We start from the raw sequence: 55,948 nt of genomic DNA on the forward strand, positions 1-55,948 counted from the left end.
CCAGGGGCAACGGCTCGGTCACATCGCCGATGCCGAGGCGGATCAGGGCGGCATCAGGATTGGCGGCACTGAAGGCCTTCACGCGACGACCGATCTCGGGAAACAGGTAGCCCGCCTTGAGCTTGAGGTAATTGCCGTTGACCTGCACCACGGAACCTGAGGAGCTTCTGTCGGGGCATCTTGCCTTGCCAGCAGCTCCATACGATGCATTCAGGAGTGAGGACATCCGCCGTGGTTGTGTCTGCCTTGGATCACCCGGTTGATTTCCATGCGCTGGTGGACAGCGGCATCAACAAGCCGGCCCGGTACATGGGTCACGAGCTGGGGGTGGAACCACGGGACTGGTCGTCCGCCTCCGTGCGGTGGGCTCTCACGTATCCCGAGATCTACGAGGTGGGCTCCAGCAACCTCGGTCACATCATTCTCTATTCGATCCTCAATGCTGTTCCCGGGCAGCTGTGTGATCGGGCCTATCTCCCTGCCGGGGATCTGGCGAGTCGGCTGCGGGAGCGACAGCAGGTGTTGTTCGCGGTCGAGAGCCGACGCCCGCTGCCGGCCTTCGACATCCTCGGTTTCAGCCTCAGTTATGAACTCGGCGCCACCAACATCCTCGAGATGCTGGATCTCTGCCGGTTGCCGATCCGAGCGGAGGATCGCGGCGATCTGCCGCTCAGCGATCCGGCCGCGCCACCGCTGATCTTTGCCGGCGGTCCCACGGCCACCAGCAACCCTGAGCCCTACGCCGCGTTCTTCGATTTCATCGCTCTCGGTGATGGTGAGGAGCTGCTGCCGGAGATCGGGCTGGTGGTGGCCCAGGCCAAGGCGGATGGGTCGCGACGTTCCCAGCTGCTGCGGGATCTGGCACAGGTGCCTGGGGTCTACGTCCCGGCGCTTTATGCCCCCGGAGCTGATGGCGTCACCCTCGAACCACTGCATCCGGAATTGCCACCGCGCGTTCTGCGCCGCGTGGCCACACCGATGCCCCATTACGCCATGGGTCTGGTGCCCCATGTGGAGACGGTGCATGACCGGCTCACGGTGGAGATCCGCCGCGGCTGCACCCGCGGCTGCCGGTTCTGCCAGCCCGGGATGCTCACCCGACCGGCCAGGGATGTGGAGCCCGAGGCGGTGATCGAGGCCGTGGAGACCGGAATGAAGCAGACGGGTTACAGCGATTTCTCGCTGCTGTCGCTGAGCTGCAGCGATTACCTGGCCCTGCCGGCCGTGGGCGTGGAGCTGCGCAACCGTCTGGCGGATCAGAACGTGACGCTGCAGCTCCCCAGCCAACGGGTGGATCGGTTTGATCAGGACATCGCCCACATCCTCGGAGGCACGCGGCAGGCCGGCCTCACCTTCGCTCCGGAAGCAGGCACCCAGCGGCTGCGCGACATCGTCAACAAGGGACTGACGGATGACGACCTGCTCAACGGCATCCGTACCGCCATGGAGAACGGTTACCGCAAGGTGAAGCTCTACTTCATGATTGGTCTGCCGGGGGAGACCGACGCCGATGTGCTCGGCATCGCCGAGACCTGCGTGATGTTGCAGCAGCGCTGCCGTGATCTGGGTCGGCTGAAACTCAACATCACCATCAGCAACTTCACGCCTAAGCCCCATACCCCGTTTCAGTGGCACAGCGTCTCAACGGCTGAGTTCGAACGTCGTCAGCAGCTGTTGCGAGATGCCTTCCGGCGCCTGCGAGGGCTGAAGGTGAACTACACCGACGTGCGGCTCTCGGCCATGGAGGACTTCGTGGGCCGCAGTGATCGCCGTCTGGGCCCTGTGATTGAAGCCGCCTGGCGGGCTGGGGCCGGGATGGATGCCTGGTTTGAATCGCTTGATCGCACCTACGCGGCCTGGACCGGGGCGATCGCCGAGGCAGGTCTGGAAGGCCGGTACCGCCAGATGGAAGTGGGCGGCTGGACCGCGGTGGCGGCACTGGACCGGGACGACCTCGACAGCTTCTGCCGACAGCCGCTTCCCTGGGATCACATCGACACCGGCATTGACAAGACTTGGCTGGCGGAGGATCTCAAGCGAGCCCTGGCTGCGGCGGTGGTCCCCGACTGCTCGTTCGAGGGCTGCAGCAGCTGCGGCGTCTGCGGTCCGGATCTGGGCCACAACGTGGTCGTTCCTCCACCGCAGGTGCCCACGCAGGTTCCCAGCAAGGCACCACCGAGTGCACGGGTCTGCCGGCTCCGCATCCGTTTCGCCAAGACCGGTTCCATGGCCCTGCTCAGTCATCTGGACCTGGTGCGGATGCTGGAGCGTGCCCTGCGCCGCAGCGGCCTTCCGATCAGCTTCACCGGCGGTTTTCATCCTTTGCCACGCCTTCAGATGGCTCTGGCGCTTCCTCTCGGGGCGGAAGCCCATGGCGAATGGATGGATATGGAGTTCAGCGAACCTCTGGACTCCGGGACCTTCCAACAGACCTTGCAGCCTCTTGTTCCCCAGGAGATCCGGTTGCTGCAGGTCAGCGACGTGCCGGTCAGTGGTCCCAGCCTGTCCCAGCAGATCCGGGCGGCGGTGTGGAGTTTTGATCTCCTGAGGTCCGCCCTCCCCCATGACCATGAGGCCCCGTTGGATTGGTCATCGGGCCTGACGGCTCTGATCGCTTCCGAGCAGTTGATCTGGCATGACACCGACAAGAAGGGCCGGCCGCGCCAGAGGGACTGCCGGCCAGCACTCAGGAGCCTGAAGCCGCTCGGCGAGCCAGGCGGTGAACGCATTCGCCTGCGCCTCGAAGCGGAGGTGGATCCGATGGGCCGCAGTCTCCGCCCGGCACAGATCCAGCATTGGCTGTCGGAGCAGCTGGGGGTGGCGCTGGAGCTGCGAGCGCTCTGCCGGGATGAGCTGCAGCTGGTGCAGTGCTAGTTTGCTGCAAGGACGACCAAATGCATTTTCTGCATTTCGTTGCTCCCGGTCTTTTTTGATCCATTCAGGACACAAGACCCCAATGCTCTAGCGGCGGTCTGAATGCTCTGACCGGAACCGCGAGCCTGGAAACAGAGGAGTTCCGACTCCGCACTATTTCTGCCGATCCGGCGTTTTTCCTTTCATCACCCGATGCAGATCGTCTGATGACGACTGATCGGTTCCGAGGTCCATCAAGGGCTCCTACTCCGTTTGTTTATGCCCCAGCAAATTGTCATCGCGGAGCAGCTGCGTATCGCAGCGGTGCTGTCCGATGAGCGCGTCGATGAGCTGATTGTTGCCCAGGGCCGTTATCAAATAGGCGATGTTTATCTCGGCACTGTTGAAAATGTTCTCCCGGGAATTGATGCGGCTTTCGTCAACATTGGAGAGAGTGAGAAAAACGGCTTCATCCATGTCACCGATCTGGGGCCACTGCGCCTGAAGAAGGGGGCTGCCGGCATCACCGAACTACTGGAACCGCGCCAGAAGGTGCTCGTTCAGGTGATGAAGGAGCCGACAGGAACGAAGGGGCCCAGGCTCACAGGCAACCTTGCCCTGCCGGGCCGGTATCTGGTGCTGCAACCCCACGGCCAGGGCGTCAACATCTCCAGGCGGATCAGCGCGGAGACGGAGCGCAACCGGCTGCGGGCACTCGGTGTGCTGATCAAGCCGCCTGGAGCGGGTCTTCTGATCAGGACCGAGGCGGAGGGCATCAGTGATGAGCTGCTCATCGACGATCTCGAGGCCTTGCTGCGCCAGTGGGAGGCGATTCAGCAGGCCGCTGAGACCGCCAGCCCTCCTGTGCTGCTCAACCGGGATGAGGATTTCATCCACCGGATCCTGCGGGACCACATGGGCCCGGATCTTGCCCGGGTCGTCGTGGATGATCCCGCTGCGGTCGAGAGGGTGACGGGATTTCTCGGTGCTGAGGGCAGCACCGTTCTGGTGGAGGCTCACAGTGAGCCAGACGAGCTGCTGGAGCACTACAAAGTCAACGCCGCCATCCGGGATGCCCTGAAGCCAAGGGTTGATTTGCCATCGGGGGGATACGTGATCATCGAGCCCACCGAGGCCCTGACGGTGATCGATGTCAATTCCGGCTCGTTCACCCGTTCTGCGAACGCCCGCGAAACGGTGCTGTGGACCAACTGCGAGGCGGCCATTGAGATCGCCCGTCAGCTGAAGCTGCGCAACATCGGCGGCGTGATCATCATCGATTTCATCGATATGGATTCGCGGCGCGATCAGCTGCAGATGCTCGAGCACTTCACGGGGGCGGTTCGTGATGATGCGGCTCGGCCGCAGATTGCTCAGCTCTCTGAACTGGGACTGGTGGAGCTCACCCGCAAGCGCCAAGGCCAGAACATCTATGAACTCTTCGGCCGTGCCTGCCCAAGCTGCGGCGGCCTCGGTCATGTGGCTGTGCTGCCGGGCAAGGATCTGCTGCAGCCGCTGGCCACCGCGAGCGGTCTGGTGCGGTCCGCCGCCTCCGCCCGCGCAGAGGTGCTTTCCCCAGCCGAGGGAGGCAACGGCCGTCGACGCCGGGGTGGCCGTGGACGCAGTGGGCCGGACACGACACCAGTGGTTGCAGCTGCGGGAGCGGAGACCGTGGTCAGCGATGAGAACGGTGTTGACGATTCCCAGGAGGACACGCAGAACACAGCGGCCACCCGTCGCCCCGAGCCCGAGCTGGTGGCAGTGCCGATGACGGCGGAGCAGCAGGAGGTTTACGGCTGGCTGGGGCTCAATCCGGCGCTGCTGCTGGAGACTCCGCCGGAGTCGGACAACGTTCTGGTGCGGGTGGTGAGCCCGGGAGAGGATCCTGAAGCGGTGCTCGAGGAAGCGCGTCAGCAGCTGGCCGCCAGCTCAGGTCGCCGGCGACGGCGCGGACGGGGAGGCCGCGGGTCCGGCCGCAATGGTCAGTCGGCTCCGGTGGCTGTGAGTGAACAGGAGTCGTCCGTCCCGGACAGGGTTTCGTCTGAAGCCGAGCCGGAAACGGCGCCGCTGATGGTGGAGATCACCCCCCTGGAGATCACCCCGCAGGTGCTGCCTGAGCAGGAGTTGCCCTCCGTTGAGCCGGAGATCGCTGCCATCGCGGTTGCAGAAGAGGAGAAACCGGAGGAGGAGCTGGAGGAACCCCGCCGCCGACGGCGGCGCTCGTCAGCGACGGCATCCAGCTGAGTGGTCGATGCCGGCGATGACCCGATTCCTTCGGGATCGGCGATCGCCGGCATCGATGAAGTCGGTCGTGGCTGTCTGTTCGGCCCAGTCTTTGCGGCCGCCGTGGTGCTCGATGGGGAGGCCGCTGACGCCCTGCAGGCCGCTGGCCTGACGGACAGCAAGAAACTCACGCCGCGGCGCCGTGCCGCCCTTGTTCCCAGGATCGAAGAGCGCAGCGTGGCCTGGGCTCTCGGTCAGGCCTCGGCGCGTGAGATCGATGGAATGGGCATCCGTGGGGCCACGGAGCTGGCCATGCTGAGGGCCCTGCAGCGGCTTCCCTCTCGCCCTGAGCTTGTGCTGGTGGATGGCACCCTGCCTCTGCGCTTATGGACCGGACCTCAGCGCACTCTGGTGCGAGGGGACAGCCGATCAGCGGTGATCGCGGCCGCCAGTGTGATCGCCAAGGAAGCCAGGGATGCCTTGATCCGACGGTTGGCGGTTCGTTTCAGGGGGTATGGCCTGGAGAAGCATGTCGGGTACGGCACGGCTCTGCACCGTGAGGCTCTGCTGGCGTCAGGGCCCACCGCTCTGCATCGCCGCAGTTTCCTGACGCGCCTGCTGAAGAGCTGAGTTGCCCGCATCGGTCTCCCGGCACCAGCGGCGGAAATCAGCCATCAGCTGCTGGCCCACCCGGGCCTTGATGCCCACCAGGATGCCTTTGAGAAGTGATTCCCCGGTCGTCTCCAGCGCACGGCGGGGCACCAGCCTGAGCAGCGGCGGCTGACTGACACTCACCGACAGCCTGGCGTCGCCGCAGAGGCCCCGGGGTGTCGCTTTGAGGATGGCTTCGAGGGTGAGCTGAAAGTCATCCACCAGACCCAGCCCTTCCAGTTCGCAGTCAACGGCGCGCATCTGCAGGCAGGAGGGATCGGCCTCGATCTGCAGGCAGACGATCGGTTTCACCTGCAGCTGGAATACCTGGAGGCTCGTGACCACGTAGCGATAACGACCGGGGCTGAGCCTGGTGAGTTGATGGGCATCCAGCAGTGCAGCAAGCAGGCGTTCCTCCTGCTGCAGGTAATTCGGCAGCCGTTCGGCATGACGCTTGACAGGGAGATCAAGCTGCTGACTGGCTTTGAAGGCCAGAGGCATGAACATCACCTGACGCGGCATGATCCTATCGAGTCCCAGCCTTTTGCCCCGATGCCGACACGCATCGCATTCCTTGGCCCGACGGGGACCTACGGCGAGCAGGCAGCCCAGTCGCTGATCGCCCTGGAACAGCTGCCGCAGCCTGAGCTTGTTCCCTGCGTCGGTCTGCGGGCGGTGGTGGAGCAGCTGGCCTCCGGAGGCTGCGATGCTGCGGTGGTGCCGGTGGAGAACTCGGTGGAGGGTGGGGTCACCGCCACCCTGGATGCGCTCTGGTCACACCGGGACCTATGCATCCGACGGGCGCTGGTTCTTCCGATCCGTCATTCGCTGCTCAGCAGCGGTTCTCTGGACAGCATCACCGAAGTGCTGTCGCATCCGCAGGCTCTGGCGCAGTGCTCCGGATGGCTGGCCCGCCAGCTGCCGCAGGCGTTGCAGCTACCGACATCCTCAACCGCAGAGGCTGCACGCATGGTCTGCGGCAGTCGTTTCCGGGCCGCGATCGCTTCCCGCAAGGCAGGAGAGGAGCACGGCCTGAAGGAGCTTGCTCATCCGGTCAACGACGTAGCGGGCAATCGCACCCGTTTCCTGCTGCTTCAACGGGGGGAGCGCCGCTGCTCCGGTGACGTGGCCAGTCTGGCCTTCTCGCTGCGGCGCAATGCCCCCGGAGCCCTGCTGGAGGCGCTGGCCAGCTTGGCCCGTCAGAACCTGAACATGAGCCGGATCGAGTCCCGACCGTCCAAGCGTGAACTCGGTGAATACGTGTTTTTCGTGGATGTGGAGCTTCCCGTCGACAGCCAAGTGCTACTGGAGGCCCTTGTTGCCGAGCTGACACCGCTCTGCGACCACCTGGCGAACCTGGGGGCCTATCCCAGCAGCGAGCAGATCAACGACGCAGACGGAACACTCCGAACTGCATGAGTCCGGTGGCGAAGGCCCATCGCATCAGCAGCAGAGTGGGGGTTTCACGCAATCCCTGAAGCACGGCTCCCGGGCCGAGACCGAGCACGGCTCCAGGTCGGCGCAATCCTTCGGCGATGGAGTCGATCCATGAGGGGAGGGTGGCGGCGGTCCAGTCCCCGGTGACGACGTCACCGCGTCGATGGCAGCTGGCTTCCAGGTTGCCGCTGAAACCCTTGATGCTGGCGAATTCAGGATGGGCCCACTGGTGAAGCAGCTGGCGCATCACCCAGCGTTCAGAGCGGTTCATGGCGCCGTCGGAGGGGTCCCGTCGATTCCAGTCAGCCACGGCGAGCGTGCCACCGGGACGCAGCACCCGGAGCAGTTCATCGGCGTAGCGCTGCTTGTCCGGCATGTGGGGACCGGCCTCCACACTCCAGACGGCATCGAAACCCTGGTCGGCACACTGAAGATCCAAAGCATCCATCACAGCGAAGCGACAGCTGAGCCCCTCGGCTGTGAGCTCCGTGGCCCGTCGCACCTGGGCAGGGCTGATGCTGATGCCAAGAACGTCAAAACCGTAATCACGGGCCAGGATCCTTGCGCTGCCGCCGATGCCGCAGCCCACATCGATCAGCTTGGAGCCAGGCGGGAGTTGGTCCAGCCCGCTCCAGCGCACCAGCTCATGGACGAACGCTTCTTTGGCGGCGCGGAAATCGCTGGATTGCGGAGGATCTCCGTAATGACCCAGATGGACATGCTCTCCCCAGAGCCGTTCCAGCAGTCGGTCATCGGTCCAGGCGTCGTAGGCCGCTGCGACACTGTCTGATGATTCGTAGCGGCGATCCCGGCGCAGCCAGAGCAGCAGTGCAGCACCACCAGCTGCGGCGGCAATCAGCAGAAATTGGCTCAGCATCAGGCGTCTGTGCTGTCGGTGTCGCTGTCCGACAGGGTGTCTTTCAGAACGGTCCGTGCCGCCAGCTGCCGGCGGGTGTGATCGAGCATTTCAAACTGACGCTTGAGGCGTTCGTGGGTGTCGGTGAGCTCCAGCAGGGCCTGCTGTTCACCGGCCGCATGGGGGTCCAGATGGGCACCGATCCAGAAGGAGAGCTCACGGGGGAGATCGGGCAGATCGTCGGGCAGGGTCACCTCCTGCCCCTGCAGCTTGCCGGAGAGGGTGATCACGTCGTTAAGGGCGTGGTTGACCGAGTCGCTCAGTTCGTTGAGGCCGCTGTGGTCCTCCACCTGCTCGTCTTCCATCCAGGTGACCATTGCGCTGCGGAACGGGGTTTCGCGGGTGATGTTCAGAACGCGGAACCGCTGCTGGCCGAGCGTGACGATGTAGCTGCGACCGTCGTCGGTGGTCTGGTGCTGGAGCACTTCGGCGCAGCAGCCGACCTCAGCCATCTCACGGGTTTCGGGATCGATGCGGACCACGCCGAAACGCTTGTCGGACTCGAGCACCGACTGCAGCAGCATGCGGTACCGGGATTCGAAGATGTGGAGCGGCAGCAGCTGCTGCGGGAACAGAACGACGTCCGGCAGGGGGAACAGGGGCAGCTCCCTGACGGCGTAATCAGACACGAACGTCGTCCAGAACAGTGTGTAAATCGTAGGAAGTGATGTCTGTCTCCGTCGGGATCAGAGCTTCACTTCGATGTCCACACCGCTGGGCAGATCAAGCTTCATCAGCGCATCGATCGTCTTGGCTGAAGGGCTGTAGATGTCGATGATGCGACGGTGGGTGCGGGTCTCGAAGTGCTCGCGGGAATCCTTGTCCACATGGGGTGAACGCAGCACGCAGTAGATCTTGCGTTTCGTGGGAAGAGGAATCGGGCCGATCGCTGTCGCAGCGGTGTTGTCGGCCGTCTCAATGATTTTGTCGCAGGAGAGATCCAGCATGCGGCGGTCAAACGCCTTCAGGCGAATGCGGATCTTCTGCTGAGCGATGGCAGTGGACATAGGAAGCGCAGACGGTGTCCCCTAGGGGAAGGAGAGGGTGAATTGTCGAGGTTCTGAAGGTGCTGGAGCCATAGCCGTCAGCACTCTTGGAGTTTAAGAGATGGGGGATCCGGAGATCCCCCATCTCAGTCATCGGTTGATGACGATCACTCGATGATCTTGGACACCACGCCAGCACCGATGGTGCGGCCGCCTTCACGGATGGCGAAGCGCATGCCGGTTTCCATGGCGACGGGGCAGATCAGCTCACCGGTCATCTGGATGTTGTCACCGGGCATCACCATTTCCACGTTGCTGCCGTCTTCCGCGGTGAACGCGGTGATCTGGCCGGTCACGTCCGTTGTCCGGATGTAGAACTGCGGGCGATAGCCAGCGAAGAAAGGCGTGTGGCGACCGCCCTCTTCCTTCTTCAGCACATACACCTGACCTTCGAACTTGGTGTGAGGGGTGATGGAGCCAGGCTTGACCAGCACCATGCCGCGCTCGATGTCTTCCTTCTGGATGCCGCGCAGCAGCAGGCCGACGTTGTCGCCAGCCATGCCCTCGTCGAGCAGCTTGCGGAACATCTCCACACCGGTGACGGTTGTTTTGCGGGGATCGCGGATGCCGACGATTTCGACTTCTTCGCCGACCTTGACCATGCCGCGCTCGATACGGCCGGTCGCCACGGTTCCACGACCGGTGATGGAGAACACATCCTCCACAGCCATCAGGAAGGGCTTGTCAACCTCGCGCTCGGGCTCGGGGATGTTGGAGTCAACAGCCTCCATCAGTTCTTCGATCTTGGCTTCCCACTCAGCCTCGCCCTCGATGGCCTTCAGGCCGGAGACCTGAACCACAGGGATGTCGTCGCCGGGGAAGTCGTAGCTGGAGAGAAGCTCGCGGATCTCCATTTCGACCAGTTCGATGATCTCTTCGTCATCGACCATGTCGCACTTGTTCAGTGCAACCACCAGAGCGGGAACGCCCACCTGCTTGGCCAGCAGGATGTGCTCCTTGGTCTGCGCCATGGGGCCGTCGGTGGCGGCGCACACAAGAATGGCGCCGTCCATCTGGGCAGCACCGGTGATCATGTTCTTCACGTAGTCCGCGTGACCGGGGCAGTCCACGTGGGCGTAGTGACGGCTATCTGTCTCGTATTCGACGTGAGCGGTGTTGATGGTGATACCGCGCTCACGCTCCTCAGGAGCACCGTCGATGTCGGCGTAATTCTGAACCTGAGCCTGGCCTTTCTTGGCGAGCACGTTGGTGATCGCAGCGGTCAGGGTTGTTTTGCCGTGGTCAACGTGGCCAATGGTGCCGATGTTGACGTGAGGCTTGTTCCTTTCAAACTTCTCGCGTGCCATTTTTTGTGAAGAATCGAGGGGGTGAATTAAGGGGGGTTAGAGATCAGGAATTGCCCTGATTCTTGGAGATGATGGCCTCGGCCACGTTGCGAGGAACATCCTCGTAGTGGCTGAATTCCATAGAGAAAATACCCCGACCCTGGGTCATGGATCGGAGTTCGGTGGCGTAGCCGAACATCTCGGCCAGGGGCACCTTGGCCGAGACTTTTGACGTGCCATCGTCAATCGCCTGACCTTCAACCTGACCCCGACGGGAGGACAGGTCGCCGATGACCGAGCCGAGGAAATCCTCGGGAACCTCGACCTCGACCTTCATCATCGGTTCAAGAAGCACAGGATTGCACTTCTTGACGGCATCTTTGAAGGCCATGGAGCCGGCGATCTTGAACGCCATCTCCGAGGAGTCGACGTCGTGATAAGAGCCGTCGACCATCTTGACCTTCACGTCGATCAGCGGGTAACCGGCGATAACGCCGGATTCGCAGGTCTCCTTCATGCCCATCTCAGCAGGCTTGATGTATTCCTTGGGAACAACACCACCAACAATCTTGTTGATGAATTCGAAACCGGATTCCGGCTCGCCGGGTTCCATTTCGATCACCACATGACCGTATTGGCCTTTACCACCGGTCTGGCGGGAGAACTTGCCTTCGCCACCGGCTGAACCGCGGATGGTCTCCCGATAGGACACCTGCGGAGCGCCGATGTTGGCTTCCACCTTGAACTCGCGCAGCATGCGATCCACCAGGATTTCCAGGTGGAGTTCACCCATGCCGGCGATCACGGTCTGACCGGTTTCCTGATCTGTGTTGACACGGAAGGTCGGGTCTTCCTCAGCCAGTGCAACCAGGGCTTTGGAGAGCTTCTCCATGTCGCCCTTGGTCTTGGGCTCAACGGCCACAGAGATCACCGGTTCGGGAACGAACAGGGTCTCGAGGACGATCGGGTCTTCAACGGAACAGAGGGTGTCGCCGGTCGTGGTCGCCTTCAGGCCGAGCACTGCGCCGAGGTCACCGGCGCGCAGTTCGTCAACTTCCTCGCGGTCGTCGGCCTTCAGCACCACGAGGCGAGAGATGCGTTCCTTGGAATCCTTCGTGGAGTTCAGCACGTAGCTGCCCTTGGACAGGATGCCGGAATACATCCGAACGAAGGTGAGCTTGCCGTAGGGATCGGCCATGACCTTGAAGGCCAGCGCACTGAAGGGCGCGCTGTCGTCGGAGGGGCGAACCGCCTCGCTGCCGTTGGGCAGCAGACCCTGGATGGGGGGAACGTCGATAGGAGCGGGTAGGTAGTCGACCACTGCGTCGAGAACCAGCTGGACACCCTTGTTCTTGAAGGCGGAGCCGCAGAGCACGGGCACCAGACCGTGCTTCAGCACGCCCTGACGGATGCCACTCTTCAATTCTTCATTGCTGAGTTCGCCGGTTTCCAGGAACTTCTCGATCAGGCTCTCATCGGTTTCCGCGACCGTTTCCATGAGGACGTTGCGCCACTCGGCGACCTGATCCTTCATGTCGTCGGGAACATCGGTGACTTCGATGTCCTGACCCAGGTCGTCCTTATAGATGTGGGCCTTGTTCTCCACCAGGTCGATGATGCCGCTCAGCTCCCCTTCAGCACCGATCGGCAGTTGGATCGGTGCAGCATTGGCTTTCAGACGGTCCTTGATCTGACTGTGAACCTTCAGGAAGTCCGCTCCGGTGCGGTCCATCTTGTTGACGAACACCATGCGGGGCACGGAGTAGCGATCCGCTTGTCTCCAGACCGTCTCGGACTGAGGCTGAACGCCGCCGACCGCACAGAACACAGCGATCACACCATCGAGAACGCGCATGGAGCGCTCCACCTCGATGGTGAAGTCGACGTGCCCAGGCGTGTCGATGATGTTGATTCGGTGGTCCTGCCAACTGGTGGAGATGGCTGCTGCCGTGATGGTGATGCCACGCTCACGCTCCTGGGCCATCCAGTCGGTTACGGCGGCGCCATCGTGTACTTCGCCGATTTTGTGCACCACTCCTGAATAAAACAGGATCCGTTCAGTCGTGGTGGTCTTACCAGCGTCAATGTGTGCTGCAATACCAATATTTCTGACGCGTTCCAGGGGAAAAGCGCGGGCCACAGGAAAATCTCCGGGGGTGAGGCGTGAAAAGGCGGGGTGACTCTACAGGCAAGCCCATGAACAAGTGTGTTGATGGGCTGGCTGGTCAGCCTCAGTAGCGGTAGTGGGCGAAAGCCTTGTTGGCTTCTGCCATCTTGTGGGTCTCTTCGCGCTTGCGAACGGCGCTGCCGGCTTCGTTGGCGGCATCCATCAGTTCGCCGGCGAGTTTCTGAGCCATGCTGCGGCCGTTGCGGGAGCGGGAGAAGCTCACCAGCCAGCGCAGGGCCATGGCGGTGCCGCGTTCCTGACGGACTTCCATCGGCACCTGGTAGGTGGCACCACCCACCCGGCGGGCCCGCACCTCGACCAGCGGAGTGGCGTTCTTGACCGCGGTCTCGAACAGTTCGAGGGGATCACCACCGGTGCGCTCGTTGATCAGGCCGAATGCGTCCGAGAGGATCCGCTGGGCCGTGGACTTCTTCCCGTGCTGCATCAACCGGGCCACCATCATCGAGGCCAGTCGGCTGTTGAACTGCGGGTCCGGAAGGATCGGGCGTTTTTCAGCGGCGTTGCGGCGGGACATGAAAGCTCAGGACGTTTGTGTGGTGTGACGAGGTGGTGATGGGGTGATCGGAGATCACTCCTTCGGAGCCTTGGCGCCGTACTTGGAGCGTGACTGACGACGGTCCTTCACGCCGGAGGTGTCCAGGGTTCCGCGAATGATGTGATATCTCACACCGGGCAGATCCTTGACACGACCGCCACGGATCAGCACAACGGAGTGCTCCTGAAGGTTGTGGCCGATGCCCCCGATGTAAGCGGTGACCTCGAATCCGGAGGTGAGCCGTACACGGGCCACCTTGCGCAGAGCCGAATTGGGTTTCTTCGGCGTGGAGGTGTACACCCGGGTGCACACGCCCCGGCGTTCGGGACAGGCTTTCAGGGCCGGGGACTTGGTCTTGGCCTTGAGGCGCTGGCGCTCCGTGCGGATCAGCTGTTGGATGGTTGGCATCGAGGGTCGGCGAGCGGTCGGACGCTCCGACCTGATTCGACAATCCAACACGATACCGGTTGACCGGCCCCTTCTATCCCTAACGACTGAATGCGCTGCCGCAGGCGCAGGGTTGGATGGCATCGCCACCGCGGATCAGAAAGCCTCCACCGCTGAGGTCGCCCCGGTAGTCGAGGATCAGCCCCTGCAGCAGGCTCAGCTGCTCACGCGGGGCATGCAGGGTGACGCCATCGGCACGGGCGATGGCCACACCGGCGAGATGGCCGGGACGGATGCGGATCACATGCTCGGCACACTCACCGGGCGTGAGATCCAGATGCATCTGGCCGGGAGTGCCGGCCACGGACGCCTGGCGGCCCAGTTCCGCTGCTGCCGTCGGGGTCAGGCGCAGGTTGGCGGCAGCCATCGGCGATGGAAATGCGGCCCCCACAATGACAGGCCTCAGCCGGGGACCAGGCCCAGGCCGTTGTGGATCCGGGGCGAGCTGCCGCGTCCGTTCATCAGGCTGCGACCGGCCACGTCCATGGTGGTTGAACTGCCGCCATCCAGGTTGAGGGCATCCCGCAGCCCCAGCTGCTGCATGGCCAGGGTTGTCTCCAGCAGGGTCGGATCGCTGCCGGTGGACCCGCGCAGGGTGAGCAGCCACGTGCCGCCCTCGCCGCTGCCGACCACGGTGCGGGGCGCCGACAGGCTGAGAAACCCCGGGCTGAATCCTTCTCCGCGGCCGTTGAGCACCACGCGGCCCTCCTGCAGCAGGAGGGGGCCGCCTCCGAGCACGTTGCTGGACTCCCCGAGCATGCTGTTTGCCCGCAGCCGCAGCGTGACCCTGTCCCCGGGTTGAGCCGGCAGCCGCGCACCACCGCGGGCGACCACCAGATCCGTCTGTGCCGCCAGTGGAACCCCCCGACGTAGTGCTGCGGATGCATAAAGGGTCTCGACGATTCCGTCGCGCACCAGCAGCGCCTGCTCCTCGCCGCTGAGGGCCCGGTACACCGGTCCCCAGGCGCGGGTGTAGCGGCTGAGGCCCTTCTGCACGTAGCCGCTGTTGAGATAGCCGAGACCCCAGCGGCGTCCTCCATTCACCACCAGGTCCTGGTCCAGCCGCAGCCGTCCGAACTGCAGCGCGCTGTTCTGGTTCCAGGCGATCACGCCACGATTGAGGATCGGTCCGGACAGCCAGACACCATTACGCCGCAGCGCACCGAGCGGGAGCTGGCGGATCCGGTTGAAATACCCGCCGTTGACCCCGATCACCGCACCGGCGGGGCGCGTCAGCTGAGGAAGGAAGCGCAGGCCCTGCTGGCTGCCCACCATCGTCAGGGGTTTGAGCTTCAGTCCAAGGTTGGGCAGGTCGCCTCCGGCCCGCAGCACTTCCAGCGGCTTCACCCCAACGGTCACCTGGCGGCGCTCCAGCACCAGCCCGCGGCGCACCAGGCCCGCTACAGCGGGATGGCTCAGGGGCAGGGGGGTCTGTTGCTGAGCCCTCACGGCCTCGGCTGCCGGCTCCCCGAGGCCGTCGAGCACCACGCGCCAGGGATCGGCCAGGGTGAGTGTGCTCAACCGGGTTGCCTGGCCCTGCAGGCGCAGTCCGTTCTCGGTCTGGCGCGGTTGCAGCCCCAGGGTCCGCAGCAGGCGTTGCTGGCCAGGGTTGCTGCGGAAATCCAAAAGCAGATCGCTGCCGAGCCGTTGCACGAACACCGGTCCATCGAGGTCGAACACCACCCGGCCGGCGTTGCTGCCCTTGCCACGTCTGAGGCGCTGCAGCAGTGGTGCCGGAAGCTCCAGCAGCAGCTGACGGCCGCGGGTGCTGCTCCGGACCCCCACCGCCCCCAGCCAGTCCGCCACCTCCAGCGCCACTTCATCACCGAGGGGCCGCTGCGGAATGCTCTCCAGAGGACGTTGCTCGCCGTACCACTCCAGGTTTCCGTTCTCGAGACGGCTGAAGCCCAGCTGACCCTCCAGCAGATCCAGAGGCAGCCAGAGTTCATCGGGCTGGTCATCGCGCTGCCCCTGCCACTGCCAGCCTCCCGACAGGCGCTGGCCGGCGATCAGGATGCGGTTGCCGCTGCGGCTGGCAGCAAAACGCACCTCCGGCGGAGGTTCAGGCAGCTGGGCGAGGGGCAGCATGGAAGCGCGTGGGAAGCGAAAGGCGCCTGCCTAGGATCACTGGAAGAGATGGTTTCTGCAGAGGACGTCGCTGCAGACCCAAGTGTTTGTCCGGTCTCCGCCCATGCCCGAATCCACCTGTCCCGCAGCGTTCTGGCCCTATCGGGACAGTCCAGCGCCCGAGTCGGTCGCGGGAGAGAAGGATGCCTGCGGCGTTGGATTCCTGGCGCAGCTGTCGGGTGAGACCAGCCACTGGGTTCTGCAGCAGGCTCTGCGGGGTCTCGGCTGCATGGAACACCGTGGCGGCTGTGGTGGTGACGGGGATTCCGGCGATGGCGCAGGGGTGCTCTGCGAAATCCCATGGACATATCTGAGGGCGTTCTGGCCTGATGCGGCATCGGCGAAAGGTCTTGGAATGCTGTTCATGCCTCAGGACCCCGGCAAGCGGGACCTGGCGCGTCAGTTCTGCGAGGACGAAGCTGCGGCTCTGGGGCTGAGCTCCGCCGGTTGGCGGGTGGTGCCGGTGGATCCCGCTGTGCTGGGACCGATGGCGCGGCAGACCGCACCCGTGATCGAGCAGTGGCTGCTGGCCGGTGATGCCGAGGGCGATGCCTTTGAAGCGCTGCTGCTGCGTCTGCGCCGCCGGATCGGTGCCCGCGCCCGAGAGGCCTGGGGCTTCGAGGGCTCGCTGGATGTCTACGTGGCCTCCTTGAGCAGCCGCACCGTTGTGTACAAGGGCATGGTGCGCTCCGAGGTGCTGGCGCAGTACTACGCCGATCTGCGGGACCCCCGCTTTGAAGTGAGCTTCGCGGTCTATCACCGCCGCTTCAGCACCAACACCCTGCCCCGCTGGCCCCTCGCTCAACCGATGCGGTTGTTGGGTCACAACGGTGAGATCAACACCCTGTTGGGCAACCTCAACTGGGCGAAGGCCTCAGAAGCCAGCCTTTCGGAGGTCTGGGGAGATTCAGCGGCTGACCTCAACCCGGTGGTCAACCCGAGCTTCAGCGACTCGGCCAATCTCGACGCCACGCTTGAGCTGATGGTGCGCAGTGGCCGCTCGATCACTGACAGCCTGATCACGCTGGTGCCGGAGGCCTTCCGCAATCAGCCCGATCTCGACAGCCGTCCGCAGGTGACGGCGATGTACGAGTTCAATGCCGGCATCCAGGAGCCCTGGGACGGTCCCGCCCTTCTGGTGTTCGCCGACGGCAAGCGGGTGGGCGCCACCCTGGATCGCAACGGTCTGCGACCGGCCCGTTGGTGCACCACCGCGGATGGGTTCGTGATCATGGGATCGGAAACCGGCGTTGTGGATCTCAGCGGCAAGACCGTGGTCCAGAAGGGGCGCCTCGGTCCGGGCCAGATGGTGGCAGTGGATCTGGAGGCCGGGCAGCTGCTGGACAACTGGACCGTGAAGGAGGACGCCGCCGGGCGTTTCCCTTACAGCGACTGGCTGCAGCAGCACCGTCGCAGCGTCGCTCCCCAGCCCTGGACGAAGGAGCGCCAGATCGGCGAGCTGGATCTGCTGCGGCTGCAGACCGCCATGGGTTTCACCGCGGAAGACTTCGATCTGGTGATCGAGGACATGGCCGGTCTGGGCAAGGAACCCACTTACTGCATGGGGGATGACATCCCACTGGCGGTGCTCTCCGAGAAGCCGCACCTGCTGTACGACTACTTCAAGCAGCGCTTCGCCCAGGTCACCAACCCACCGATCGATCCCCTGCGCGAAAAGCTGGTGATGAGCCTGGAGATGCATCTGGGTGAACGTCGCCCGGCGCTGAAGCCCCAGGCGGAGGCCGCCGCGGTGATTCACCTGGATACCCCGGTGCTGAATGAAGCCGAGCTGGTGGCGATCAGCCAGCAGGGTCTGCCGGTGACAACCCTCTCGACTCAGGTGGCTGTTGAGGCCTGTGCCGGTGGCCTTAGCTCAGCCCTTGATGCGCTCTGCCAGGCAGCGGAGGAGGCAGTGCGCGGCGGCGCTCAGGTGTTGGTGCTGTCCGACCGTGTCGACCGTGCCGGTGCTCTGGCTCCGCTGACGGCCACCGTTGTGGCGATGCCGGCGTTGCTGGCGGTGGGGGCGGTGCATCACCATCTGCTGCGTCAGAAGCTGCGGCTGCATTGCTCGCTGGTGGCGGATACCGCCCAGTGCTGGAGCACGCACCACATGGCCTGCCTGATCGGTTACGGCGCCAGCGCTGTCTGCCCATGGCTCACCTGGGAGACCACCCGTCACTGGCTGGCTCATCCCAAAACACTGAAGCGGATCGAGCAGGGCAAGCTGCCGGCTCTGGACGCCGACAAGGTGCAGGCGAATGTGCGGGTGTCGTTGGAGAACGGCCTGCGCAAGATCCTCTCCAAGATCGGCATCTCGCTGCTGGCCAGCTATCACGGCGCTCAGATCTTCGAGGCGATCGGCCTCGGCGCCGATGTGATCGCCACCGCCTTCACCGGTACCACCAGCCGTGTGGCCGGCATGACCCTGGCCGAACTGGCCAACGAGACGCTGTCGCTGCATGCCAAGGCCTTCCCGGAGCTGAACCGCAGCAAGCTGGAGTTCATGGGCTTTGTGCAGTACCGCACCGGCGGTGAGTACCACCTCAACAGTCCGGACATGGCCAAGGCCCTGCATGCGGCCGTGAAGACCGGTCCGGGTTACGACCATTTCTCCACCTACAAGACCCTGCTGGAGAACAGGCCGGTCACGGCCCTGAGGGATCTGCTGGAGTTCAAGCTGGCGCCCACGCCGCTTCCCCTGGATCAGGTGGAAAGTGCCGAAAGCCTCTGCAGCCGCTTCTGCACCGGCGGCATGAGTCTTGGGGCCCTGTCGCGTGAGGCCCACGAAGTGCTGGCGGTGGCGATGAACCGCATCGGCGGTAAGAGCAACAGCGGCGAGGGCGGCGAGGATCCGGCCCGCTTCCAGGTGCTCAATGATGTGGATGTCGAGGGGCGTTCGGCCGCATTCCCGAGCATCGGTGGCCTGCGTAATGGCGACACGGCCTGCTCAGCGATCAAGCAGGTGGCCTCAGGGCGCTTCGGTGTCACGGCTGAATACCTGCGCAGCGGCAGACAGCTGGAGATCAAGGTGGCCCAGGGGGCCAAGCCCGGTGAGGGCGGCCAGTTGCCCGGCCCGAAGGTCGATGAATACATCGCCTGGCTGCGCAACAGCAAACCTGGCGTGGCGTTGATCTCGCCGCCGCCGCATCACGACATTTATTCAATCGAGGATCTGGCCCAGCTGATCCATGACCTGCATCAGGTGCACCCCAAGGCCCCGGTGAGCGTGAAGCTGGTGGCCGAGATCGGCATCGGCACCATCGCAGCCGGTGTGGCCAAGGCCAATGCCGATGTGATTCAGATCTCCGGCCATGACGGCGGCACCGGTGCCTCACCGCTGAGTTCGATTAAACATGCCGGTAGCCCCTGGGAACTGGGGCTCACCGAGGTGCACCGCAGCCTGCTGGAGAACGGCCTGCGCGACCGGGTGCTGCTGCGCGCTGATGGCGGCCTCAAGACCGGTTGGGACGTGGTGATCGCCGCCATGCTCGGTGCCGAGGAATATGGCTTCGGCTCGGTGGCGATGATCGCCGAGGGCTGCATCATGGCGCGCGTCTGCCACACCAACAATTGCCCGGTGGGGGTGGCAACCCAGAAGGAAGCCTTGCGCAAGCGCTTCAAAGGTGTGCCCGAGCACGTGGTGAATTTCTTCTGGTACGTGGCGGAAGAGGTGCGTCAGCTGTTGAGCCTGCTCGGCGTCGCCAGACTCGAGGATCTGATCGGCCGCAGCGAGTTGCTTCAACCCCGTGCGGTGCAGCTGGCCAAAACCCAGGGTGTGGATCTCTCCAGCCTGCTGGCGCCGATCCAGGGCTCAGAAGACCGTGCCTGGCTGCGTCACAGTGCCGAAGCCCATGGCAACGGCCCGATTCTTGAGGATCAACTGCTGGCCGACGCCGAGCTGCTGGCGGCGCTGGAGAGCCACGGCTCCCTGAGCCGCACGATCGCGATCATCAACACCGATCGCAGCGTCGGCGCCCGCCTGGCCGGTGAGATCGCCCAGCGCCACGGCAACCGCGGCTTCAACGGGCAGCTGGATCTCACCTACCAGGGTGCTGCCGGCCAGAGTTTCGGCGCCTTTCTCGTGCAGGGCATGAACGTGCGGCTGGAGGGTGAGGCCAACGATTACGTCGGCAAGGGCATGAACAGTGGCCGCATCAGCCTGGTGCCTGCCGATGGCTGCGCTGATCCCGGTGATCAGGTGATCCTCGGCAACACCTGCCTCTATGGCGCCACCGGCGGTGAACTGTTCGCCCTCGGCCGTGCCGGCGAGCGCTTCGGGGTGCGCAACAGCGGTGCCCGCGCTGTGGTGGAGGGAGCCGGCGACCACTGCTGCGAGTACATGACCGGTGGTGTGGTGGTGGTGCTGGGCAGCACCGGCCGCAATGTTGGGGCTGGCATGACCGGCGGCGTCAGCTTCCTGCTGGATGAGGGTGATCGCGTCGTGCCACGAGTGAACCCTGAGATCGTGGAGGTCTGCAGCATCACCACGGCTGAGCAGGAGACCGTGCTCAAGGGCCTGCTGGAGGCTCATGAGGCGGCGACCGGCAGCAGCAAAGCCTCAGCGCTGCTGGCGGACTGGGCCGCGGCGAAGGGTCGTTTCAAGGTGCTGGTGCCACCGAGCGAGCGAGCGGCGATGGGGCTGACGCAGAAGCAGGCGGTGGCGGCCTGATCCGGCCGCGGCAACCTGTGGCCTGGTTCATTAAGCACGAAACCTTCACGCCGCAGACCGCCGAGCTGTCCCTGGACCAGCGGCGGTCGCACCTGGAGGCCCACCGGGCCTGGGTGGAGCAGCAGAGTGCAGCGGGCCGGCGAATCCGCAGCGGCTTTCTGGTGGATGAACAGCGCCGCCCCGGTGGCGGCGGGCTGCTGATTTTTGAGGCGGAGACCTACTCCGAGGCCCTGGCGTGGGTGCAGCAGGACCCGATGATCCAGGCCGATCTGGTGAGCTGGACGTTGCAGCAGTGGATCCCCGTCAGCGGGGATGGCTGGCCATGAGCCGCTGCACCTCACCGGCGTGATAGCTGCTGCGGGTGAGGGGGGTGCTCACCACCTGCAGAAAGCCCAGCTCCTCTTCGCCGACGCGGCGGTAGCGGTCGAACTGCTCGGGCGTCACGAAACGGTCCACCGCCAGGTGCTTGGGGCCGGGGGAGAGGTATTGGCCGATGGTGACGATGTCCACCCGATGGGCGCGCAAGTCGCGCAGAACATCGATCACCTCCTCGTCGGTTTCACCCAGACCCACCATCAGGCCGGATTTGCTGTAAGCGCTTGGCCAGCCCTGGCGCACCCGTTGCAGCAGCTCCAGCGAGCGGTCGTAAATGCCCTGGGGGCGGGCCAGGCGGTACTTGCGCGGCACCGTTTCGATGTTGTGGTTCAGCACATGGGGGGCGGCGGCCATCACGGTGGCCAGGGCGTCCCAGTTGCCGCAGAAATCGGGGATCAGCAGCTCGATCGTGGTGAGCGGTGAGCGCTGCTTCACCTGCTCGATGCAGGCCACGAACTGGGAGGCCCCGCCGTCGGCCAGGTCGTCGCGGTTTACCGAGGTGATCACCACGTGCTTCAGGCCGAGGCGGGCCACCGCTTCACCGAGCCGCTCTGGTTCGGAGGGGTCGAGGGCGCGAACGCTCTTGTCAAAATCGATGTCGCAGTAAGGGCAGGCGCGGGTGCATCCCGGCCCCATGATCAGAAAGGTGGCGGTGCCGCCAGCGAAGCATTCGCCGATGTTGGGGCAGCTGGCCTCCTGGCAGACGGTGTTCAGCTTCAGGTCGAGCAGCAGGTCGGCGACAGCGCCGATCCGTTCCCGCTGCGGGGCTTTGACGCGCAACCACTCCGGCTTGAGCACGGCTGAACAGGGTCAATCTCTAACCTTAATGGGGGCAAGGGATCTGCTGCCCGCCTGAGGGCCGTCTTCTACGATGGAACCAACGGGATGTAGCGCAGCTTGGTAGCGCACTTCGTTCGGGACGAAGGGGCCGCAGGTTCGAATCCTGTCATCCCGATTTTCAACGCCGATGGCGTTTTGAGTTGCTGAACAAGACTGGAGATGCTGGTGCAGGCTCTGCTGGCGCTTTTGATTCCGACGGTTCTGTTGCTGGGGCTGACCGCTTCAGTGGCCACAGGTCGATTGCGTTGGTCGAGCTCTGCTGAGTGGTTGCTGGCTCGCCAGAACAGGCTCTGGATGGGCGGAATCATTGCTCTGGCGGCGGCCGGTGCGGTGGCAGCGCTCAGCCAGAACTGACATGGCTCCGGATGTGCAGCGTTTCGTGATTGCCCAGCTGCTGGTGATCATCGTTCCTGTCGGGGTCCTGTTCTTCGTCTGGATTCGCATGCTGGGCAGATCCAAGTCCTGAACAATGATGTAATGCCAGACAACGAGTGTTGAACCGATGGCTTTGCTCGGAACCTGTAAAAGCAACACGCGTGAGCAGTGATTCCAGTGGAGATTTTCCGCGAAAAATAAAAACTCCCCTGGCCTTCACACCAAGGGAGCAGTCCCTGAACCTGGACACCTCTCCAGGCAATCCCATTAAACAGCAAGTGCTACAAAGCATGCTTCTGTTTGTGGCAGTTTGCGAAGGCGGTCTTTTTTGACGCTCATTGAAGGAATATTGAACACGGCGGTGTCATCCCCGACCAACACAACATGTGCTGTGGTTTGCGTTTTCAGCCCCTACCAACAGCGTTAGTTCCCCCAGTGCAGATCATCTGCACTGGGGGAATTCTTCTGCTTTGTCAGAAAATTGTGGGTGTCATCCGTCCCTTTTTCCTGCTCAGGCTGATGCCCATCGCCACCAATCAAGATTGAAAAAAACTGCTGGATTGAACTTGGTCATCTCACTCCATCCGCGTGAATGATCTGATGCTCTGGCTCGGGGTGATGGTCAGGCTCGTGGGCGTCCTCAGAACCGGAAACTGGTCTTCACCAGGGCTCCGAGTTGCTGAACCGTGCGTTGCGATGGTGATGCGTCCCCCAGCGGTCGGGTCAGCAGAAACAGAGCGGGAGTGACGTTGATGGAGTCGCTGATCGGCCAGGAGGTCCACCATTCCCACACCAGGCCGTCATCGATTGTGCTGGCGATCATCGGTTGTCCCACCCCCATGCCGATGCTGTTTCCATCGATCAGCCCATCGCTCCACTCAAGCCCGAGGCTCCAGGATTGACTGTCGCTGTCATGGCGGTTGTAACCCCACCCGCCACTGATCGATGGAAGCCAGCCACTCTGCTCCGGCTGCCAGGAGCCGCCGACGCCGAAGGCATGGGTGAAGCCCGGTGCGATCTGCTCGTCCCCGCTCATCAGGGCTGAGTAGATCACCGCCAGCCTCCAGCGTTCATGCTCGTATCCGACCTGCAGCGTCGCGGCACTGTCGGCATGGGCTGTTGCGATCCCGCCAGCGAGCGGGGAACTGCTGTTGCCGTTCGCTGCCACGTAGTTGAGCGACAGGCTCAGGTTGTCTCCTGGGCTCCAGCTGATGCCTGCCCCGGCGCCCAGTGTCTTGTTGTACGCCCCTGGAGCGCCATTGAGAGTCAGCACATCGAGGATGGCGTCAGCGGGGTACAGGCTTGGCCAGAGAGCGAGCATGTCTTCCTGCCCCACCCGTGGTCCGGCGGTGATGGTGAAGGCGTCACCGATGGGGAAGGAGTAAAAGGTTTTGTCGATCGCCAGAAGGTTCGGCGCGTCGCCCTCCTGAAACGCCATTTCCAGGGTGGCGAAGCTGCTGGGTCCCGCCCCTCCGAACACATTGCTGTCGCCATCAAAGTTTCCAGCACGCAGCACGGTGGTCAACAGGTCTTTCCCCGTGAAGCTGGTCTCCAGGCTGAGCTGCAGATCGTTGTTGAAGCTTGTCGCTCCGAAGCGTTGGTTGTTCTGCCCCACGAGGGCGTCGGCGGACCCCATGAACCGGTTTGCGCCCAGCACGATCGTCGCCAGACCGCTCAGCTTTGTGGTGGTGGAGAAGGACGGCCCGTTCAGTTCCCCGAGACGGGCCTCCACGGCGTCTGCGCGGCCCTTGAGGATGGCCAGTTCCGCTTCGAATTCCCGGATCAGGCTCCTGAGGGCATCCGTCGTCACGCTGACCTTGTTCAAGCAAGCCTGCAACAGAGCCGCTGCTTCGATACGGGTCATGGCTGTTTGGCGCCGGGCCATGCCATCGGGTTGGTCGGAGACGCATCTGTGCTGCTGGTTCAGTTGCGCCAGCACCCGATAGGTCCAGTCCTCCGGGGTCAGATCCATCCAGCGGCTGAGGCGGTTCAGTGACTCGCTGGCTTCGGCCGCCAGTGGTATCAGGAGGCTGACGGTCAGCGGAACGATCAGGCATCGGCGGAGATGGGCCAAACGCGGTGTCCTGACGAAATGAGCTTCAACCCCTACTCAACCGAATTCGCAATTGAATCTCCGATCGACGGGGTCGCTGTTCGTATTGCCCTCCTGCAGATGCCGTGCATCACCCATTTGGCGTGCATCGGCGTCAAGCTGTGGTGCTTTTTGCACCACAGCTGCATTCAGCACGCTGCTGTTTTGGGTCGACATGCCTGTCCTGGCCTCCGTTTGAGGCAGGTCGAGGGGGGCATCGCCCTGTTGCGAGCCTTGTTGAGAATGACTTGCAATCGCGACTTGATCTCTGTACTCTTGCAATCAATTCTCAGTCTCGTTAGCTGTGATGGTTTCTGCGTACAGGTTTCTGCCGGATGACCCGGCAGCTCCGATGGCAATGCCGCGGATGCAGACCGTGCTTCTTGATCCGGCAGCGCGAGGCCAGGCCAGTGTTCTTGAGGTGATGGAAGGGGTTTGCAGGGTCTATTGCCCCTGCGAGGAAACAGAAGGGATGACCTTGGCCTTCCTGCAGTCCGGTGATCGGCTTCGTACGGATCGCCTTTGCAGTGATGGAGCCTGCGTCGAAGCCCTCACGGCTCTGCGGTGTCGCCGGGATTCCGTTGGTGAGAACGAGATCGGAATTGATGCGGTGAACGAATGGACGTTGCAGCTCTTACGCATCCGCCATCTCGGTCAGGCCGAACAACGGCTTCATGCACTGCTGGCCTTGCTGGTCAATCGTCTTGGTCTGAGGTGCAGTGATTCCTTCCAGCTGCCATTCCGCCTCACCCACGACCGATTTGGTGAATTGATCGGAGCAACAAGGGTGACGACAACTCGCCTGATGTCGAAGTGGCGACAGTCTGAATTGGTCGATTTCAGTGGTGGGAATCTTTCGATGAGCTTTTCACCGGAACTCATTGAAAGCGCACCGCTCTCATTCTGATGGCTCCAATGAACCGGTCGGAAAGCATTCTTTCGAGCCTTTGTGAGGAGGCTGAATGGATTTGGAGGCGAATGAAAGCATGCGAACGCTCGCTGACCCGTTGCCATGACCACATCCTGCAAGGCCGGCTTTGCGCTGAATGCCGCTCTCTTCGTGCACGATGCCAAGAACTGAATGCGGCCGGTTGCGCCCTGGCCCGATATGGGCACGCCGATTCTTGGCAACTCAATTTACTCAACGAGCTCCTAGGGCGGATTAAGATCCACTCATCGAAATCTCAGATGTCTCCGCTTTATTGAAGAGATGCGGGCTGATGCTGATCCTGAGATAACTCATTGTCAATAATTAAAAGCGCTGCAGCCTGGCTGTCAGCAAAGCGAACACGCCCGAGGAGATGAGCAAATTCGTGTTCAGACTGCAGCTGTTGCTCAATGATTGGATCAAGAAAAACTGTGGTGCGGATATCAGTGGCTCTCTCCGCCATCGCGTAGAGCTGCTGAAGTGAAGCCGTGAGGTCACATTCCATCAGGAATGATGTGGACATGAGGTCCACAGGAGCCTCCCAAGTCTGATTCGGTGCCTCAAGAGCCTGAAGCACGACTGTTTGTCCACGGGCAATGAGGTAGTCACCAACGCGACCCGCATGTGAGTGCTCACTGGCTGATTCCTTTTGGAAAAAGCGAGAGAACCCACGTAATTCTCTTTCTGCGAACCAGATTGACGCTGCAAAGTAGGCGGTATGCGCCTGCCTCTCCATGTTCAGGTGTTGCTGCAGTCCATTCAGAAGATCCGAATCCATGGCCTCGGCCATGGCCCTCCCCATAGGTCCAACTGCAACAGATTGGGCTGTGGCCGAACCGGCTGTCGAGAACGTCATGACTCCCCATCACTGTAGATGGCTTTCATCATGCACACAAAACGAGCCATCTGTCGCCAACCAGCCACTAACTTGTGCGATTTTCACCTCGCAAAGTGTTAATGATTAGCATTCTCAATTGCTTTTAATTGTATGAGGCCATTCAAGTGAAAGGCAATGACTTTATTATTGCCAGCCGTTCTGAGCCATGATTTGTATTGCTTTCTTCTGAGTACTGCCCAACTTACTGATTGGTACATTGTCGGGATTGACAGACCCAAAGGCTTTGAGCTCCGCCGAAGTTCCGAAACCACGTAAGGGGTACTCATAAGTTGGGCCAGCCAATGCGTCACTTCCTTTTGGCGAAGCCAAATATTCAATCAGTTGAATAGCTTCGGTTTTATTTTCTGCGGACGCAGCCAGACCTGCAGCGCTGATATTGACGTGAGCTGGATTGGGCATAATGAGTTTGATTGACCTCGCAAGAGTCTGGTCCTTCCGACCGCTTTGACCCGCTTGCATTCTTGCTAGATAGTAATGATTAACGACGCCGATCCCGCATTTTCCTTGCCCTACGGCTCGAATCAGCGATGAGTCGCCACTATAAAAAGGTTGATTGATGTTCGAAACCATGCCCTTAATCCAATTTGAGGCACTGGCAGTTCCTTTCAGAATCATTTGATCGGCAACCAGCGACTGGTTATAGACATTTTTTCGTTTCCGTAGGCACAGCTTTCCCTTGAACTCAGGATTTGCAAGATCGGCATATGTTTTGATCGAACTTGGTTTGACAATCGCTGGATTGACGATGATTGCTCGAACACGCCGTGTTAATCCAAACCAGCGACCTTTCGGATCTCGATATTCCTTAGGCACATACTGATCGAGTTTATTGGATTGTATCGGCATTAAAAGGCCAGCTTCGGCTGCATTGTTAATTCTTGCCGAATCAACCAGTAAAATTATATCGGCCTTGGAATTCTTTCCTTCACGCTTTAATCTTTCGATCAAAGAAATGCCAGTTGCTTCAATTAATCGAATCTTGATGCCTGTTTCTTGGCTGAAGGCTTTGAAAGCTCTCCTGTCAGTGTTGTAGTGCCGTCCGGAGTAAATACGAACTTCTCTGGCTTCGGATGCGGATGCTGAGAACAGCTGACCAAGGATGAGCCCGAGCCCGCAAAGAATTGCTCCTTTCTTCATGGATCAGTTGAATTCTTTCCATATTAGCCTTGTAAACAGCAAATCAAGTGCCCTTTGGGTGCAGTTGGCGTGTCGAATGATCCCAGCTGCTCCGGCCTTATCATTCGTTAACCTCTTCACTAGGCATGGATTTTCTCATCACTTCGCTTTTGAATGTTGATGAAGCGTGCTCGTTGCGATTGTCGCTGGAGAGTGAAGAGCAGTTTTGGCTTGATGGCCGTCTGACGGCTGGTCGCCATGCCGCAGAGGTGAAACGCAATCGTCAGCTTTCGCCGGATTGTCCAGCAGCAACGAAAGCAGCTCAGTTCGTTAAGGACGCACTATGCGCAAACCAATTAATCAAGACTTATGGCTTAATTAAAAAGGTTCATGGCGTCATGTTTTCGCGTTGTGATCCAGGTGATGGTTACGGCTTGCATGTTGATAATCCTTTTACAAAGCAAGGCCGGCGAGATCTTTCCTTCACGCTCTTCTTGAGTGATCCCTCCCAATATCAGGGGGGAGCTCTTCGTATACAAGGCTTACAAGATTCAAGTGAGCATCGTCTCCTTCCAGGACAGGTGATTCTTTATCCCAGTTCCAGCCTGCATGCTGTTGATTCCGTAAATTGGGGAAGACGCATTGTTTGTGTGGGCTGGATTGAGAGTCATGTGAAATCCAGCGAAGATCGTGCGTTACTCTTTAATCTCGAATGTGGTGCGAGAGGATTGCTTGCTCGCCATGGTCGTTCAGACGAGCTCGATCTGATCTATCAGTCCTACAGCAATGCTGTTCGGAGATTGGCGGACTAAAAGTCAAGTAACTTTTGTTACAGGACCATGTAATCAAAGCTGTTCTTGACTCGGTGCCCCTTGCCCATAATGATATTGATAGGTTTTATCAATCAATGGCTAAAGTTTCGCCAGTTTCAATGTTTCTTGCAGCTACAACGCTGCTTGTCTCTACGGGTATTCCTGATGCAGTACAAGCTCAATCTGCAGGTGGCTTAAAAGAGTGGTCCACCGATCAGGGCGTAGATGAGAAAAGTCTTCCCGATGCTGATGCCGCTGCTCTGATGAAGCAAGCCGAAGAAGAGGATGTTTGTGTACCGATCGGTGAAGGTGAGAATTGCTGGTGATTTAAACCTAAATCAATAAAAACAAGCGGAGGCAACTTGTTGCCTCCGCTTGTTGGTCAGATAAAAAATAGGAGGGAGATAGGATGTTATCTCCCTCCTATTTTATTTTATGGAGTCAATTAGAACTTAAAGGTGGTTTGAACCAAGCCACCAAGCTTATTGGATCCATCAGCAGTGTCTTTGCCGTATGCATTGTCGACCCAGAACACAGCTGGTTTGATCGAAATGTTATCTGTGACTTTGAAGTCGTAATAACCTTCGATCGCGAAGCTAGGCTCACTGCCTGAACCTTCATCCTGGATTTCGGTGGCGTAGCTGGAATAGGAGCCGAATCCGATCCCCAGCTTGTTGCCATCCATGAAGGCGTCATTCCAATTTAAGCCAACCATCCAGCCTTTAACGGCCTCAGCGTTGCCATCGTATTGACCCTCAGCGAAGCCGAAGTCGATACCACCGCTGATGGTAGGGATGAAACCAGAATCCTCAGGCTGCCAATAGCCACGAAGGCCGACGGCATGCAGTGGGTGGCCAAGGTTTTTCGCATGAGGAGTGGAATACCCCATGGCGGCCTTTGCACCAGTGCTGATGGCGTCGCAGTCGCCGTCATCATCGATTCCAGCGCAGTGCTGACCGGCGTTCTTCAGGGCATACAGAGCTGAAACATGCCACTTGCGGTTGCCGTAGCCAATTTGGCTCAACCAGTAGGCGTCGGTATTTTCCCCGAACATGCCCTCCTTTGGATCACTCTTTGCACCGTCTCCACCATCGGCGACGTAGTTGGTGGCAATGTTCAGAGCTGGCTCACCCCGATCAACATTTTGACGCCACTGGAGACCAAAGCCCTGGCCTGTGCTGGCACCGAGAACGGCTCCGTAACCACCGAGTTTGAAAGCCTTCAGAACAGGCTTGTAACGGGTGGGAGTCTCAATCATGTAGTAGTTCTCAACCAAGGCACCCACTGTTGCCTTGAATTCAGAACCGATCGGGAAGGTGTACCAGAGTTTGTCAACTTTAAGGGTGTTGTCACCCTTTTTGGCGTCTGCGAGATAGGAATCAGTCTGTGTCCAGACGTTGTCCATGTTGCCCGTGCGTAGACGGGTGTAAAGACGGTCTTTTCCGGTGAAAGACGTATTCAGGTTGAGAGTGAGCCTGTAGGAGAAGTTGAAGGCATCGCTGGTGCATTTCCCAGCGTTTGTACCCGTCGTATCTTCATCGTTGCACTCGTCACGATCGTCGTAGGTGACTCCACCCATGAAGAAGTCAGCCTGACCCTTCAGCTTGGTGGTAGTGGAGAACTGGGTGGCTTCCAGTTCGCCGACGCGGGCCTCGAGGCCGTCCACGCGTCCACGCAGGATGGCGAGCTCGGTCTCGAACTCCCTGATCAGACGACGCAGTTCGTCGGTGACCTCGGTGATGCGATCGAGGCAGGCGTTCAGTAGAGCTGCGGCCTCGTAACGGGTCATGGCACGGTTGCCACGGAAGGTGCCGTTGGGGTAGCCAGCGACGCAGCCGTACTGCTCAACCAGGTTGCTCAGAGCCTGGTAAGCCCAGTCGGTCGGGTAGACGTCAGAAAATTGGGTGACGCTGGTGACCTGCTCTTCAGCGGCGTAATCAGAGACGCCGGCGATGTTCAGATCAGCAGCATGTGCCACAGGAGCCAAAAGGCCCAGAGCAGCAGGAGCCACCAGCAGTTGCTGGAAAAGCTTCATGGAATTCCTCACACAGAAAATGCCCAAAATGGGCTGCCTAATTTTGCCTAAAGGGCCTCTTTCGGAAAGCAAGAAAAGAAGTGCTTGCTTGTAACATATGATGCTTGCTGGCGTGATATTTGATAAGTGTTGGCCTTTGGGAGCTGCCTCGGCGATGATTTGTTGATTATTGCCTGATCTTAGGTTCAAGCATCATTAAAAGTTCACGGTTTGACATGGCCCGAAGTCTTCGGGCGGCTGCCTCATCGTGGTGATAAAGTTCAAAAACAAAGGGCTAGGAGCTGAAGCTTTGAAATCTGGTCTTCGCAACCTGTCGGTGTTTTTATCCCTAAAGAAAAAGGGTTGTAAAAAATCAAAATGTTCAAAGTGGAAAGGTGGATCATGCCGTTGCGGTCGCGAGTGATGTGCTTGTTGGGTTGGATTCTGTTTGTCAGTTCAGTCTTTGATGGTGAGTAATCCTTTCGACTCTTCGACCGAGATGGATCCGTTTTCCCTGAGTTTTCCCATGGAGCGGCTTACCGTTGAGCGCGTTGTGCCAATGATTTCTGCAAGCCTTGAATGAGACAGTAAAAAACTGAGTGTGCAGCCTTCTCTTGTTCTCCTCCCGAGTCTGTAGACCAGAAGCTTCAAGAGATTGAAGAGTCGTTCTTCCGCTTTGACGGGATGACGTACGACATGCAGTGCCATCAGCCATTCTGTCAGGAAGTCATCTTGTTGGCTGATTGACTCTTGTCCGTACTGAATGGTCAATATTGACTCTGACAAAGCTTCCAATTGAAGGTTGCAACTCTTCGGATGCAGGAATCCTCCTCCCTCCATTGGCGACATCAAGGCGAGAGTTGTCTCAGGGATTTGATCTCCATGGTGTGCACTCAGGCGGATGAATCCGTCGATGACTTGGATCGATACCCAACGATTCCCCTGGGGAGGTGTCAGGACGAGTTGCTGTGAGTTCCGTAGGTGCAGCGATTGAGCCTGAGCCACCGATGGCCCGACAGGGCTAGGAGTGCTCATTGAGTGCTAACAGCGTTACATTTGATACAAGCAAATGATTTATATATTGCCCGCCTGATCTGAGGGAATGTATATATGAGATCTGCCATCTAAGTCAAAGGTTTGGCGTTTGTGCCAATGGTCATAACACGCTGCGCTATTCCTGTGATTCTATTGATTGCGATATCGGCTTATGTAGGTGTGCGTTGGCAATCTTGCGGTCAAGAGGGTGTAATTAAGTCGTTTTCTCGATGTGCATCCACAGAGTTGACCTCGAGTCAATCTGTTTGAGCATCTCCATGTGTTCCTCTGTCAAGGCTCTCGCGTCATCATGGCGGCCAGACAGCGAATGAATGGAGATCAGGTCCATGCACCAATCTCTGACTGCGGTGAGATTGAGCATTCGTTCCAAATGGATTTTGTCTCCTGATTCGCGCATTGTTCGTGATGATATTTGCTATCCAGGCTGCTCTTCTTGAGTAGCAGCGCCTTGTCAGCCTTTACATCAGCTTGTGATGATTTCTACGTGTGGAAGGTCTGCATGGTTCAGCTCAGAATAGCTCCCGGATAGCCGCGCGGAGTCACCATGCGGCCATCGCAGATTCGGCTGCTGCTGTTGCCGATCAGCACCAACGTGAGCATGTCCACGCTCTCGATTTCAAAGTCCTCCAGGCTTGTGAGTTCCACCACTTCCTCAGCACGGCCGAGTTGGCGAGCTTGCACCACCGGGGTTGTGCCTGCGCGATGCTCGCGAAGAAGAGTTCTGGCCCGTTCCAGCTGCCAGTTGCGATCCCTGGAACGGGGGTTATACAGCGCCACGACGAAATCGCCGGCGGCAGCTGCTTGCAGCCTCTGCTCGATCACCGGCCAGGGTGTGAGTCGATCACTCAGGCTGATGGTGCAGAAGTCGTGCATCAGCGGAGCTCCCGCTCGGGCGGCGGCCAACTGCATTGCCGAGATGCCTGGATGCACCTCAAAGGAAGGTCTGGCGTCAGCGGGTTGCTGCAGCCAGAGCTCAAGGGCCAGGCCGGCCATGCCGTAAATACCGCTGTCGCCCGATGAGATGAGGGCCACCTTCGCTCCCTGCCGCGCCAGGCCCAGAGCCTGTTCGCATCGATCCCATTCACGGGTGAGTTCACCATCGCAGCGCACCTGATCGCTGCGACGCAGCGGTTCCAGCAGGTCGAGGTAGAGGCCATAGCCCACCCAGACGCAGCAGCGGGCCAGGGCCCGACGGGCATCCCCGCTCAGCAACGCGGGATCTCCAGGGCCGCTGCCGATCAGGTGCAGTTCTCCCTGTTGCGGGGCGAAAGGCACGGCTGCTTCCGCGATGGCCACGGTCACAGCTCCATGCTCGTTCGCTTGCGCCTTGCTGATCCGTTTCTTCAGCCTCAGTTGGGCGTCGTCCCCGGCGGCGAGCAGGGCAGCAGCTTCCGCCACGGAGGCTGTGCCCAGCTCAGATCGCACCACCTCAGAAGGCGTCGGCACGTCGATGGCATCCAGTCTTTCGGCGCTGTAAGTGCGAAAGGGCCAATCCCTGCTCTCACGCAACTGCAACAAGGCGGCTTCATCAGCCTTGCGATCAGCGCTGGCCAGACCGGCGACGGCCTCGACAGCCAGTCCGGCTTCCGCGAGGGCCTGATCGATGGCGCGTTCCACCAGGGTCAGGCTGGTGTTGCGCTCGCAACCCACCCCCAGCCAGAGGCTGGCCGGATGCCAGCGGCAAGGGGTTTGCAGCTCCGCTCCGATGCTGAGCTGTGCTGAATCGGGGCTGTCCTCCACCAGGCCCTGTCCCGCTGAGATCCGCTGCCAGTCGGTCGCGCCATGGTTCTGGTGGACACGCACTGCGTGACCACGTGCATGCCCCTGCATCAGGGTTCGCCAGGCGTCCGTACTTCCGCCCCGTCGCCATCCCCAGCCTTCCCCGAAGCTGTCGAGCGCCAGTCGTTGGTCGCTGGCGCAGGCCCCTGTCAGAACAGCCTGTCCACCGAGATCGGCGGCGAGTTCTCTGGCCAGCTGTTCAGCCCCGTTGCTGTGCCCACCGAGCAGCGGGATCACCCACTGGCCGTTCGGATCGAGCACCAGCACAGCCGGATCCTTCTTTTTTCCCATTAGGTAAGGAGAGATCAGTCGGGTGATCGCCCCCACGGCGCCCACCACCAAAAGAACACTGTCGGGATGCCAGTGCCTCTGGAGAACGGGTTCCAGACCGTTGATGGCCTGCAGCGTCTCATCGGCATGATGGCGCTGCATCAGGCGCTGCAGCAGCGGTTCCGCTGCGGTGGACAGGCCGATGGCCAGTCGCCGGGAGGTCGTGGACGGGATCGTGGCAGTCAGTTCAGCAGGAGCGATGGGACAGGCTCAGGCCTGGCGCAGGCTGCCATCGGGGTTGAGCAGCTCTCGGGCTGATCCTCCCAGGCTGGACTTCGGTGTGAGGGTTTCATCCCCGGGCGCCGGCTCACTGCTTTCAACCATGCCGTTCTCACTGATGCCCTCTTCGACGATGGGTTGCTCAGTGCTGGGTTGCTCAGTGCTGGGGTGCTCAGTGCTGGGTTCCTCGGATGGCTGCGGTTGTTCAGCTGAAACGGGATCAGGCTCCTCGCTCACAACAGGCTCCGGTTCTGCGACCGGCTCCGGCTCGGGCTCCAGCTCGGGCTCCGATTCCTCCTTCACGGGCAGGGGGGCTCCGCTGAGCAGGGCAAGGTCGCGCTCATTCAGATGCTCTTTCATCCAGGCCGGGCGTGGGGCCGTGGCGGGCGCAAGTCTCAGCAACCGATTGTTGAAAACAGGGTTGATCGGTTCGCCCCTGCCATCCAGCAGCTCCATCTGCAGCGTCGCCCCTTCCCGTCCGTTGCTGCCTTTCAGCCACAGAGCCTCCTGATGGTCAACGAGAAAGCTGTCTCCGTTGAGACTGATGCGAAGGCGCCAGCGTTGGTCGCCATCCCGAAGGTTCTGCAGCGGCGCGTTCCAGAGCAGCCAGTCCACCAGAATCGGTTGGTCGCTGGTCCCCGTCGCAGCTCCGATCGGCACCAGCCACGGTTCATCGGCATCCGGCTGTGTGGAGGTAAGCCGCTGCCAGAGATGCAGCCGGCTCTGGATCGTCGCTCCCGGTGAGGTCACCGCCTCACCCCATGGGTAGGCCGCCCATGCACTCAAGCGATGGCTGCCGGGGGCCAGGCTCTCGAGAGTCAGATGCACCTTGCCGTCTGGCGCTTCGCTGATCCGCACGGGCGGCTGCCCATCGATCTGGACGGCCACATGCGGCCCGAGTCCGAGATCGCCGGCATCGCGCAGCGGCCAGTCATCGACCTCCAGCACCAGGTCAACCTGGTCAGCCCGGGTCACCGTGCTGTCATCCGGGCTGCGAAGACGCAGCTTCGGTCGATGTTGATCCAGCTGCCGGCGCAGTTGCTCGACAGCTCCCGGCGGGGCCACTTCCTGCAGCCTCGAGCCGGTGGGCCCGCTCAGCCCTGATGGTTGGCCCTCGCCGCTACCAGGGTTGAACCAGCCCCCACGAGCCTGAACCTGAACCGGCACTGCCACCAGCAGCAGCATGGACAGCAGCACCCCCAGCAACGGCTTCAGGCCCGGCTTCGGCATGGCGGTAACGATGATTCCCCCATTCTGGACAGCCTCATGGCGTCTTCACCAGTTTTTGTCAACCAAGTCCTGCAATCGGTCTTTTTTGTGTAGTTAATGCGTCTGAATCTTCCAGATTTCAATGATTGCGAGCGATTGGCAGACCCCTGTTCCTGACTGGTCCATGGCGGGATTGAACCTTTGTAACTCACTGTCCGGAAACGTCGTCATCAGCCCCTATGCTTTCGCCAGCGGTCCCTTTTTGGGGCCCCAGCTTCAGTGCAGCAAAGGGGTTTCGGCTCCCAAGCGGCCTGACGCCCTGTCACGGTTCCCCTGCGGAGCTGTGCCCGGGGCCCCGACGGATTCCGGTCCGTCGGAGGGGTGGCCCTCCACCTCGATACCCGTCCCTCGAGGAACGACTCGATGACCATCCGCCCACCAGAGCGTGGGAGTGACGCGAAAAGCCAGGTCGAGAAGGTTGACAATCCAGCAACCTTTGAACTGTTCGGCAAGCCCGGACATTTCGACCGCGCTCTCGCGAAGGGTCCCAAAACCACTTCCTGGGTTTGGAACCTTCACGCCAACGCTCACGACTTCGACGCTCACACGAGTGACCTGCAAGAGGTCTCTCGGCGGATCTTCTCCGCCCACTTCGGCCATCTGGCCGTCATCTTTATCTGGCTAAGCGGTGCCTTCTTCCATGGCGCCCGTTTCTCCAACTATTCCGGCTGGCTTGCCGATCCCACCCACGTGAAGCCCAGTGCTCAGGTGGTGTGGCCGGTGTTCGGCCAGGAAATCCTCAACGGCGACGTCGGTGCCGGTTTCCACGGCATCCAGATCACCTCAGGCCTGTTCCAGATGTGGCGGTCCTGGGGCATCACCAGCGAAACCCAGCTCATGGCTCTGGCCATCGGTGCGCTGGTGATGGCCGGTCTCATGCTCAACGCCGGTGTCTTCCACTACCACAAGGCAGCGCCGAAGCTGGAGTGGTTCCAGAACGTTGAGTCGATGCTGAACCACCACCTGGCAGGTCTGCTGGGTCTCGGTTCACTGTCCTGGGCCGGTCATCTGATCCATGTGTCCCTGCCTGTCACCAAGTTGATGGATGCCATCGACGCCGGCCAACCGCTGGTGCTGAATGGCAAGACCATCGCCTCCGTGGCCGATATCCCACTGCCGCACGAGTTCTTCAATCAGGATCTTCTGGCGCAGCTCTATCCGGGAATCGGTTCCGGTGTGGGAGCTTTCTTCTCCGGTAACTGGGCTGCCTACAGCGATTTCCTTACTTTCAAAGGTGGATTGAATCCTGTCACAGGCAGTCTGTGGATGACCGACATCGCCCACCACCATGTGGCGATCGCCGTGATGTTCATCGTCGCCGGTCACATGTACCGCACGAACTGGGGCATCGGTCATTCCATCAAGGAGATCCACGAGGGCCAGAAGGGAGATCCCCTGCTGTTCCCCGCTCCCAACGGTCACGACGGACTCTTCGAGTTCATGACCACCTCCTGGCATGCCCAGCTGGCTGTGAACCTGGCCATCGGTGGATCCGTGAGCATCATCGTGGCCCAGCACATGTATGCGATGCCTCCGTATCCGTACATCGCGGTTGATTACCCGACCCAGATCGGTCTGTTCACCCACCACATGTGGATCGGTGGATTCCTGATCGTCGGTGGCGCTGCTCACGCGGCCATCGCCATGGTGCGTGACTACGACCCCGCCAAGCACGTCGACAACGTTCTGGACCGGGTGCTCAAGGCTCGCGACGCGATCATCAGTCACCTGAACTGGGTGTGCATCTGGCTCGGAGCTCACAGCTTCGGCCTTTACATCCACAACGACACCATGCGTGCCCTGGGCCGTCCCCAGGACATGTTCAGTGATTCGGCGATCTCGATCCAGCCGATCTTCGCCCAGTGGATCCAGAACGTTCATGCCGCTGCAGCCGGTAGCACCGCTCCCAACGCCCTCGCCGGCGTGAGTGAAGTGTTCAACGGTTCTGTGGTCGCTGTCGGCGGCAAGGTCGCCGCGGCTCCCATGCCGCTCGGCACCGCCGACTTCATGGTCCACCACATTCACGCCTTCACGATTCACGTGACGGTGCTGATCCTGCTGAAAGGTGTCCTGTACGCCCGCAGCTCCCGCCTGATTCCAGACAAGGCCAACCTGGGCTTCCGCTTCTCTTGCGACGGTCCTGGTCGCGGTGGTACCTGCCAGGTGTCCGCCTGGGACCATGTGTTCCTGGGCTTGTTCTGGATGTACAACTCCCTGTCGGTTGTGATCTTCCACTTCTCCTGGAAGATGCAGAGCGACATCTGGGGAACGGTGAATGCCGACGGTTCCGTTGCGCACATCACCAATGGCAACTTCGCCCAGAGCGCCATCACCATCAATGGCTGGCTGCGTGACTTCCTGTGGGCTCAGGCCGTGCAGGTGATCAACAGCTACGGCTCTGCCACCAGTGCCTACGGAATCATGTTCCTGGGCGCCCACTTCATCTGGGCCTTCAGCCTGATGTTCCTGTTCAGCGGCCGCGGCTACTGGCAGGAGCTGATTGAGTCCATCGTCTGGGCTCACAACAAGCTGAAGGTGGCACCCGCCATCCAGCCCCGTGCGCTTTCCATCATCCAGGGCCGTGCCGTGGGTGTTGCCCACTACCTCCTGGGCGGAATTGCGACCACGTGGGCCTTCTTCCACGCCCACATTCTTGTGGTCGGCTGACCTCACTGACCTTTCCCTCTAATGGCAACGAAATTTCCTTCGTTCAGCCAGGGTCTGGCTCAGGACCCGACAACCCGCCGTATCTGGTACGGAATCGCCACGGCTCACGACTTCGAGAGCCATGACGGAATGACGGAGGAGCGCCTCTATCAGAAGCTCTTCTCCACTCACTTCGGTCACCTTGCGATCATCGGCCTGTGGGTTTCGGGAAACCTGTTCCACATCGCCTGGCAGGGCAACTTCGAGCAGTGGGTCGCTGACCCTCTGCACGTGCGCCCCATCGCTCACGCAATCTGGGATCCCCACTTCGGTCAAGGCGCCATTGACGCCTTCACCCAGGCGGGTGCGTCCTCCCCGGTGAACATTGCCTTCTCCGGTCTGTACCACTGGTGGTACACGATCGGGATGCGCAGCAACGCCGAGCTGTACCAGGGTTCCATCTTCATGATGATCCTGTCGGCCTGGGCCCTGTTCGCCGGTTGGCTGCACCTGCAGCCCAAGTTCCGTCCCTCCCTGGCCTGGTTCAAGAACGCTGAATCGCGTCTGAACCACCACCTCGCCGTTCTGTTCGGCTTCAGCTCCATCGCCTGGACCGGTCACCTGGTTCACGTGGCGATCCCCGAAGCCCGCGGACAGCACGTCGGTTGGGACAACTTCCTCAACGTTCTGCCTCACCCCGCCGGTCTTGGACCCTTCTTCACCGGCAACTGGGGTGTGTATGCCGAGAACCCTGATTCTCTGAACCAGGCCTTCGGCAGCGCCGATGGCGCAGGCACTGCGATCCTCACCTTCCTCGGCGGTTTCCATCCCCAGAGCGAAGCTCTGTGGCTCACCGACATCGCCCACCACCATCTGGCCATCGGTTGCATCTTTGTGATCGCCGGCCACATGTACCGGACCAACTTCGGGATCGGTCACTCCATCAAGGAGATCCTCGAGACCCACAACCCGCCCAAGGGCACCCCTGGTGACCTCGGTGCTGGCCACAAAGGTCTCTACGACACCATCAACAACAGCCTGCACTTCCAGCTCGGCCTGGCTCTCGCCTCCCTCGGCGTGATCACCAGCCTGGTGGCGCAGCACATGTACTCGATGCCGTCGTACGCCTTCATCGCGAAGGACTACACGACTCAGGCAGCCCTGTACACCCACCACCAGTACATCGCCATCGCGCTGATGTGCGGTGCCTTCGCCCACGGTGCGATCTTCTTCATCCGTGACTACGACCCCGAAGCCAACAAGGACAACGTCCTGGCTCGGATGCTCGAGCACAAGGAAGCGATCATCAGCCACCTGAGCTGGGTCTCCCTGTTCCTCGGTTTCCACACCCTGGGCTTGTACGTCCACAACGACGTCTGTGTGGCCTTCGGTACGCCTGAGAAGCAGATCCTGGTGGAGCCCGTCTTCGCCCAGTTCGTCCAGGCCGCTTCCGGCAAGGCGATCTATGGCTTCGACGTGCTGCTGTCCAACGCCTCCAGTTCCGCCAGCCTTGCCTCCCAGAACATTCCGGGTGACCACTACTGGCTGGATGCGATCAATGGCAACACCGATGTGTTCCTGCCCATCGGCCCTGGTGACTTCCTCGTGCACCACGCCATCGCTCTGGGTCTGCACACCACCACCCTGATCCTTGTGAAGGGTGCGCTGGATGCCCGCGGCTCCAAGCTGATGCCAGACAAGAAGGACTTCGGTTACTCCTTCCCCTGCGACGGCCCCGGCCGTGGCGGTACCTGCGACATCTCGGCCTGGGACGCCTTCTATCTGGCTGTCTTCTGGGCGCTGAACACCGTGGGTTGGGTCACCTTCTACTGGCACTGGAAGCACCTTGCCATCTGGTCCGGCAACGTGGCTCAGTTCAACGAATCCAGCACCTATCTGATGGGCTGGTTCCGCGACTACCTCTGGCTCAACTCCTCCCAGCTGATCAACGGCTACAACCCGTTCGGCAGTAACAACCTCGCCGTCTGGGCCTGGATGTTCCTGTTCGGTCACCTGGTCTGGGCCACCGGTTTCATGTTCCTGATCTCCTGGCGGGGTTACTGGCAGGAACTGATCGAAACCATCGTCTGGGCGCACCAGCGCAGCCCCATCGCCAACATGATGGGCTGGCGCGACAAGCCTGTGGCTCTCTCGATCGTTCAGGCTCGTGTGGTCGGCCTGGCTCACTTCTCAGTGGGCTATGTCCTCACCTACGCGGCGTTCCTGATCGCGTCCACATCAGGCAAGTTCGGTTGATCCATATCACTCCAACGGACTGAATCACGAGTCGTTCCTCGTTTCCTGCCCTGTCCGGCATTGTCCGGACAGGGTTTTTCATTGTTTACTGATGAGAGAGGTTTCCGATCGTCACCTTGAGGACAAGCGCGACGAAAAATAAGTACTGTTCCAGTGCGTTTGAATCCTCAATGCAGACCGTCAGCGCTGGACAAGATCTGCATTACTGCCTGGATAGGCAGTTCACCAGCGCAGAGCAGTGCACGGAGATCTGGAGACTTCTGGGTTGCGATTACCAGTGGCTTCAGATCTCTCCCGGACCGCTGAACGGGCGAATCCGGGTCGAGCGTCAGCAGGACATGATCCTGGTTTCGATCCAGGCGGATCAGGCTCTGCTCGTTCAGGGAGCCCGAAACCCGGAGTGGGTCCCCTTCACCATCGAGCACACGGACAACATCGCAGAGCATCGCCATTTCGGAGAAGCTCTGTCTCCAAGGACGCTGGGGGGATTCAACACCCGACTTGCTCAGACCCTGCTGCGGACATCGCCCGGGGGCAGTCAGATCGGTGCGGTGTTGTTGAATCGTCGGCGCATCGAGCAGATGGCTGCCCTCGATCCCTTCGGGCGCCTCCAGGATCACCTTGATGGCAGCAACACAGCCGTTCTGAGTGAGGCGTCCCATCAGGGACTCAAGCAGCTGATGGAACCGCCGGCATGGCAGGGCGTCGACGCTCACGGATGCTTTCAGGCAGACCTGCTGGAAGCTCAGCTGTTCGACGCTCTCGCTTCAGAGCCGGACAGTTGTCTGCGTCCCGTCACTCAGACCCACCGCAGCGATCTCGTGCGTGAGGTCGTTGAATTCTCCTTCAGAAATAGACAGACCCCGATGACGCTCCAGGAGGTCTGCCGGGCGCTGTTCACCACGAAGACCACTCTCACGGTGAGCTGCCGGGAGATGTTCGGCTTCGGGCCGATGCTGCTGTTGAAACGCGTTCGCCTTCAGCAGGTGCACCACGTGCTGAGCAACCCCGACCTCCAGCGTCAGCTCGGTTGCCGCACGATTCATGCGGTCGCCTCCTACTTCGGCTTCTACAGCCGCAATCATTTCTCGCGTGACTACCGAGCACTGTTCGGGGAGTCTCCACGCGACACGCTGCATCACAGCGCTGCATAGGCTCTCGGCAGTTCTCTGCGGTTTCCTTGACCAGTCAGTGGGATCAACTGCTGCTCAACTGCGGACGCTGGCGTGGCAGCTTCGACACACTTGCCGACGATCTGCAGCCGATCAAGCGGCAGCCGTCGCTGCTTTTGCTGGAACCCGCTCCGGCAGGTGTGCCTCTGGAGCTGACGCTTCTCTTCTGGCCCAATGATCCGGATCCGAACAGCGACCCCCATCAGGGTGAGCCAGTGCGGACGATCCGTCAGAGCTTTCATGGCCCTGACCGACAGCTGGTCTTTTTCCCCTCGGGAAGCTTCAGCCGCGGCTCATGGCAACTTGCTCCGATGGTCCGGGCCCATACCGAGTTCGGATTCCTGTTCCGCGACAGGCGGCACCGTCTGGTGCTGTTCTGGGATGGAACCGGCCGCTTCGAGCATCCGGTGCTCATCCGCGAGTATCGAGATGGAAGCCCTGCTGATGAGCGGCCATTGCTGACCGCGGAGTCACTGCTCGGTTCCTGGCAGGGGCAGCAGTCGGAACTGTTGAGCACAGCTGGGTTGTCGGAGCCTGAGATCAGCCCATGCCGACTTCATCTGACGGAGAGGGAGCTGGAGGGTCTGCGCTGGCTGCCGGATGGTGGAGCGATCCGCGTGCCGGATCCGCTCCACCACCGGGAGAAGTTCGCGATCGAGGCCTGGTGGCTTGCGGCACCGGATCGTCTGGAACGGATGGAGCGGGTCTACGACGCGAATGGTGCCTGGCAGTGCAGCCGCTGCCTGACCCTCAGACGCCCCTGAGGCACGATATATTCAAGATATATGCACGGTATAGTGTAGTTATCGTGCTAGATCAAGACAGAGCTGAGTCGTTCCAGGGGTTCCCTTAGCAGGTGCAAAGGACGGGGTTCCAGTCGTCGGGCCACCCTCAGCAGCAGGTGGTCAGCGATGTGATTCATGCGAACCGCCTCTGAAGGAGAGGTGGGGCTGAAGGTGCTCTGGGGCCGTTTGCGCAGCTTGTCATCGTGCACGAACACCTGCTTCCAGGGCTTCCCCCAGGCCGCTTCCGCGAACTGATTGTTGTTGCTTTTGAAATGGCGGGTCACACGACGGCTGTGATCGCTGTCGTAGCCCCAGAAGGAGGGATCCTTCCAGCCGCGGAACCGCTCTTCGCTCGGAATGATCGCGGAGGAATTTCTGATCACCCGATGGGAGATGCCGTGTTCGGCCAGGCGCAGTCCGAGAGCCCGGGCCAGCCAGGTGCCGCGGGTCCCCGGGCTGCGGTTGCGGGAATCGTCCGAGCTCATCGCCCAGGGCAGGCCTGGATCCAGCTGCAGGGCCTGAAGCAGTTGCACGAACGGATCACGATCCGTCTGCCGGAAGGGAATGAACGTCACCTCGAGGCCGTCTCGGCGTGCCTCCAGAAGAGCGGAGAAATAGTTCCAGAAATCGAACACGTCCTGGCGTTTTGCCCGCGGTCCGCTGAAGGTGCCGCAGGAGGGCAGGCGTCCCTCCAGCACTTCCGTGAGGTAGGTCTCGAAGGTCTGGGTGTGATAAAAGCGCTTGAGGGAGTAGGCGTAGCGCGAGTTGATGTAGTCGAGCTGCGAGCGGATGAAGATGACGATGTTCAGCACGTAGCCGTGTTTGCTCGCCACCTGACGCAGCCGGGCAATCACCTTCGGGTCGCACAGTCGCGGCGAGAACTGTTCGGCACTTATCAGCACATCGTCAGATGAGTGGCTGCAGCTGCTCAGGTAAGCGTCCCAGAGCGACCAGGCGCCGTCGCTGATCGCCTTGGTCAGCGATTTGAACGTCGTGCTCTCGGAGCTGGGAAAGCGGTAGGTGATCCCCTGAGACAGCAGCCGATCACGGTTGAGATCAAGGCGAGCCTGGATGTATGTCGATGCGGTCTTGTGGGTACCGGCGTGAATGATCAGCCGGCGGGGCCGTGATGGATCGGTCATGGGCTATGCCTCCGGCAGCGGCGATGCTACGGATCCTCCTTGGCCGTTCCATCGCTTCAGGATCAGGTAGACCGCCGGCACCACGAACAGAGAGAGGGCGGAGGACACCAGCAGACCGCTGAACACCACGGTGCCGATGCTGATGCGGCTGGCTGATCCCGAGCCCTGAGCCAGCAGCAGAGGCAGAAAACCAGCCAGTGAGGTGACCGCCGTGAGCAGAATCGGCCGCATCCGATTCACGGCCGCCCCCAGGATCGCTTCCCGCAGCTCCATGCCCGAGGCCAGTCGCTGGTTGGCGAACTCCACGATCAGGATGCCGTTCTTGGCGGCAAGGCTCACCAACACCAGCAGACCCATCTGGCCGTAGACGTCCAGAGGCAGACCCCGCAGTTTCAGACCGATCAAGGCTCCCATCAGGGCGATTGGCACCGTGAGAAGGATGATCAGCGGATCGAGAAAGCTCTCGTAGAGCGCCGCCAGTAGCAGATACACCACCGCCACCCCCAGGCTGAACAGCACCCAGGTCGAGCGGGCTGCCTTCTGCTCCTCCTGGGCCAGGCCAGTGAAGGCCATTCCGATGTTGTTGCCCCCCACCGCCTCGCCGGCGGCCTGGAGTTGCCGGATCGCCTGACCGCTGCTCACCCCAGGCGCCGGCACGGCCGTGACCGTGATGGCTCGGTTCAGGCCGTAGTGGCGGATGCCATTGGCTCCTTCCGCCCGGCTGAGGGTGGCCACGTTGTCCAGAGAGACCAGTTCCCCTCGGCGGTTGCGCACCATCAAGCCGCTGAGATCCTCAGGGCCTGTTCGGTTCTCTCCGTCCAGTTGCACATAGATGCTGCGGATGCGGCCCCCGTCGTAGGTGTCGTCGATGTAGCGGCCCCCGATGGCCGTGCCGATGTCGCGCAGTGTGGTGCTCAGATCAAGGTCGAGCCCTGCCAGAAGATCGCGATCGAGGCTGAGGCGCCAACGGGGGGAGCTGGCGTCAAAGCGGGTGCTCACCCGTTCAAAGCGGTTGCTGGCTTCGGCGGTGTTGATGAAGCGCTGAGCGACGGCTTCGAAATCCTGCAGGCTGAGCTGTCCACCGCTGCGGTCCAGCAGTTCCAGTTTCAGGCCGGATTCGCTGCTGAAGCCCCGCACGGTTGGTGGGGTTGTGACCACCACACGGGCGTCGCCGACCTGGCTGCGGATGGCACGGGTCAGCCGTCGTTTCACAGCCTCACTGCTCTGATCGCGACCGGAGCGCTCCTCCAGCGGCTGAAGCCGCAAATAGAACGAGCCCCGGTCCTCGCCGCTCTGGCCGAAGGATCGGCCGGCGTAGAAGTTGCCCGTGCGCACCAGAGGCTCTTCCGCCACCACGGCGCGGATCCGATCCATCACCGCCACCGTGCGCTCCAGGCTGGCCCCCTCCGGCAGGCTGAAGTACCCACGGATCTGGCTCTGGTCCTCGTCGGGAATGAAGGCGGTGGGCATCGCCGCCAGCCCGCCGCCGGTGAACAGCAGTCCCGCTAGCAGCAGTCCCAGCACCAGCGGGGCACGCCGCAGCCAGCGCTCCAGTGTGTTGGAGTAGCGCCCTTGCAGATCACGCATGCCCTGACGCAGCCGTCTGCTCAGCTGACGCATCGGACCCGGCAGCCGCCCCTCACCTGAGTCCAGCACCCGGGCGCAGGCCATCGGTGTGAACGAGAGGGCGTTGAGGGTGGAGAACAGAATCGCGCTGCTGATCGCCAGGGCAATCGGTTGATACAGCCGCCCCACGGAGCCGGGGATCAGCAGCACCGGCACGAACACGGCGGCCAGCACCAGGGAGGTGGCAACAACCGCTCCGGCCAGTTCGGCCATGGCATCTTCTGCGGCGGCCCGGGGCTCATCCCCCCGTTCGATCCGACCGGCGATGTCCTCGCTCACCACGATCGCGTCATCGACGACGATGCCGGTGGCCATCACCATCCCGAACAGGATCAGGCTGTTGAGATTGGACCCGCTCAGCTTCACCAGCAGCAGGCTGCCCACCAGGGCCACCGGGACGGCGAGACCAGGGATCAGGGCCAGGCGCCAGCGTCCCAGAAACAGCACCAGCACCACCAGCACCAGCACGACGGCATCACGCAGGGTGGCGATGGTGCGGTCGAGATTGGCCTGGACGTTGTCGGCCACATCCACGATCATCGACAGTTCGATTCCCGGAGGGAAGCTGGGTTCCAGCCGCTTCAGTTCGGCCTTGACGGCCCGGCTCACGTCAAGGGCGTTGGCGCCATCCCGCTGGTAGAGGCCCACTGCCACGGAGCGTTCCCCGTCGAGATTCATCGCCTGGTTGCCGTAGCTGCGTTGTCCCAGCTCGACGCGACCCACATCCTTGAGCCGCAGCAAGCCGCCGTTGTCGAGGCGGCGCAGGATCAGGTTCTCGAAATCCTCCTGACTGAGCAGCCGTCCCTCCGCATCCACCGGCAGGCTGATCAGCTGACCATCCGGAGCCGGTGAGGCGCCGAGGCTGCCGATGGCTGCCAGCACGTTCTGGTCGGCCAGGGCGCGGCTGACGTCGGTGATGGTGAGGTTGGCCTGTTCCAGTCGATCCGGATCGAGCCAGAGGCGGAAGGAAAGCTCACTGCTGCCGAACACCAGCACATCACCGACCCCAGGTGTGGTCAGCAGCGACTCGCGCAGGGATTGATCCAGCCAGCCCGCCAGAAAGGTGGGAACGTATTGCTCGGGTGGATGGCTGAAGCCGAGGATCATCAGCAGGTCATCCGAGGAACGGCGCACCCTCAGGCCCTGACGGCTCACCGCCTGAGGCAGGCGGCGGGTGGCGAGGTTCACCTCGTTCTGCACCTTGATGGCATTCAGCTCGGGAGCGCCTTCGCTGAAGCGCAGGCTGATGCTGGCGCCTCCCTGGCGGCTGTTGGAGCTGATGCTCTCCAGCCCCTCCAACCCTTTGAGCTGTTGTTCCAGCACGGCGGTGACGCTTTGCTCCACCACCTCCGGCGAGGCGGCCGGAAAGGTGGCTCCAACGCTGACCCGGGTCGGTGCCAACTGCGGCAGATCCTCGAGTCCGAGTCCGGTGAGGGCTACCAGGCCCGCCAGCAGGATCAGCAGGCTGCAGACAATCGTGAAGACCGGTCGGCGCAGAAACGGCTGGGAGAGCGACCGCACCGGGACGACTCGGACTGGCCTGAATCCTGACAGTCAAAAACCCCTGGCTGTTCCGGGAAGGGACAGCCGGGGGTCAGCGTTTCGATTGGTCAGGAGCGGTCCTGGAGACCGTGCTCAGACGAGCTTGGGCTGATCAGCCCACACTCCAGACGCCGGCAGCGATCTTGAACAGATCCTGCACGTGGACGGTGCTGCAGAGATACCAGGCGAACACGGCGCCGCCACAGCCGCCCAGCCAGAAGCCGCTGGTGAAATCAGCCCAACCGGTGCGGGTGAACAGATCGGAAGGTGGATTTTCGACGGTGGCGTCTGCAGGGGGGATGTTCGGCTGTTTGCCGGGCTGGTTGTAGAGCAGGAACAGCAGGGTGAGGATGTGCACCGCACCGATCGTCGCCAGCAGGCCTGCGGTCTGCTGATACTCGGTGTTGCGCAGCGGGCCGAGGATGGTGAAGGGGCCGTACAGCAGGTAGCCGAAGGCGGCTCCGGTTTCCAGTCCGCGGAAGTTGGGCGAGATGCCGGAGCGGTAGAAGGGCAGGTTGCTGATCAGGCCCTTGATGAAATAGCCGCTGTTCACCGGCGTGGCCAGGTTGCCGACGCAGGGATCAGAGACGGGGGTGACGGTCATGGGGTTGGTGCGCTGATGGTGGGTGGAGATCCGCAGCCTGCGGTCATTCGGCAGCGGTGATGACGCGACCGACGAGGACAATGAACACGGCGGGGAAAACGATTCCCGTGATCGGCACAAAAATCGCAGGCAGCCAGGCGGCAGCGAACTCTCCAGTCATGTCAGGCCCAAAAGCTTCGCCGCTACTGTAGGGATCACCGATCTGGCGGCCTCTTCAGGCCCTCGACGGCGACATAAAAGTTCAATCCAGATGCAGACCTTCCTCGCGAGCGTGTCGGCTGTCGTTCTTGTCGGAGCCCTGTGGCTGCTGCGCCGGCCGGTCAAACCGATGCTGAGCAGCACTGACGCTGGAGAGGTGGCTCGTCTCAACAGAGCCCAGCTGTCTCTGGTGCTCGAGCCGGAGGCCGATGCCTCCGAGGCTCCGGATCAGGATGTGTCGCTCTGGCAGCCGCCGACGGATGCCCGTGAGAGCCGGCTCCTGCTGATCTGTCTGCGCGCGGCCATGACGGAAGGCCCTGAACAGCGCCTCGAGGCGGTCACCATCGCCGGGCTGTGGGGTCATCGCAGTGTGCTGCCGCTGCTTCGCCGGGCCTTGCACGACAGCGATTCGCGGGTGGTGACAGCGGCGGCCGCCGCCATTGCCCCGCTTCGGGGGGCATCGCAACCGGGCCCGGTTCAGGCTTCGCGACCGCCCCGCAACGTCGCTCGGATGCGGTAGATCGGCCGCCCCTGGCTTTCGTGATAAGTGCGGATCAGCAGCTCCCCCAGCAGCCCGAAGCAGAACAGCTGGATCCCCGCCAGGCCGAGCACCACTGCCAGGGTCAGCAGCGGTCTGTTGGCGATGTCCTGCCCCATCAGCTTCACGACGAGCAGATAAGTGCTGGCGATCAGGCTGCCGACGATCGCCATCAGCCCCCCGAAGCCGAACACATACATCGGTCGGGTGAGGAACCGCTTCATGAACCACACCGTGAGCAGATCCATCAGCACGCGGAAGGTTCGATCGATCCCGTATTTGCTGGCACCGAACTGCCGGGACCGGTGGTTCACCTTCACCTCCGTGATGCGAGCGCCTTCGATGAAGGCCAGGGCGGGGAGAAACCGATGCAGTTCGCCGTAGAGGCGCATGTCGGCGAGCACCTCCCTGCGGTAGGCCTTGAGGGAGCAGCCGTAGTCGTGCAAACGAACTCCGGTGACCCGGCCGATCAATCGGTTGGCGATCCTGGAGGGGAGTTTCCGCTGGATGGCGGCGTCCTGGCGCTGATGACGCCAGCCGCTCACCAGGTCGTAGCCCTCCCTGAGCGTTGCCAGCAGCATCGGGATGTCGGCGGGATCGTTCTGGAGGTCTCCATCCAGGCTCACGATCACCTCGCCGACAGCGGCATCGAAGCCGGCGGCCATGGCAGCAGTCTGGCCGTAGTTCTTGCGCAGCAGCACCGCCACCAGTTCCGGCACCTCAGCGCTGAGGCGTTGCAGCACGGTGGCTGTGCCGTCACTGGAGCCATCGTTCACCAGCACCAGCTCGAAGCGTTCACCGCTCGGCCGCAGGGCGTCCAGCAACTGCTGCACCAGATGCGGAAGGCTTTCCTCCTCGTTGTACAGAGGCACCACCACCGAAAGATCCATGGAGGTGGCCATCGATGCCGCGGTGTTCATGGCGGGAAACTTAATCGGGCCTGATCAGAAGGCTGTCCCGTGCTTGGTTATGGAGGCATCACCTCCTCTGATCCGACCATGGCCCTGCTCTGGGAGAACCTCGTTTGCCAGCTGGATTCCGTCCGCGCTTCCGGGCAGACCCCGGCTGCGGTGGGCGCTGTCAGCTCAGACAGCCGTGAACAGCGTCTGCAGCAGGCCCTGGAGGCGATCAAGGATTCCGGCAACGCCATGATGATCGAGTCGCTGAAGGCTGCCCTGGAGGGGCGACCGGCGAATCTCGAGTTGCCGGAGCTGCCCATTCCCGGGCAGAACGGCATGAGCGGCCCGGAGGTGTACCTGTCTCAGATCTCCGATCGGTTCAAGCCGGACCGCTGAGGTCGCGCTTCAGGCCAGATGATGGCCGTCGTGGCAGCGCACGACCCGCCCGGCCCCGCGAAGTTGCGCGCGGTAGTGGCAGGCCACCGGGTGCCGGTCGGCGCTGAACAGGCTGTCCACGCCGATGCCGTTGCGGCCATGGTCCTGTCCCGAGCTGTGGCGGTAGCGGCCACCGCCGAGGTGCAGGCCGACATGGGTGCAGCGCCGCGAGGATCCGAAGAAGATCAGATCTCCCGGTCTCAGCAGGCCCACCGCATCCGGCGCCACCGCCACCGGCTGGCAGTGCCGTTCCTGTTGGTAGGCGTCCCTCGGAATCCAGATGCCCTGGCTGGCAAAGGCCATCTGCATCAGCCCGGAGCAGTCCATGTCCGGCTCCGTTGTGCCGCCCCAGAGATACCTGTTGGCCTGCAGTTCAGCCCGTTCCGTCCAGGCCAGCACCGCTGGTAGTCGAGAGGCGATCTGAACCTCCGGCAGCAGGGCCGGCCGCCAGGTGCTCCGCTGTTCGGCCCGGCCGAGCACGGCTTCCAGTTCAAACCAGCAGCGGTAGCCGTCCTCAAGCAACTGAATCCACAGACGCGATCCACGCCTTTCCAGGATCCGGAAGCTGCGCCCGTTCGAGGCCTGGGTCACGAGGGCCTTGCCCACGGCCCGTTTGTAGCCGTTCGCGTTGGTCCGCAGCCTCCAGCAGCTTCCTGTGAGCGCGAGCTCCGGTGCCAGCAGGGTGCTTAGGGTCGCCATGGCCCGATGCCGTTGCCATGGCGTTCTACCGTCCCGACACCGCGATGACCTCCAGGCTGGAGAGCGTGTTGGACGACCTGGCGGCGGATGGCCGGCCGGGGCTGCGGAACAGTCTGGCCATCACCTGGATCCGGTACGACGACGACTCACCGCAGGCCGGTGCCGGAGTCGGTGCTGGCTGGAGCGAGGAGCGGCCTATATATCCGGCCAGCGTGGTGAAACTGTTCTATGCGGTCGCCGCCGAGCGCTGGCTGCAGCGGGATCTGATCCCCGAAGCCGAGGAGCTGCGACGGGCCCTCCGCGACATGATCGCCGACTCCAGCAACGACGCCACCGGTCTTGTGCTGGACCTTCTCACGGGCACGACCAGCGGTCCTGAACTTCAAGGGGATCGCTGGCAGCAGTGGCAGCGTCAGCGCAGGCTAGTGAATGACTGGCTCGCCGAACTCGCGTGGCCCGAACTCGAGCAGGTGAACTGCTGCCAGAAGACCTGGGGAGATGGCCCCTACGGCCGTGAGAAGCAGTTTTACGGTGCTGACAACAGCAATCGCAATGCGCTGACAACCGCTGCCACGGCCCGCATGCTGGAGGCGGTCATGACCGGTGGAGTGGTCTCCCCGCCGGCCTGCCGACGGTTGCGAGACCTGCTCGATCGTTCTCTGGACCGGGACCTGCGCCGCGCGGATCCGGAGAACCAGGTGGACGGTTTCCTGGGCGAGGGTCTGCCGTTGGGCACGCGGCTGTGGAGCAAGGCCGGCTGGATGAGCCAGGCCCGCCATGACGCAGCCTGGTGGCAGCTTCCGGATCAGCCCCCGACGCTGCTGGTGGTGTTCAGCACCGGCCCCGATCGCGCCAGGGATGAGCGCTTGCTTCCTGAGCTGGCGAAGGCTCTGAACGGATTCAGCTCTCCAGAGGAGAACTGAATCGTCGGCGCAGGGCCGGAAACGGAGAGGGAGGGATTCGAACCCTCGACAGGAGTTGCCTCCTGTAACTCCTTAGCAGGGAGCCGCTTTCAACCACTCAGCCACCTCTCCAGTGGCAACAACAGACTACCAACAGGCTGCCCAAAGCCAACCGACTGCTTCGGTTTCACACCTCCAGACGCGGCAGCCGCTGCTTAAAGCCGCAGAGGATCTCCCAGGGAATCGAGTCGCAGCGTTCACTCCAGTGGCGCGGACTGATCTCGGCATGTCCGTCGCAACCGAGCAGGGTGACGATGCAACCGCGTTCCAGATCCGGAACCGATGTGGCATCCAGCATCAGCTGGTCCATCGTGATCGCCCCCACCTGCGGCAGCACTCGGCCGCGGTGCAGGGCGTGGATCCTGCCGCTCAGGGATCGCACCACGCCGTCGGCGTAGCCGATGCTCACCACCGCCAGACGGCAGGGGCGATCGCTCACGAACCGTTGCCCGTAGCTGACACCCACGCCGGCAGGAACCTGGCGGATCAGCGTGACGCGGGCCCGCACGCTGAGGGCGGGCTGCAGGGGCAGCAGGTGATCGAGATGCTCGGCGGGCGCATGGCCGTAGAGGGCGAGACCCACCCGCACAAGGTCATGGTGCAGGGTCGGATCCCGCATGGTGCCGGCGGAATTGGCCAGGTGGCGGCAGAGGAAACGGCCGTGATCCGGCAGCTGATCGAGAACGTCCTGAAAGCGGCTCTGCTGCAGGGAGGTGACGGTCTCGTCGCGCTCATCAGCGCAGGCCAGGTGGCTGTAGAGGCCGCAGAGCTCCAGTTCAGGCAGGCTCTGGATGGCATCGGCGATGGCGGGGCCCTCCCTCCAGTCGCAGCCGAGACGGGTCATACCCGTGTCCAGTTTCAGCTGCACCTGGAAGCGGCGGCCGCTGCCGTCAGCCAAGGCTGCACAGAGACGCGCCTCCTGCAGGCTGCTCAGTGTCGGCATCAGTTGCCAGTGCAGGCAGCAGCGCAGATCTTCCGCCTCGATGAGATTGCCCAGCAGCAGCACCGGGGCATCGATGCCCGCCCGTCGCAGGGTGATCCCCTCCTCCAGGGTGGCGACGCCGAGGCTCGTCGCTCCGCCGCGCAGGGCAGCCCGCGCCACGGTTTCGGCCCCGTGACCGTACCCGTCCGCTTTCACCACCGCCATCAGCGAGGCCCCGCCGGTCAGATGAGCGAGCAAGGCCTTCGCATTGGCCTCGATGGCGGAGGGTGACACCTCCACCCAGGCGCGCTGTCGGGGGCTCGGCTCCGGCATGGTTTGCGTGCTCAGGGTTACCGAAGGGGCCTTGGTGGGATCGTTAGCATGGCGATTAATCTGGGAGCTGGCATGGGCCAGGTTCTCGTTCTGAACGCGTCCTACGAGCCGCTGAACATCACAACCTGGCGTCGGGCCATGGTGATGATGCTCAAAGGCAAGGCCGAGAGCCTCGAGCAGGACGTCACCCGCCAGATCCGTCAGGGCACCCATCTGCCCACCGTGATCCGACTCCGTCAGTACGTGCGAGTGCCGTTTCGGCAATTGCCCCTAACACGTCGGAACGTGTTTCACCGTGATGGTCACGCCTGTCAGTACTGCGGAGCCCGCGGTGAACAGCTGTCGATCGACCATGTTGTGCCCCGCAGCCGTGGTGGCGGGGATACCTGGGAGAACGTCACCACGGCATGTCTCAGCTGCAATGTCCGCAAGGGAAACCGCACGCCGAAGGAAGCTGACATGCCTCTGTCGCGGGTCCCGCGTCGGCCGCTCAGCAGCCTCAGCTTCGAAGCCAGCCGGCAGATCCACTCCGGACATCACAGTGAATGGGCCAAGTACGTGATCGGCGCTTGAGCGTCCTGGCACTCAGGTGTCGTCCTGATCGCTGAGCGCTTCGAGCTTCTGACGCTGCTCCTCGGCGATGCAGGCCCCGATCAGATCCTCCAGCTGTCCTTCGAGCACCGGCTCGAGGGAGAAATTACGGCCCAGACGGTGATCGGTGGTGCGGTTGTCCTTGTAGTTGTACGTGCGGATCTTCTCGCTTCGATCGCCGCTGCCCACCTGGGCCCGTCGGTCGCTGCTCTCCTTCGCGGCCGCTGCCTCCAGTTCCCGTTCGAGCAATTTGGCGCGCAGGATGTCAAGAGCGCGTTCGCGGTTCTGCAGCTGGGAGCGTTCCTGGGTGCAGAAGACCCGAATGCCCGAGGGCTTGTGCAGAAGGTCCACAGCGGTCTCCACCTTGTTCACGTTCTGTCCGCCAGCACCACCGGATCGGGCGGTGCTGATCTCCAGATCCTTCGGGTCGAGCTGCACTTCGACGGCATCTGCCTCCGGCATCACCGCCACCGTGGCGGTGGAGGTGTGCACACGGCCCTGGGATTCGGTGGCGGGCACCCGCTGCACCCGATGAACGCCGGCTTCAAATTTCAGCTGGCTGTAAACGCTGTCCCCCTTCACCGAGAGGATCAGTTCCCGGAAGCCTCCAAGATCGGCTTCTGTTGAACTCACCGCCTGCACGGCCCAGCCGAGCTTCTGGCCGTAGCGCTCATACATCCGGGCCAGATCCCCGGCCCAGAGACAGGCTTCATCGCCACCGGCTCCGGCGCGGATCTCCAGCATCACGCTGCGCTCATCCCGAGGATCCCGAGGTAACAGGGCCAGTGTCAGGCGCTCGAGCAGGGTTACGCGATGCTCGGCCAGGGCGTCGAGCTCCTCCTGAGCCAGGGACTCCATGGCCGCATCCCCACGGCTCTCCCTGAGCAGCTGACGGGCATCGTCCTGCTCTTTCTCCAGCTGCTTCAAAGCCTCGAAATCGAGCACGAGTGGCTCGAGCCGGGACCGCTCCCGCGCGATCGTCTCGAGCCGCTTCGGATCAGCAGCGACATCCGGGTCGGCCAGCTGGCGCTCGAGGCTCTGAAAGCTGGCCGTGGCTGTTTCCAGCCTGGTGATCAGGGTCGAGGCGTCCATGCCCCGCGCTCAGCCTCAGGAGCTGGCTTCCGCCTGGGCCGCCTTGTCGTCCCCAGCCTTCTTGCTGCCCATGCCGTACTTGCGCATGAAACGGTCCACCCGGCCTTCGGTGTCGAGAATCTTCTGGGTTCCGGTGAAGAAGGGGTGATTGCCGCTCCACACATCAACGTGGATCTCCGGCTGGGTGGAGCCGGTGGTCATCACCACCTCTCCGTTGCAGATCACCTTGGCATCGGGATACCAGGTGGGATGAATGTCGGGCTTGGGCATGGGTCGGGAGCTGGCAGGAGCTGGAATGATCAGCGTTTGGAGAACTGGGGTGCCTTACGGGCTTTCTTCAGACCGTACTTGCGGCGTTCCTTGGCGCGCGGGTCGCGGCTCAGGTGACCCTCGGTCTTCAGCGGCTTGCGGTTGTCGGCCGAGAGTTCGCAAAGGGCACGGGCGGCCCCCTGCTTGATGGCACCGGCCTGGCCGGTGAGACCACCGCCGCGGACGTTCACCAGAACGTCGTACTCGCTGCTCAGCCCCAGTGTTTCAAGAGGGGCCTTCACCGCGGAGATGTAGGCGGGGTTGTAGTTCAGGTAATTGTCACCAGGACGGCCGTTGATGGTGATCGTGCCGTTGCCGGGGACCAGGCGCACCCGCGCGACGGAAGTTTTGCGGCGGCCTGTGCCCCAGTAGACGACGGTGTTGCTGCTCATTTGGCGGAAGCGGAGGGGTTGAGCTGGAGGGGCTGGGGCTGCTGGGCGGCGTGCGGGTGGTCACTGCCTTTGTAGACCTTCAGCTTGCGGAACATCTGCCGACCGAGAGCATTGTGAGGAAGCATTCCTTTGATGGCCTTCTCGACGATGCGCTCAGGGATGCGTTCCTGCAGGGCCTGGAAGGTTTCCACCTTCATGCCGCCCGGACGTCCCGAGTGGCGGCGGTACAGCTTCTGCTGCGGCTTCCGGCCGCTCACCTGAATTTTCTCGGCGTTCACAACGATCACGAAATCACCGGTGTCCAGGTGAGGCGTGAAGCTGGGATTGTTCTTGCCGCGGAGCACGGCGGCCACCTCTGTGGCGAGGCGACCGAGGGTCTGATTCTCAGCGTCCACCACGTACCACTGGCGGTCGATCGAATCAATCGGGGGAAGGGAGGTCTTGTTCATCACGCCGGCATGCCGGTTCGGAGGTTCTCCGCTGCTGGAACGGAGCTGGACAGCAGAGTCGGCCCGGAATCGGGCGCGACAAAAGCTCAAACAGTGAGCTTACGCTCCGACGGAGCCCCAATCATGACGATGGGGTGGTCAGAGATTCTGGAGCGCTGTTCTTCGGCGGGGGAAGAGGATCCGGAGGGGGATCACAGTCCGCCAGAAAAAACCACGGTTGCGAATCATACCAACCAGCCCTGCTGAAGATCTCGTCCTGATAGCCGGCCCGCAGCAGGCAGAGCCCCTGACCCGGTGCCGCTTCCTTCACGTCGCTGCGGCGGCGTTCACGCCAGCGACGCTCGAAATGCTCGAGGCTCAGCCGGTGTTCTCCCACGGCCACCAGCTGTGCCATCAGGAGCCGCACCATGCCGTAGAGGAACCCACTGGCCTGGATCTCCACCCTGAGCATGTCCCCCTGACGTTCCACCAGAACGTCCTGCACCGTTGTGATGGCGTCGGCACGACGGCTGCCTGCTTTCATGAAGGCACCGAAGTCATGCCGCCCGAGCATGCCTTCGAGGGCTGTCCGCATGCTGATCTCATCCAGGCGGAGCTGATAGCGGTGCCAGCTCCAGGCGCTGAGAAAGAGATTGGGGCGACGGCCGTTGTGAATCGTGTACCGGTAGCGCCGGTAGATGGCGTCATAGCAGGCGTGCCAGTCGGCAGGACGCTCCACCGACTCCCGCACCCGGATGCTGGGTGGCAGCCGTCCGTTGAGCGCAGGAGCCCATTTGTGTGCCGGAATGGGTCCGATGCAGTCGAAATGAACCACCTGGCCGGCGGCGTGCACTCCGGCATCGGTGCGGCCCGCAGCGAAGCAGTGAATGGGCCGGTGTGGATCGAGCTGCTCGATCGCGTTCTCCAGAACGGCCTGGACGCTGACGCCATTCCGTTGCCGCTGCCAGCCGCAGAATTCCGATCCGTCGTACTGCAGGCTGAGAGCGATCCGGTGGGGGATCGGCTGATCCGTTACTGCTGACGAGGATTCAGTCAGACCAGCTCGATGATGGCCATCTCGGCGTTGTCGCCGCGGCGGCGCACGGTGCGGGTGATGCGGGTGTAACCGCCGCGACGGTCGCTGTAGCGATCGGGTGCCTTATCAAACAGCGCATGCACGAGCTGCTTGTCGTAGATGAAGCCGAGGGCCCTCCGGCGGGAGGCAAGGCTGCCGTCCTTGGCAAGGGTGATCATGCGCTCCGCCTCATCGCGGAGCGCTTTGGCACGAGCCTTGGTGGTGGTGACCCGACCTTCTCGGATGAGCTGGGTGGTCAGGGCCCTCAGCATCGCCTTGCGTTGGTCAGCAGGGCGGCCCAGCTGGGGAACTCGGCATTGGTGACGCATGGTTCTGGGGGAGGCGTGGTCAGGTCGTGGGAACGATCAGGCCGGACAGCTTCAGGCTGTCGTGCGGCTCTGGGGGATGGAAATGCCGATGCGCTCAAGCGCTTCGATCACCTCATCGGCGGACTTGGAACCGAAGTTCTTGATCTCCAGCAGATCCTCGTAGCTGAAGCCCATCAGGTCGGAGACGGAATTGACCTGGGCCCGCTTGAGGCAGTTGTAGGCCCGGACGGAGAGGTTCAGCTCTTCGAGAGGAATCTGGGCTTCTGCGGAGGGCTCCGGTTCGACACCGGGTTCCTCCACCAGAGTCACCGTGGCCAGGGGCTGGAACAGCTCGATCAGCTGGTTGGCTGACTGAGCCAGAGCGTCGTCGGGAGTGATGGATCCATCGGTGACGATAGAGATCTTGAGACGCTCGCGGGCGGAACCGCCTTCGGCTACTGCTGTCTCATCAATGCTGAAGTTCACCCGGATCACCGGCATGAACACGGCATC

General features: G+C 62.0%; 53 protein-coding genes and 2 tRNA genes (2 of these 55 cut by a window edge). 20 read left to right on the forward strand and 35 right to left on the reverse strand.

Going from position 1 to position 55,948, the window contains the following annotated elements; genetic code table 11:
• Positions 1-151, reverse strand: partial view of an LL-diaminopimelate aminotransferase gene (locus SynA15127_RS01690; protein ID WP_186484763.1) — the start only. The gene continues 1,076 nt to the left of window position 1, outside the view; 151 of the gene's 1,227 nt are visible here — the first part of the coding sequence; it begins with the start codon at positions 149-151; the stop codon falls past the left edge of the window.
• Positions 152-204: 53 nt separating this feature from the next.
• Here SynA15127_RS01690 and SynA15127_RS01695 point away from each other — a divergent pair, with 53 nt between their 5' ends.
• The 3 genes from SynA15127_RS01695 (at position 205) to SynA15127_RS01705 (ending at position 5,706) form a co-directional block, all read left to right on the forward strand.
• Positions 205-2,874: a TIGR03960 family B12-binding radical SAM protein gene (locus tag SynA15127_RS01695; RefSeq protein WP_186484764.1), complete on the forward strand. Its 2,670-nt coding sequence runs from the start codon at positions 205-207 to the stop codon at positions 2,872-2,874.
• Between the two features lie 258 nt (positions 2,875-3,132).
• Entirely contained in the window at positions 3,133-5,097 is a 1,965-nt protein-coding gene (locus SynA15127_RS01700; RefSeq protein ID WP_186484765.1) for an Rne/Rng family ribonuclease, read from the forward strand.
• The gene (locus SynA15127_RS01705) at positions 5,098-5,706 is read left to right on the forward strand and encodes a ribonuclease HII (protein ID WP_186484766.1); all 609 of its coding nucleotides are present in this window, start codon (positions 5,098-5,100) and stop codon (positions 5,704-5,706) included.
• On the opposite strand, the gene SynA15127_RS01710 is transcribed toward SynA15127_RS01705, so the two are convergent.
• On the reverse strand, positions 5,650-6,249 hold the full coding sequence (locus tag SynA15127_RS01710) for a DUF1997 domain-containing protein (RefSeq protein ID WP_186484767.1): 600 nt from the start codon (positions 6,247-6,249) through the stop codon (positions 5,650-5,652). The two genes, SynA15127_RS01705 and SynA15127_RS01710, sit on opposite strands and share 57 nt — an antisense overlap.
• Before the next feature lie 30 nt (positions 6,250-6,279).
• Between SynA15127_RS01710 and pheA the strand changes: the two genes are divergently transcribed.
• On the forward strand, positions 6,280-7,146 hold the full coding sequence (gene pheA / locus SynA15127_RS01715) for a prephenate dehydratase (RefSeq protein WP_186484768.1): 867 nt from the start codon (positions 6,280-6,282) through the stop codon (positions 7,144-7,146).
• Here the strand turns inward: pheA and SynA15127_RS01720 are convergent.
• The 9 genes from SynA15127_RS01720 to SynA15127_RS01760 form a co-directional block, all read right to left on the reverse strand.
• Positions 7,112-8,041 carry a methyltransferase domain-containing protein gene (locus tag SynA15127_RS01720; protein WP_186484769.1) on the reverse strand — a complete coding sequence of 310 codons (930 nt, stop codon included), beginning with the start codon at positions 8,039-8,041 and terminating at the stop codon, positions 7,112-7,114. The two genes, pheA and SynA15127_RS01720, sit on opposite strands and share 35 nt — an antisense overlap.
• The gene (locus SynA15127_RS01725; protein WP_186484770.1) at positions 8,041-8,709 is read right to left on the reverse strand and encodes an LON peptidase substrate-binding domain-containing protein; all 669 of its coding nucleotides are present in this window, start codon (positions 8,707-8,709) and stop codon (positions 8,041-8,043) included. The genes SynA15127_RS01720 and SynA15127_RS01725 overlap by 1 nt, the downstream gene beginning before the upstream one ends.
• Before the next feature lie 57 nt (positions 8,710-8,766).
• A complete protein-coding gene (rpsJ, locus tag SynA15127_RS01730) occupies positions 8,767-9,087 on the reverse strand; it encodes a 30S ribosomal protein S10 (protein WP_006042265.1) in 321 nt (106 codons plus the stop codon).
• 146 nt (positions 9,088-9,233) lie between these two features.
• Positions 9,234-10,433, reverse strand: coding sequence for an elongation factor Tu (gene tuf, locus SynA15127_RS01735; RefSeq protein WP_186484771.1), 1,200 nt, complete (start codon positions 10,431-10,433; stop codon positions 9,234-9,236).
• Between the two features lie 43 nt (positions 10,434-10,476).
• Positions 10,477-12,552 (reverse strand): elongation factor G, encoded by a 2,076-nt coding sequence (fusA, locus tag SynA15127_RS01740; protein ID WP_186484772.1) that lies wholly within the window; start codon positions 12,550-12,552, stop codon positions 10,477-10,479.
• Positions 12,553-12,643: 91 nt separating this feature from the next.
• Positions 12,644-13,114, reverse strand: coding sequence for a 30S ribosomal protein S7 (gene rpsG, locus SynA15127_RS01745; RefSeq protein WP_043694760.1), 471 nt, complete (start codon positions 13,112-13,114; stop codon positions 12,644-12,646).
• Positions 13,115-13,168: 54 nt separating this feature from the next.
• Entirely contained in the window at positions 13,169-13,543 is a 375-nt protein-coding gene (gene rpsL / locus SynA15127_RS01750; RefSeq protein ID WP_186484773.1) for a 30S ribosomal protein S12, read from the reverse strand.
• A gap of 79 nt (positions 13,544-13,622) precedes the next feature.
• Positions 13,623-13,949 carry an AIR synthase gene (locus SynA15127_RS01755; protein WP_186484774.1) on the reverse strand — a complete coding sequence of 109 codons (327 nt, stop codon included), beginning with the start codon at positions 13,947-13,949 and terminating at the stop codon, positions 13,623-13,625.
• A 35-nt stretch (positions 13,950-13,984) separates the two neighbouring features.
• Positions 13,985-15,670: a phosphodiester glycosidase family protein gene (locus SynA15127_RS01760; RefSeq protein WP_186484775.1), complete on the reverse strand. Its 1,686-nt coding sequence runs from the start codon at positions 15,668-15,670 to the stop codon at positions 13,985-13,987.
• A gap of 103 nt (positions 15,671-15,773) precedes the next feature.
• Between SynA15127_RS01760 and gltB the strand changes: the two genes are divergently transcribed.
• Complete coding sequence (gene gltB / locus SynA15127_RS01765; RefSeq protein WP_186484776.1) at positions 15,774-20,378, forward strand: glutamate synthase large subunit; 4,605 nt, start codon at positions 15,774-15,776, stop codon at positions 20,376-20,378.
• 17 nt (positions 20,379-20,395) lie between these two features.
• Positions 20,396-20,704 (forward strand): YciI family protein, encoded by a 309-nt coding sequence (locus SynA15127_RS01770; protein ID WP_186484777.1) that lies wholly within the window; start codon positions 20,396-20,398, stop codon positions 20,702-20,704.
• Here the strand turns inward: SynA15127_RS01770 and lipA are convergent.
• Positions 20,682-21,551: a lipoyl synthase gene (lipA, locus tag SynA15127_RS01775; protein WP_186484778.1), complete on the reverse strand. Its 870-nt coding sequence runs from the start codon at positions 21,549-21,551 to the stop codon at positions 20,682-20,684. The two genes, SynA15127_RS01770 and lipA, sit on opposite strands and share 23 nt — an antisense overlap.
• An 83-nt stretch (positions 21,552-21,634) precedes the next feature.
• Between lipA and SynA15127_RS01780 the strand changes: the two genes are divergently transcribed.
• Positions 21,635-21,708: transfer RNA gene (locus tag SynA15127_RS01780), tRNA-Pro, on the forward strand.
• Positions 21,709-21,752: 44 nt separating this feature from the next.
• Positions 21,753-21,947, forward strand: coding sequence for a hypothetical protein (locus tag SynA15127_RS01785; RefSeq protein WP_255475541.1), 195 nt, complete (start codon positions 21,753-21,755; stop codon positions 21,945-21,947).
• 661 nt (positions 21,948-22,608) lie between these two features.
• Here SynA15127_RS01785 and SynA15127_RS01790 read toward each other — a convergent pair.
• Together SynA15127_RS01790 and SynA15127_RS01795 are read right to left on the reverse strand one after the other, a co-directional pair.
• On the reverse strand, positions 22,609-24,042 hold the full coding sequence (locus SynA15127_RS01790; protein ID WP_186484779.1) for an iron uptake porin: 1,434 nt from the start codon (positions 24,040-24,042) through the stop codon (positions 22,609-22,611).
• Positions 24,043-24,078: 36 nt separating this feature from the next.
• The gene (locus tag SynA15127_RS01795; protein ID WP_186484780.1) at positions 24,079-24,237 is read right to left on the reverse strand and encodes a hypothetical protein; all 159 of its coding nucleotides are present in this window, start codon (positions 24,235-24,237) and stop codon (positions 24,079-24,081) included.
• Positions 24,238-24,418: 181 nt separating this feature from the next.
• Here SynA15127_RS01795 and SynA15127_RS01800 point away from each other — a divergent pair, with 181 nt between their 5' ends.
• Positions 24,419-24,967, forward strand: a complete 549-nt coding sequence (locus SynA15127_RS01800; RefSeq protein ID WP_186485525.1) for a helix-turn-helix domain-containing protein — start codon at positions 24,419-24,421, stop codon at positions 24,965-24,967.
• Between the two features lie 292 nt (positions 24,968-25,259).
• Here the strand turns inward: SynA15127_RS01800 and SynA15127_RS01805 are convergent, their stop codons facing one another.
• Positions 25,260-25,844 (reverse strand): ferritin, encoded by a 585-nt coding sequence (locus SynA15127_RS01805; RefSeq protein ID WP_186484781.1) that lies wholly within the window; start codon positions 25,842-25,844, stop codon positions 25,260-25,262.
• Positions 25,845-26,009: 165 nt separating this feature from the next.
• Entirely contained in the window at positions 26,010-27,023 is a 1,014-nt protein-coding gene (locus SynA15127_RS01810; protein WP_186484782.1) for an extracellular solute-binding protein, read from the reverse strand.
• A 125-nt stretch (positions 27,024-27,148) separates the two neighbouring features.
• Here SynA15127_RS01810 and SynA15127_RS01815 point away from each other — a divergent pair, with 125 nt between their 5' ends.
• Together SynA15127_RS01815 and SynA15127_RS01820 are read left to right on the forward strand one after the other, a co-directional pair.
• Positions 27,149-27,814 carry a Fe2+-dependent dioxygenase gene (locus SynA15127_RS01815; protein WP_186484783.1) on the forward strand — a complete coding sequence of 222 codons (666 nt, stop codon included), beginning with the start codon at positions 27,149-27,151 and terminating at the stop codon, positions 27,812-27,814.
• Positions 27,815-27,867: 53 nt separating this feature from the next.
• On the forward strand, positions 27,868-28,140 hold the full coding sequence (locus SynA15127_RS01820) for a hypothetical protein (RefSeq protein WP_370594009.1): 273 nt from the start codon (positions 27,868-27,870) through the stop codon (positions 28,138-28,140).
• Positions 28,141-28,259: 119 nt separating this feature from the next.
• Here the strand turns inward: SynA15127_RS01820 and SynA15127_RS01825 are convergent, their stop codons facing one another.
• The 3 genes from SynA15127_RS01825 to cobJ all read right to left on the reverse strand — a co-directional run bounded on the left by SynA15127_RS01825 (position 28,260) and on the right by cobJ (position 33,095).
• Complete coding sequence (locus SynA15127_RS01825; RefSeq protein ID WP_186484784.1) at positions 28,260-29,849, reverse strand: iron uptake porin; 1,590 nt, start codon at positions 29,847-29,849, stop codon at positions 28,260-28,262.
• Positions 29,850-30,284: 435 nt separating this feature from the next.
• Entirely contained in the window at positions 30,285-30,833 is a 549-nt protein-coding gene (locus SynA15127_RS01830; RefSeq protein ID WP_186484785.1) for a helix-turn-helix domain-containing protein, read from the reverse strand.
• Positions 30,834-31,388: 555 nt separating this feature from the next.
• On the reverse strand, positions 31,389-33,095 hold the full coding sequence (gene cobJ, locus SynA15127_RS01835; RefSeq protein ID WP_186484786.1) for a precorrin-3B C(17)-methyltransferase: 1,707 nt from the start codon (positions 33,093-33,095) through the stop codon (positions 31,389-31,391).
• Here cobJ and SynA15127_RS01840 point away from each other — a divergent pair.
• Positions 33,084-33,251, forward strand: coding sequence for a hypothetical protein (locus SynA15127_RS01840; RefSeq protein ID WP_186484787.1), 168 nt, complete (start codon positions 33,084-33,086; stop codon positions 33,249-33,251). The genes cobJ and SynA15127_RS01840 overlap by 12 nt on opposite strands.
• Here SynA15127_RS01840 and SynA15127_RS01845 read toward each other — a convergent pair.
• Positions 33,204-34,442 (reverse strand): hypothetical protein, encoded by a 1,239-nt coding sequence (locus SynA15127_RS01845; protein WP_186484788.1) that lies wholly within the window; start codon positions 34,440-34,442, stop codon positions 33,204-33,206. The genes SynA15127_RS01840 and SynA15127_RS01845 overlap by 48 nt on opposite strands.
• 402 nt (positions 34,443-34,844) lie before the next feature.
• On the opposite strand from SynA15127_RS01845, the gene psaA reads away from it, so the two are divergent.
• The 4 genes from psaA to SynA15127_RS01865 all read left to right on the forward strand — a co-directional run bounded on the left by psaA (position 34,845) and on the right by SynA15127_RS01865 (position 41,319).
• Positions 34,845-37,148 (forward strand): photosystem I core protein PsaA, encoded by a 2,304-nt coding sequence (psaA, locus tag SynA15127_RS01850; RefSeq protein WP_186484789.1) that lies wholly within the window; start codon positions 34,845-34,847, stop codon positions 37,146-37,148.
• A 21-nt stretch (positions 37,149-37,169) separates the two neighbouring features.
• Positions 37,170-39,383: a photosystem I core protein PsaB gene (gene psaB, locus SynA15127_RS01855; protein WP_043694814.1), complete on the forward strand. Its 2,214-nt coding sequence runs from the start codon at positions 37,170-37,172 to the stop codon at positions 39,381-39,383.
• A gap of 170 nt (positions 39,384-39,553) precedes the next feature.
• Positions 39,554-40,537, forward strand: a complete 984-nt coding sequence (locus tag SynA15127_RS01860) for an AraC family transcriptional regulator (protein ID WP_186484790.1) — start codon at positions 39,554-39,556, stop codon at positions 40,535-40,537.
• Positions 40,538-40,563: 26 nt separating this feature from the next.
• Positions 40,564-41,319 carry a DUF3598 family protein gene (locus SynA15127_RS01865; RefSeq protein WP_186484791.1) on the forward strand — a complete coding sequence of 252 codons (756 nt, stop codon included), beginning with the start codon at positions 40,564-40,566 and terminating at the stop codon, positions 41,317-41,319.
• 47 nt (positions 41,320-41,366) lie between these two features.
• Here SynA15127_RS01865 and SynA15127_RS01870 read toward each other — a convergent pair whose 3' ends face one another.
• The 4 genes from SynA15127_RS01870 to SynA15127_RS01885 all read right to left on the reverse strand — a co-directional run bounded on the left by SynA15127_RS01870 (position 41,367) and on the right by SynA15127_RS01885 (position 46,414).
• Positions 41,367-42,482: a hypothetical protein gene (locus SynA15127_RS01870; protein WP_186484792.1), complete on the reverse strand. Its 1,116-nt coding sequence runs from the start codon at positions 42,480-42,482 to the stop codon at positions 41,367-41,369.
• 3 nt (positions 42,483-42,485) lie between these two features.
• Positions 42,486-45,629, reverse strand: a complete 3,144-nt coding sequence (locus SynA15127_RS01875) for an efflux RND transporter permease subunit (RefSeq protein ID WP_186484793.1) — start codon at positions 45,627-45,629, stop codon at positions 42,486-42,488.
• A gap of 133 nt (positions 45,630-45,762) precedes the next feature.
• Positions 45,763-46,254 (reverse strand): photosystem I reaction center protein subunit XI, encoded by a 492-nt coding sequence (locus tag SynA15127_RS01880; RefSeq protein WP_043694826.1) that lies wholly within the window; start codon positions 46,252-46,254, stop codon positions 45,763-45,765.
• A gap of 43 nt (positions 46,255-46,297) precedes the next feature.
• Positions 46,298-46,414, reverse strand: a complete 117-nt coding sequence (locus tag SynA15127_RS01885; RefSeq protein ID WP_043694829.1) for a photosystem I reaction center subunit VIII — start codon at positions 46,412-46,414, stop codon at positions 46,298-46,300.
• 90 nt (positions 46,415-46,504) lie between these two features.
• Between SynA15127_RS01885 and SynA15127_RS01890 the strand changes: the two genes are divergently transcribed.
• Positions 46,505-46,972, forward strand: a complete 468-nt coding sequence (locus SynA15127_RS01890) for a HEAT repeat domain-containing protein (protein WP_186484794.1) — start codon at positions 46,505-46,507, stop codon at positions 46,970-46,972.
• Here SynA15127_RS01890 and SynA15127_RS01895 read toward each other — a convergent pair.
• Positions 46,930-47,892, reverse strand: coding sequence for a glycosyltransferase family 2 protein (locus SynA15127_RS01895; RefSeq protein ID WP_043697295.1), 963 nt, complete (start codon positions 47,890-47,892; stop codon positions 46,930-46,932). The two genes, SynA15127_RS01890 and SynA15127_RS01895, sit on opposite strands and share 43 nt — an antisense overlap.
• Before the next feature lie 96 nt (positions 47,893-47,988).
• Here SynA15127_RS01895 and SynA15127_RS01900 point away from each other — a divergent pair, with 96 nt between their 5' ends.
• Entirely contained in the window at positions 47,989-48,285 is a 297-nt protein-coding gene (locus SynA15127_RS01900; RefSeq protein ID WP_186484795.1) for a hypothetical protein, read from the forward strand.
• A gap of 9 nt (positions 48,286-48,294) precedes the next feature.
• On the opposite strand, the gene SynA15127_RS01905 is transcribed toward SynA15127_RS01900, so the two are convergent.
• Entirely contained in the window at positions 48,295-49,023 is a 729-nt protein-coding gene (locus SynA15127_RS01905; protein WP_186484796.1) for a C40 family peptidase, read from the reverse strand.
• 17 nt (positions 49,024-49,040) lie between these two features.
• Here SynA15127_RS01905 and SynA15127_RS01910 point away from each other — a divergent pair, with 17 nt between their 5' ends.
• Positions 49,041-49,946, forward strand: a complete 906-nt coding sequence (locus SynA15127_RS01910) for a serine hydrolase (RefSeq protein ID WP_186484797.1) — start codon at positions 49,041-49,043, stop codon at positions 49,944-49,946.
• A 22-nt stretch (positions 49,947-49,968) separates the two neighbouring features.
• On the opposite strand, the gene SynA15127_RS01915 is transcribed toward SynA15127_RS01910, so the two are convergent.
• Together SynA15127_RS01915 and alr are read right to left on the reverse strand one after the other, a co-directional pair.
• Positions 49,969-50,057 (reverse strand) — tRNA-Ser (locus SynA15127_RS01915).
• 55 nt (positions 50,058-50,112) lie between these two features.
• Positions 50,113-51,240, reverse strand: coding sequence for an alanine racemase (gene alr / locus SynA15127_RS01920; protein ID WP_186484798.1), 1,128 nt, complete (start codon positions 51,238-51,240; stop codon positions 50,113-50,115).
• Between the two features lie 72 nt (positions 51,241-51,312).
• Here alr and SynA15127_RS01925 point away from each other — a divergent pair, with 72 nt between their 5' ends.
• Positions 51,313-51,813 carry an HNH endonuclease gene (locus tag SynA15127_RS01925; protein ID WP_186484799.1) on the forward strand — a complete coding sequence of 167 codons (501 nt, stop codon included), beginning with the start codon at positions 51,313-51,315 and terminating at the stop codon, positions 51,811-51,813.
• 12 nt (positions 51,814-51,825) lie between these two features.
• Here SynA15127_RS01925 and prfA read toward each other — a convergent pair whose 3' ends face one another.
• From prfA to SynA15127_RS01960, 7 genes are all read right to left on the reverse strand, one after another.
• On the reverse strand, positions 51,826-52,923 hold the full coding sequence (prfA, locus tag SynA15127_RS01930) for a peptide chain release factor 1 (protein ID WP_186484800.1): 1,098 nt from the start codon (positions 52,921-52,923) through the stop codon (positions 51,826-51,828).
• Positions 52,924-52,938: 15 nt separating this feature from the next.
• Positions 52,939-53,193, reverse strand: coding sequence for a 50S ribosomal protein L31 (gene rpmE / locus SynA15127_RS01935; RefSeq protein ID WP_186484801.1), 255 nt, complete (start codon positions 53,191-53,193; stop codon positions 52,939-52,941).
• A gap of 29 nt (positions 53,194-53,222) precedes the next feature.
• Entirely contained in the window at positions 53,223-53,624 is a 402-nt protein-coding gene (rpsI, locus tag SynA15127_RS01940; RefSeq protein ID WP_186484802.1) for a 30S ribosomal protein S9, read from the reverse strand.
• Positions 53,621-54,073: a 50S ribosomal protein L13 gene (rplM, locus tag SynA15127_RS01945; RefSeq protein ID WP_043697302.1), complete on the reverse strand. Its 453-nt coding sequence runs from the start codon at positions 54,071-54,073 to the stop codon at positions 53,621-53,623. Before rplM ends, rpsI begins: the two co-directional genes overlap by 4 nt.
• Positions 54,074-54,194: 121 nt before the next feature.
• On the reverse strand, positions 54,195-55,109 hold the full coding sequence (gene truA, locus SynA15127_RS01950) for a tRNA pseudouridine(38-40) synthase TruA (protein WP_186485527.1): 915 nt from the start codon (positions 55,107-55,109) through the stop codon (positions 54,195-54,197).
• Positions 55,106-55,456, reverse strand: a complete 351-nt coding sequence (rplQ, locus tag SynA15127_RS01955) for a 50S ribosomal protein L17 (protein ID WP_186484803.1) — start codon at positions 55,454-55,456, stop codon at positions 55,106-55,108. Before rplQ ends, truA begins: the two co-directional genes overlap by 4 nt.
• A 51-nt stretch (positions 55,457-55,507) precedes the next feature.
• Positions 55,508-55,948: the final stretch of a DNA-directed RNA polymerase subunit alpha gene (locus tag SynA15127_RS01960; RefSeq protein WP_186485528.1), read on the reverse strand. It continues 498 nt past the right edge of the window; the window shows 441 of its 939 coding nt (coding positions 499-939); its start codon lies beyond the right edge, outside the window; the stop codon is at positions 55,508-55,510.

It is taken from the genome of Synechococcus sp. A15-127, from assembly GCF_014280215.1.
Lineage (GTDB): Bacteria > Cyanobacteriota > Cyanobacteriia > PCC-6307 > Cyanobiaceae > Parasynechococcus.

Excerpts from the sequence above, each read along its gene's own strand:
- SynA15127_RS01695 (WP_186484764.1), top strand. The coding sequence starts at position 205 with ATGCATTCAGGAGTGAGGACATCCGCCGTGGTTGTGTCTGCCTTGGAT.
- SynA15127_RS01700 (WP_186484765.1), top strand. The coding sequence starts at position 3,133 with ATGCCCCAGCAAATTGTCATCGCGGAGCAGCTGCGTATCGCAGCGGTG.
- SynA15127_RS01710 (WP_186484767.1), bottom strand. The coding sequence starts at position 6,249 with ATGCCGCGTCAGGTGATGTTCATGCCTCTGGCCTTCAAAGCCAGTCAG.
- pheA (WP_186484768.1), top strand. The coding sequence starts at position 6,280 with ATGCCGACACGCATCGCATTCCTTGGCCCGACGGGGACCTACGGCGAG.
- SynA15127_RS01720 (WP_186484769.1), bottom strand. The coding sequence starts at position 8,041 with ATGCTGAGCCAATTTCTGCTGATTGCCGCCGCAGCTGGTGGTGCTGCA.
- rpsJ (WP_006042265.1), bottom strand. The coding sequence starts at position 9,087 with ATGTCCACTGCCATCGCTCAGCAGAAGATCCGCATTCGCCTGAAGGCG.
- tuf (WP_186484771.1), bottom strand. The coding sequence starts at position 10,433 with ATGGCACGCGAGAAGTTTGAAAGGAACAAGCCTCACGTCAACATCGGC.
- rpsG (WP_043694760.1), bottom strand. The coding sequence starts at position 13,114 with ATGTCCCGCCGCAACGCCGCTGAAAAACGCCCGATCCTTCCGGACCCG.
- rpsL (WP_186484773.1), bottom strand. The coding sequence starts at position 13,543 with ATGCCAACCATCCAACAGCTGATCCGCACGGAGCGCCAGCGCCTCAAG.
- SynA15127_RS01755 (WP_186484774.1), bottom strand. The coding sequence starts at position 13,949 with ATGGCTGCCGCCAACCTGCGCCTGACCCCGACGGCAGCAGCGGAACTG.
- SynA15127_RS01760 (WP_186484775.1), bottom strand. The coding sequence starts at position 15,670 with ATGCTGCCCCTCGCCCAGCTGCCTGAACCTCCGCCGGAGGTGCGTTTT.
- gltB (WP_186484776.1), top strand. The coding sequence starts at position 15,774 with ATGCCCGAATCCACCTGTCCCGCAGCGTTCTGGCCCTATCGGGACAGT.
- SynA15127_RS01785 (WP_255475541.1), top strand. The coding sequence starts at position 21,753 with ATGCTGGTGCAGGCTCTGCTGGCGCTTTTGATTCCGACGGTTCTGTTG.
- SynA15127_RS01795 (WP_186484780.1), bottom strand. The coding sequence starts at position 24,237 with ATGTCGACCCAAAACAGCAGCGTGCTGAATGCAGCTGTGGTGCAAAAA.
- SynA15127_RS01800 (WP_186485525.1), top strand. The coding sequence starts at position 24,419 with ATGCCGCGGATGCAGACCGTGCTTCTTGATCCGGCAGCGCGAGGCCAG.
- SynA15127_RS01805 (WP_186484781.1), bottom strand. The coding sequence starts at position 25,844 with ATGACGTTCTCGACAGCCGGTTCGGCCACAGCCCAATCTGTTGCAGTT.
- SynA15127_RS01810 (WP_186484782.1), bottom strand. The coding sequence starts at position 27,023 with ATGAAGAAAGGAGCAATTCTTTGCGGGCTCGGGCTCATCCTTGGTCAG.
- SynA15127_RS01815 (WP_186484783.1), top strand. The coding sequence starts at position 27,149 with ATGGATTTTCTCATCACTTCGCTTTTGAATGTTGATGAAGCGTGCTCG.
- SynA15127_RS01825 (WP_186484784.1), bottom strand. The coding sequence starts at position 29,849 with ATGAAGCTTTTCCAGCAACTGCTGGTGGCTCCTGCTGCTCTGGGCCTT.
- SynA15127_RS01840 (WP_186484787.1), top strand. The coding sequence starts at position 33,084 with ATGGCGCTGCATCAGGCGCTGCAGCAGCGGTTCCGCTGCGGTGGACAG.
- cobJ (WP_186484786.1), bottom strand. The coding sequence starts at position 33,095 with ATGCAGCGCCATCATGCCGATGAGACGCTGCAGGCCATCAACGGTCTG.
- SynA15127_RS01845 (WP_186484788.1), bottom strand. The coding sequence starts at position 34,442 with ATGCCGAAGCCGGGCCTGAAGCCGTTGCTGGGGGTGCTGCTGTCCATG.
- psaA (WP_186484789.1), top strand. The coding sequence starts at position 34,845 with ATGACCATCCGCCCACCAGAGCGTGGGAGTGACGCGAAAAGCCAGGTC.
- psaB (WP_043694814.1), top strand. The coding sequence starts at position 37,170 with ATGGCAACGAAATTTCCTTCGTTCAGCCAGGGTCTGGCTCAGGACCCG.
- SynA15127_RS01860 (WP_186484790.1), top strand. The coding sequence starts at position 39,554 with ATGCAGACCGTCAGCGCTGGACAAGATCTGCATTACTGCCTGGATAGG.
- SynA15127_RS01870 (WP_186484792.1), bottom strand. The coding sequence starts at position 42,482 with ATGACCGATCCATCACGGCCCCGCCGGCTGATCATTCACGCCGGTACC.
- SynA15127_RS01880 (WP_043694826.1), bottom strand. The coding sequence starts at position 46,254 with ATGACCGTCACCCCCGTCTCTGATCCCTGCGTCGGCAACCTGGCCACG.
- SynA15127_RS01885 (WP_043694829.1), bottom strand. The coding sequence starts at position 46,414 with ATGACTGGAGAGTTCGCTGCCGCCTGGCTGCCTGCGATTTTTGTGCCG.
- SynA15127_RS01890 (WP_186484794.1), top strand. The coding sequence starts at position 46,505 with ATGCAGACCTTCCTCGCGAGCGTGTCGGCTGTCGTTCTTGTCGGAGCC.
- SynA15127_RS01895 (WP_043697295.1), bottom strand. The coding sequence starts at position 47,892 with ATGGCCACCTCCATGGATCTTTCGGTGGTGGTGCCTCTGTACAACGAG.
- SynA15127_RS01900 (WP_186484795.1), top strand. The coding sequence starts at position 47,989 with ATGGCCCTGCTCTGGGAGAACCTCGTTTGCCAGCTGGATTCCGTCCGC.
- SynA15127_RS01905 (WP_186484796.1), bottom strand. The coding sequence starts at position 49,023 with ATGGCGACCCTAAGCACCCTGCTGGCACCGGAGCTCGCGCTCACAGGA.
- SynA15127_RS01910 (WP_186484797.1), top strand. The coding sequence starts at position 49,041 with ATGGCGTTCTACCGTCCCGACACCGCGATGACCTCCAGGCTGGAGAGC.
- alr (WP_186484798.1), bottom strand. The coding sequence starts at position 51,240 with ATGCCGGAGCCGAGCCCCCGACAGCGCGCCTGGGTGGAGGTGTCACCC.
- SynA15127_RS01925 (WP_186484799.1), top strand. The coding sequence starts at position 51,313 with ATGGGCCAGGTTCTCGTTCTGAACGCGTCCTACGAGCCGCTGAACATC.
- prfA (WP_186484800.1), bottom strand. The coding sequence starts at position 52,923 with ATGGACGCCTCGACCCTGATCACCAGGCTGGAAACAGCCACGGCCAGC.
- rpmE (WP_186484801.1), bottom strand. The coding sequence starts at position 53,193 with ATGCCCAAGCCCGACATTCATCCCACCTGGTATCCCGATGCCAAGGTG.
- rpsI (WP_186484802.1), bottom strand. The coding sequence starts at position 53,624 with ATGAGCAGCAACACCGTCGTCTACTGGGGCACAGGCCGCCGCAAAACT.
- rplM (WP_043697302.1), bottom strand. The coding sequence starts at position 54,073 with ATGAACAAGACCTCCCTTCCCCCGATTGATTCGATCGACCGCCAGTGG.
- rplQ (WP_186484803.1), bottom strand. The coding sequence starts at position 55,456 with ATGCGTCACCAATGCCGAGTTCCCCAGCTGGGCCGCCCTGCTGACCAA.